This window comes from Luteimonas sp. RC10, from assembly GCF_014192745.1.
Lineage (GTDB): Bacteria > Pseudomonadota > Gammaproteobacteria > Xanthomonadales > Xanthomonadaceae > Luteimonas.
In genome coordinates this window covers 114,496-170,586 of record NZ_JACHYJ010000001.1, presented here as the reverse complement: position 1 = coordinate 170,586, position 56,091 = coordinate 114,496, and the positions used below count along the sequence as shown (strand labels likewise).

Genomic DNA, 56,091 nt, shown 5'->3' with positions numbered 1-56,091 from the left:
GTAGCGCTGCATCATCGCCATCGCGCCCAGATAGGTCTGGTCGCCTGCGCGCAGAAAGCCCGTGGTGTCGAGCACCAGCAGCAACAGCGCCACGCTCACCAGCAGCAGCTTGAGCGGATGCACGTGGCGGCTGCGCGCGCCCTCGACGTATTCGCGGGCGACGGTGCCCGGACGCAGCAGCAGACGCCCGGCGGTGCGCGCGACCGACAATTCGAACAGGCGCCATTTCTGCCAGGTCTCCTGGCGCAGATCGCCCAGGCCCAGGCGATGGGCGGCCTTCTGGCCGCACTGGCCGCAGTACGGCGCGCCGCCGCGGGCCGCGCCGCAGTTGCGGCAGGCATCGCGGGCCGCCCAGTCCACCGTCGGTGGTGTGCCGGGATCGGGCACGGTCATTGCGCAGCTCCCGGCTGTGGCGCGCATTGGGCGAAAGGCCGCACCGAAGGCCGGCCATGGCAGGCGATGGTCATCCAGACCCCCTTGGCAGGGGGCGATTATCGCGACACAGCGTTCGGATTCCGTCATCGTCGGTGCGCCCGGCGGGGTCTGGAGGGTGAACGTCCCGGTCCGGCCGATGGGGTCGAACGCGGCGCCCACGGCCGACGCCGTAGAATCTGCGGATGACGAAACGCCTGATTCTGATCGACGGGTCCTCGTACCTGTACCGCGCCTTCCATGCCCTGCCGCCGCTGTCCAACGCCGACGGCGAGCCAACCGGCGCGCTGTTTGGCGTTGTCAACATGCTGCGCGCCACGCTCAAGGAGGCGCCGGACTTCGCGGCGTTCGTGGTCGATGCGCCGGGGCGCACGTTCCGCGACGATCTCTATGCCGCCTACAAGGCCAACCGCCCGCCGATGCCCGACGAGCTGCGCGCGCAGGTCGATCCGATGTGCGACATCGTCGAGGCGCTGGGCTTTCCGATCCTGCGCGTACCCGGCGTCGAGGCGGACGATGTCATCGGCACGCTCGCCGTGCAGGCCGCCGAGGCCGGCATCGCGACGACGATCTCGACCGGCGACAAGGACTTCGCGCAGCTGGTGCGCCCGGGCATCGTCCTGATCAACACGATGAGCGGCAGCCGCATGGACAGCGAGGCGGCGGTGCACGATAAGTTCGGCGTCCGCCCCGACCAGATTGTCGACATGCTGGCGCTGATGGGCGACAGCATCGACAACATCCCCGGCGTGCCCAAGTGCGGGCCGAAGACCGCGGCCAAGTGGCTGGCCGAGTACGAGTCGCTCGACGGCGTGATCGCGGCCGCGGCCAACATCAAGGGCAAGATCGGCGAGAACCTGCGCGAGGTGCTGGACCAGTTGCCGCTCAGCCGCACGCTGGCGACGATCCGCACCGACGTGCCGCTCGACGGCGGACCCGACACCCTGGTGCTGCGCCAGCCCGCGACCGACGCGCTGCGCGGGCTCTATGCCCGCTATGGCTTCACCCAGGCGCTGCGCGAGCTCGAAGGCGGCGGCCCGGCTGCGGCCGCCGCGACGACGGCGCCGGCGCCTTCGGTCGAGATCGACCCGGCCCTGTCGGCGCCGGGCGAATACGAGACCGTGCTCACGACCGAGCGACTCGAGGCCTGGATCGTCCAGTTGCGCAGCGCCGAGGAGTTCGCGTTCGACACCGAGACCGACGCACTCGATGCGATGCGCTCCAATCTGGTCGGATTGAGCGTGGCGGTCGAGCCGGGTCGGGCGGCCTACATCCCGCTCGGGCACGACTATCCGGGCGCGCCCGCCCAGCTCGATCGCGCCCAGGTGCTCGAGGCACTGCGGCCGGTGCTCGAGGACCCGGCGCGGCGCAAGCTCGGCCAGCATGGCAAGTACGACCTGCACGTGCTGCGCCGACACGGCGTCGCGCTGCGCGGCTATGCCGACGACACCTTGCTCGAAAGCTTCGTGCTCGACGCCGGCATCGCCCGGCACGACATGGACTCGCTGGCCAAGCGGCATCTGGGCGTGGACACGATCCGCTTCGAGGATGTCGCCGGCAAGGGCGCCAAGCAGATCTCGTTCTCGCAGGTCGCCATCGACGACGCGACCCGCTACGCCGCCGAAGATGCCGACATCACCTTGCGCCTGCATCGTGTGCTCAAGCCGCGGGTCGAGGCCGAACCCGGCCTGGCGCGGGTCTACGGCGAGATCGAGATGCCGCTGGTGCCGGTGCTGGCCCGGATCGAGGCCAACGGCGTGTGCATCGATGTCGACGAACTGCGCCGGCAGAGTGCGGATCTGTCCAAGCGCATGCTCGCCGCGCAGCAGAAGGCGACCGAACTGGCGGGACGCACGTTCAACCTCGACTCGCCCAAGCAGGTCTGCGCGCTGCTGTTCGAGGAACTGGGGTTGCCGGCGGTCGTCAAGACGCCCAAGGGCCAGCCCAGCGCCAACGAAGAAGCGCTGGAGGCGATCGCCGACCAGCACGAACTGCCGCGGGTGATCCTCGAGTACCGCAGCCTGGCCAAGCTGCGCGGGACCTATGTCGACAAGCTGCCGGAGATGATCAATCCCGACACCGGCCGCGTGCACACCAGCTACCACCAGGCCGGCGCAGCGACCGGGCGGTTGTCGTCGTCCGATCCCAACCTGCAGAACATCCCGATCCGCACCGACGACGGTCGTCGCATCCGGCGTGCCTTCATCGCGCCGCCCGGCCGCCGGCTGGTCGCGTGCGATTACTCGCAGATCGAGCTGCGGATCATGGCCCACCTGTCCGAGGACGCTGGTCTGATCGGCGCGTTCGAGACCGGGGTCGACGTGCACCGCGCGACCGCAGCCGAGGTCTTCGGTCGGCCGCTCGACCAGGTGACTGCAAACGAGCGCCGCGCGGCCAAGGCGATCAACTTCGGGCTGATGTACGGCATGAGTGCATTCGGCCTGGCGCGCAACCTCGGCGTCGGCCGCGGCGAAGCCCAGGACTACATCGCGCTGTACTTCTCGCGTTATCCGGGCGTGCGCGACTTCATGGAGCGGACCCGCCAGCAGGCGCGCGAGACCGGCTTCGTCGAGACGGTGTTCGGGCGTCGCCTGACGCTGGACTTCATCCAGCGCGGCAACGCCTCGCAGCGCGCGGGCGCCGAGCGCGCCGCGATCAACGCGCCGATGCAGGGCACCGCGGCGGACATCATCAAGCGCGCGATGGTCGCTGTCGACGAGTGGCTGGCGGGCCACGCCGCGCAGGCCAAGATGATCCTGCAGGTGCACGACGAACTGGTGTTCGAGGCCGATGCCGACTTCGTCGAGCCACTGCTGGCCGGCGTGGTGCCGAGGATGACCGAGGCCGCCCAACTGCGGGTGCCGCTGGTGGTCGATTGCGGCGTCGGCGATAACTGGGATCAGGCGCACTGATCCCGGTCAGGCGGTCCGCGCGCACCTGGGCCGGCGTGGCTGTATTTGCCGCGCTGCCGCATGCAGGGGAGTGCAGCGCGACGGAGTAAATGCAGCCTGAATTTGCCCGAAAATTGAATGTCGCCTTCACGAACCATCAATGCGTCGAGTGGTCTCATACTCGCGACAGATGCAAGGTCTGTCGCAGATCCCTCCCTTCCCCTGGAGTGATCGACCGGAACCAACAGGCTTCTCCCCGAGCCCGGTTCCCGAGCCCCGTAGGCCCCCCCTGCCTACGGGGCTTTTTTATGTCCGTCTGCCGCGTATTGGAGTTTGACGCCGGATGGACGCAGCCAGCGCGCAGGAAGCCGCGCGTCTCCCGGTCAGGCCGCTTCGCGGTCAGCGTTGCCGTTACTCAGGCGTTCGCCCGCAAACCAGAGGTCCAGAAACGGGGTCAGAGTGCAATTTCACGAGGCGAAACTGCACTCTGACCCCGGTTTTGGTCATTCATACATCGCTGACTCGCCGCCGTGGACCATCCGTGACCCGCTCGCGCAATCCCCGGCCATCGCGACGCACTGAGATCGAAGGCCTGCGACTTCGTCCATCCGGGGGCTCAGTCGCCCTAAACGAAGGCAATGACGTGGCGGACTCGGCAGCCGACTGGCGGCCGGTGGCCGCGTCAAGCGCGCCATGGATGGCGCGCGCCCGAGTCAAGGCAGGATGCCTTGCCGAGGGGGAGCGGCTTCCGGTCGCCAGGCGGTTGCCCGCCCGGAGTGGAACCTCCGTCCTCCACACTCGGAGATAAGCGTTTATCCCGTCGTTCAAGCAGATATAGGTGATTAGCATGCGCTGGAATTCAATCAGCGCAATCCTCGATCACCCGTGTTCTTCTAGAACGGCGTCGGGCAGTGCAGGCGCAGCGGTGCGCCGGTGGCCGGGTGGGGCAGTTCGAGCGATTCGGCGTGCAGCAGCAGGCGCGGGGCGCGGCGCTGTGCAGGCTCGGGCGCGTACAGCGGGTCGCCGAGAATCGGATGGCCGATCGCCTGCAGATGAACGCGCAGTTGGTGACTACGTCCGGTCACCGGCATCAGCACCAGGCGGGCGACCGGTGCGCCGTCGGCGGCGGTCTCGCGCCGCAGCACCCGCCAGCGGGTCAGCGCCGGCTTGCCGTCGACCGGATCGATCTTCTGCCGGGGCCGCTCCGGCCAGTCGACCAGCAGCGGCAGGTCGATCTCGCCGGCCTCCTCGGTCGGCCAGCCGTCGACGACCGCGATGTAGCGCTTCTCGACCCGACGTCCCTCGAACGCCGCCCCGAGCACGCGCTGCGCCTCCGCGCCCCGGGCCAGCAGCATCAGCCCGGAGGTCGCCATGTCCAGCCGGTGCACGACCCGCGCGTCGGGCCACTGCGCGCGGGCGCGGGTGGCCATGCTGTCCTGCTTGTCCGGCCCGCGGCCGGGCACCGACAGCAGCCCGGCGGGCTTGTCGAAAGCCAGCACGTGGTCGTCGCCGTAGAGCTGGCGCAGGCAGTCCGGGACGACGTCCGGATGCGCGATGTCGAGGACTGTCGCCGCCATGGGATCAGGCCAGTTCGGTGAGCCAGTCGCGCGGGCGCAGGTAGTCGGCCAGCCGCGCCTCGGCACTGTCGGCCTCGGGCGTGTAGCCGTATTCCCAGCGCACGCGCGGCGGCAGGCTCATCAGGATCGATTCGGCGCGTCCGCCCGACTGCAGCCCGAACAGCGTGCCGCGGTCGTAGACCAGGTTGAACTCGACGTAGCGGCCGCGGCGATAGAGCTGGAACTCCCGCTCGCGCTCGCCGTAGGGCGTGTCGCGGCGCCGCGCGACGATCGGCAAGTAGGCATCGAGGAAGCCGTCGCCGACGGCCCGCATGTAGGCGAACTCGTGCTCGAAATCGCCGTGCTGGTCGTCGAAGAACAAGCCGCCCACGCCCCGGGTCTCGGCGCGGTGGCCGAGGAAGAAGTACTGGTCACACCAGCGCTTGTGGGCCTCGTAGCGTTCCTGGCCGCCGAACGGTTCGCACAGCGCCCGCGCGGTGCGGTGCCAGTGCACGATGTCCTCGTCGACCGGGTAGAACGGCGTCAGATCGAACCCGCCGCCGAACCACCAGGCCACCACTTCGCCATCACGCATCGCGCGGAAATGGCGCACGTTGGCGTGGGTCGTGGGCAGGTGCGGGTTGCGCGGGTGGAACACCAGCGACACGCCGGTGGCGCGCCACGACGCGCCGGCCAGTTCCGGCCGGTGGGTGCTGGCCGAGGGCGGCAGCCGGGTACCGCTGACGTCGGAGAAGCCGATCCCGGCCTGCTCGAACACCGCGCCATCGCGCAGCACGCGGGTTCTGCCGCCGCCCCCTTCGGCGCGCTGCCACAGGTCCTCGGCGAACCGGGCCTGGCCATCGGCCTGCTCGATCGCGGCGCAGATGCGGTCCTGCAGCCCGGTGAGGTAGTCCCGGACCGTGTCGAAAGTGTCGTTCATCCGGGGCATTGTAGGTGCGTCGCCCCGGTCGGCATTGATCCGGGTCAATCCCCGCTGGCCGGCGCGTGGGTCCGGTGCCACTGCTGCAGCCGAGCCGCGAGTGCCTCGGCGCCCAGGCCGTAAGTGTCGGGCAGGGCGCCGTGGAAGCCGCTCAGGCCGCGGTTGACCCGCCGCAGCTGCGCGCCGCGATCGACGTGCGGGGCGAAGTCCAGCCCGACGACCGGGTGCAGGCCGACCCGGGTGGTGCCGAATCGGGCGATGTCGCTCCAGGCCAGGCGCGTGGTCCTGAACAGCGCACGCACCTCCAGGCCGTGGGAATCGAGCCGCAGATGGTGGGCGCCGGGCAGCAGCCCGGCCAGTGCCAGCAGTGCGCAGGCCCCGAATATCCCGCCCAGGCTCCAGGCGACCGTGGGCTGCCGGTCGCCGACCGCGACCGCCAGCCCGACCAGCACCAACGACACGGCCAACAGCGCCAGCCGCTTCCACGGCGCCGGTCGCAGCAGTTCGACCGCCGGCAGTGGCGCAGGCGTCACTTGAGCGTGCGTTCGAACAGTTCGTGGATGCGGCGGTACTGGTCGTACCACGAGGCCGGATGCTGGTAGGCGTGCCGCTCGAGCGGGTAGCTCGCCAGTTCCCACTTGTCCTTGCGCAGTTCGATCAGGCGCTGGGCCATCATCACCGAGTCCTTGTAGAACACGTTGTCGTCGATCATGCCGTGACTGATCAGCAGGTGGTCCTGCAGGCGGTCGGCGTATTCGATCGGCGAGGACTTCAGATAGGCCTCCGGATCGATCTCGGGCGTGTTGAGGATGTTGGCGGTGTAGGCGTGGTTGTACTGCGACCAGTCGGCGACCGGGCGCAACGCCGCGCCGGCCTTGAAACGGCCCGGTTCGCGCATCAGCGCCATGAACGTCATGAAGCCGCCGTAGCTGCCGCCGTAGATGCCCACGCGGTCGCGGTCGGCCTGGTGGTGCTCGACCAGCCAGTCGATGCCGTCGAGATAATCCTCAAGCTCCGGGTGGCCCATCTGCCGGTAGATCGCGGTGCGCCAGTCGCGGCCGTAGCCGGCCGAGGCGCGGAAGTCGAGGTCGAGGACCAGATACCCCTGCTGCACGAGCATGTTGTGGAACATCTGCTCGCGGAAGTAATTGGGGTAGCGGTCGCTGACGTTCTGCAGGTAGCCGGCGCCGTGCACGAACAGCACCACCGGGTACTTGCGGCCGGGTTCGTAGTCCTTCGGACCATAGAACTTGCCCCAGACCGCGCCGGCGCCGTGCTTGGACGGGACCTGCACGTACTGCGGCTGCAGCCAATCGTAGGCCTTGAACTCGGCCGTGCGGGTGTCGGTGAGCACGCGCACGGCGCCATCGTTGACGTCGGCGACCGCCAGCTGCGGCGGCAGATAGCTCGATGAGGTGCGCAGCAGCAGGCGGGTCTCGTCGGGCGAGAGCGCGAAGTCCTCGATGCCGCCGGTGGCGGTGATCTCGCGCACACCGCCGTCGCCGGACATGCAGACCTCGTAACGGCCTGGCCACTGCTGGTTGCACAGGAAGAAGAAGCGGCTGCCGTCGTGCGACATCACCGGCGACGAGACCTCCCAGCGGCCGGAGGTCAGCGCGCGCTGGCGCGAGCCGTCATGCAGGTAGAGATGCGAGTAGCCCGATTCCTCGGACAGGAACCACAGCGTGCGGTGGTCGGGCAGCCAGCCGAACTCGTTGAAGTCCCAGTTGATCCAGGCCGGATCGGTCAGCCGGTGGCGGCTGCGCAGCGTCGCGCTCTCCAGGTCGACGGTCGCCAGCCAGCGGTCCTTGTTGTCGACCGAATGGATCGACAGCGCGACGTTGCGGCCGTCGTCGCTCCAGCGGATCGCACCGCCGCCACCGCCGCGGCCGTCGATCTCCAGGCGCACCGGGCGGTCGCCCTGCAGTGGCGGCTTGCCGGCGGCCCGGCGCAGATCGGCCAGCGGATCGGTCCCGATGCCCGGCAGCGTGCCGGTGCCGAGTTCGCGCACCCGCCCGGTGGCCAGGTCCACCAGCCACAGCCGGTGCGGCAGCGGGTCGTTGCGGCCCACGCGGGTACGCACGTCCTCGAATTCCTCGTAGCCCGATTCGGTGACGTACTTGGGCATCTTGCCGTCGCGGCCGGCGTCGCCGTCCTTGGGCTCGGTGACCACGATCAGGCGATCGCCGGCCGGCGACAGTGCACTGCCGGCAATGGTCACATCCTTGCCCAGATACACCGGGCCGGGGGCGCGCGTGGCATCGGTCCGACGCCAGGTCTCGTTCTGTGCGCGCAGCGCATCGCGGCGCTCGCGCTCGGTGCGCAGGGTTTCGATCATGCGCAATTGCCGGTCGCGCAAAGCGTCGGCCGGCGGCGGCTTGGTCGGGTCGGCTTCGGCCTTGAGGCTGGTCAGCTGCGCGGTGCCGCGTTGCGGGTCCCAGCCATACCAGTCGTCGCCAGACCGCCACACCAAGCCACCGCCGGTCGTCCACTGCGCCTGCGTCTCGGTCGCTTCGGTGCGGGTGATCTGGCTCAGCTGACCGGTGCGCAGGTCGCGCACGAACAGATCGCCATTGCGCATGAAGGCCATGCGCGTGCGGGTCGCATCGAGGATCGGCTCGCGCCCGTCGATGTCGGGACGCGTCGCATCGTCCACACGTACCGAGGCGCCGCCGGCGAGCGGCTGCACCCAGGTGTCGCGCACGTTGCTGTCTTCGCGCTTGGCGGTGTAGTAGGCGCGGCTGCCGTCCCAGCTCCACCAGGCCGATTCAACCGGCGCGCCGATCCAGTCCGGGTCGGCCATGATCCGGTCCAGGGTCAGCGGCTGCGCGGGTTGCGCGGCGGCGAGCGGGGTGGCGAAGGCGCAGGCGAGCACCCAATACAGCGGCAGACGACGCATCGGCAGCGATCCGTGGAGCGGAAAGGAGCGCGCAGTGTACCGGCGCGCGCCCCACAGCCGCTCTGGCGAAGGTCATGGCGCCTTCGCGCGTGCGCGTACGCGGATCAGGCCGCGTCCTTGGCGCGCTTCATGTCTTCCTTGTGCTTGCCGGCGTCGAGATACGAGATGTAGGTGGTGGGTTGCCGGTTTTCTTCCCAGCGCCTCTTGAACTCACCGAACTCGGATCGGCGATGCTCGAAGATGCTCACGTCCTCCGGGCTCTTGCGTCCCCCCCACTTCGCGTCCCGGAGGTCCCAGTAGTTCCCGACGGTCTGCTTGGCATCCTTGAAATCGGCCAGCGTGGTGCGCACCCAGTCGTACTTGACTGCCCAGTCGCCCTTCGCGACGCCGTCGTTGGCCAGTTGGTTGAACCAGTCGTACTGTTCGCGATTGATCGCCTTGCTCTTTGCACGCGACGTGAAGATGTTCGCGAACAGATCGACGATGGTCAGTGGGATCGCAAGCGGCCCGGCCACGCGCGAGACCATGCGCAGGGCCGACAACGCTGCGCTGGCACCGGTCTTGCCGGCGGCCGCCGCCGCCGTGGTGAACTCGCTCGCGGTGCTCAGCGCCGGCTGGACCACGCCCAGCGTGCCGGAGATCGCGCCGACGACCGCGCTCGCCTTCTCCGCGTCGCTGGCGTCGCCGCTCGACAGCGCGGCATGCGCGCCGAGGCCGCCGGTGACCGCGCCCAATACGCCGCCAACCCGGCCCGAGTAGTCCACCAGCGTGTTGAAGGTGGCCTTCGCGGCCCGGGTGGCATCCTGGCCGTCGAGTCCGCCCTTGGCCGCATCGGTCAGCCCATCGAGGATGCGGTCGCGGTGCTCGACCTTCGGGCCATCAGGAATGTCGGTGTCGGCGACCCGCTCGCCGATCGCATCGACCCCCATATTGCCCTGCCGCGTTTCGATATCGAGCGCGTCCCGGGCGCCGTCGCCGATGCCCAGCAGCTTCAGCGTCGAGCCGTCGATGCCCTTGGTGAGGTTGCGCAGCAGTGATGTCGATTCGGGCAGGCTGCCGATCATGCTCAGCAGCCCGCCGGCGGTCGCCAGCTTCTCTTCCGGCGTCTCCCCGAGGTCGCCGCCTGCGAGCTGGCGGGCCGTCGAGACGACCCCGATCGCGCCGGTGACCGCGGACAGCACGCCGTTCGACGACAGGTCGTGATACAGCGAGCGGATCGATTCGCGGCGCTCGCCCTGGATGCCCGACTTGTCGATCGCGGCGTCGATCGTGTCGTGATCGACGAAGTCGCCGCCGCGCAGCTCGGCCGCCATCTTCGCGAAATCCTGCTTGCCGGCGATGCCGGCGTCCTTCAGGAACGCTTCGATCTTGTCGGCGAGCTGGAACGGCAGCCCGGCCTTGTCGATACCGTTGCTGATCGCCCCCAGGCCGGCGTCCACGGCATCGGCAGCGGCATCGGCGTCGATCGACGAGGGGTCGGCGAAGGTGGTGTCGAAGTCCGCCGCCAGCGCATTGTTGGCAAAGATCTTGGACGCGCTTTCCGCTCGCTTCGGGTCGAGCACTGCCAACTGGGACAGCGCGTTCTCGATGTCGGCATAGGCGCGCGGCATCTCGGAGTCCGGGAGCTCGCTGATGGCCTTGAGGTAATCCGTGCCCTCGAGCAACTCGGTCAGATTCTTCTCGACATTCCTCACGCCGTCGCCGGGGACGGCGTCGAGCGCTTCCTTCAGTTTTTCGTGATGCAGCTTGGCGATCTCATCCGACCGCATCAGATCACCGATCCCGTCGCGGATCTTCGACGCCTCCAGCATGTCCTGCATGTCGACGGGCTCGAGCTTACGCGCGCCTTCGTGTTGCGTGCGGGTGGCGCTGCCGGCGCCCGACAGCCGCTCTTCGTAGACAGGAATGACATCTTTGCCTTCGGTCACCGCGTGATCGGCTTCGAGCAGGCGCAGCAGCTTGGCCTCCTTGCTGTCGGTCTCCAGATCGCGGTCGCGCAAGTCCTCGATCATCAACTTCATCGCCGCGTCTTCGACCTTCAGCGGCTTGCCGTCGTGCTCGATGTCGGTTTCGAGCGCGTAGAGGTCCGTCTTGTCGCGCGCCGGCAGCCCGGCCTGCTCGCGGATCTCGTCGATTCGTTCGCTGCCCGATGCCAGATTCAGGTAGTGGTGCTCGGCCGCCGCGTACGCGCCCGGCGCCTTCGCTTCGGGGATCGCGTAGTGGTCGCCATTCTTGGTGGTGACCTGCAACCAACCGTCGCCGCCGGCCCCCGGATGCGCGCTGGATTTGATGTCGTCCACCGACAGGTTCCTGTCCTCGGCCAGTGCCTTGAACTTGCCGCCGTCGGTGATGATGTCCATCGTCTCGCGCTGCGCGTTCGCGCCATCAGCGATCTGAATGAGACGGGCGATGTCCTCGGGCACCACCCCCGGCGGCAGGGACGCGATGAGATCGGCATTGGCACGCGCGGTCGCACCCTCAAGCAGATGCGGCAACTGTCGGATGTCTGCGGGCAAGAGCCCGGGAGGCAGCGAGGCGATGATGTCGGCCTTGTCGGTAGCCCAGTCATTGGTCGACGCGGCCGGATCCAGACCGGGCGCGGAAGAACTGACGGAAAGATCGGACATGGACGCTCTCCTGCGCGTGGCGGTGGCATGTTGCGAAGCGGACCCGTTCGCCGCGCCCAGCGTGGCCGGATCGTTCTGTGGGCTCAAGCTGGGGAAGACCCTATGCCAGCCGGGAGCGACCATCTGCAGACTGCTATGGCGCCGACGCGACGGGTCTGCACATCTAGCGTGCAACGCGACGATCGACCGCATCCCGGTTTCACGACAGGTGCCGCACACTCGATGCCCGACCGTTTCACGCAAGGAGCGTCGGCGTTGGACACGCTGCTGCTGTCTCGGATCCAGTTCGGATTCGTGATTTCCTTCCATGTGTTGTTTCCCGCCTTCACGATCGGCCTGTCGAGCTGGCTGGCCTTCCTGGAATGGCGCTGGCTGCGCACGCGCGCGGCGGTGTGGCGCGACCTGTACTTCTTCTGGCTGCGGATCTTCGCCGTGTCGTTCGGCATGGGCGTGGTGTCGGGCATCGTGATGAGCTTCCAGTTCGGCACCAACTGGTCGGCGCTGAGCGTCGCGGCAGGCAACATCCTCGGGCCGCTGCTCAGCTATGAGGTGCTGACCGCGTTCTTCCTGGAGGCGAGCTTCCTGGGCGTGATGCTGTTCGGCTGGGGACGGGTCTCGGAGCGGCTGCATTTCCTGTCGACCTGCCTGGTGGCCGTGGGCACGCTGATCTCGACCTTCTGGATCCTGTCGGCCAACAGCTGGCTGCATACACCGGCCGGCTACGAGCTCGTCGACGGGGTCTTCCATCCCGCCGACTGGATGGCGGTCATCTTCAATCCCTCGTTCCCCTATCGCCTGGCACACATGGTGCTGGCGGCCTTCATCACCACCTGCTTCGTCGTCGGCGGTGTCGCGGCGTGGTACCTGCGCCGCGGCGAGCATGTCGAGGCCGGCGCGCGGATGCTGAAGCTCTCGATCGTATTCGCCGCGATCACCGTGCCGCTGCAGATCGTGGTCGGCGACCTGCATGGCCTGAAGACGGGCGAGGTGCAGCCGGTGAAGCTCGCGGCGATGGAGGCGCACTGGCATGCGGGCGCGCCCGGTGCAGGCGTGCCGCTGGTGCTGTTCGCGGTGCCCAATCCCGACGACGAGCGCAACGATTACGAGATCGCCATCCCGCGCCTGGGCAGCGTGATCCTGACCCACAGTTGGGACGGCACCATCGCACCGCTGACCGCGGTGCCGCCGGAGGACCGACCACCGGTGGTGCCGGTGTTTTATGCCTTCCGGGTCATGGTGGGAATCGGCATGGCGATGCTGGTGCTGACCGCGGTGTCGCTGTGGGCCTGGCGGCGGCGCACGTTGCTGCGCTCGCGCTGGTTGCTCGATGCCTGGCGGTTGATGGCGCCCAGCGGCTTCATCGCCGTGCTGGCGGGCTGGTTCGTGGTCGAGATCGGCCGCCAACCGTGGGTGATCCAGGGCCTGCTGCGCACCAGCGAGGCGGTCAGCGAGATCGACCGCACCAGCGTCATCGTGTCGCTGTCGGCGTTCGCGATCGCCTACGCGGTGGTGTTCGGCGCGGGCGGCGGCTACATCCTGAAGATGATCCGCAAGGGACCGCAGCCGTTCGACGATGGCCCGGACCACGATGCGGGCGAGCGCACGCCGATGCGGCCGATTTCGGCGGCGGACGGCCCGGTGGGGGAGGACTGATGGAGCTTGCGACCGTGCTGCCGGTAGTCTGGTTCGGCGTGATCGGCTTCGGTGTGTTGATGTACGTGCTGCTCGATGGCTTCGTGTTGGGCCTGGGCGTGCTGGCGCCGTTCGCCGAAGACGAGGCACAGCTCGACCACATGATGAACACCGCCGCTCCGATCTGGGACGGCAACGAAACCTGGCTGGTGCTGGGCGGCGCGGGGCTGCTGGCGGCGTTCCCGCGGGCCTACGCGATCGTGCTCTCGGCGCTGTACTTGCCGGTGCTGCTGATGCTGATCGCGCTGGTCTTCCGCGGGGTGGCGTTCGAGTTCCGCTTCAAGGCCCGGCGCGGCAAGCGGTTCTGGGGGGCGGCGTTCGCGCTCGGCTCGCTGCTGGCCGCATTCGCGCAAGGGGTGATCCTCGGCGCACTAGTCGAGGGCATGCCGCTGGAGGCCGGCAAGTACGCCGGCGGCGCACTCGACTGGTTCAGCCCGTTCTCGATGCTGACCGGCGTGGCGGTGGTGTTCGGCTACGCGTTGCTGGGCAGCAGTTGGCTGATCCTCAAGACCGAGGGCCGGCTACAGTTGATCGCGCGCACGCTGACCCGGCCGCTGGTGCTGGTCGTGGCTGCTTTCATGGGGCTGGTCAGCGCCTGGCTGCCGTTCCTCGACTCGCGGATCATGGCGCGCTGGTTCGAGGACGGGAACTTCTGGTGGCTCTCGCCGGTGCCAGTGCTGGCCTTGCTCAATGTGCTCTGGCTGTGGCGCGCGGCGATGCGTGAAGGCCGCGATGCGCGCCCGTTCCTGCTGACGCTTGCGTTCTTCGTGCTGGGATTCGCGGGCCTGGTGCTGGGCATCTGGCCCAACATCGTGCCGCCGTCGCTGAGCATCTGGGAGGCGGCGTCGCCACCGTCGTCGCAGATGTTCGTGCTGGGCGGGCTGGTATTCCTGCTGCCGCTGATCCTGGGCTATACCGCGTGGTCGTACCGGGTGTTCCGCGGCAAGGTACAGGCCGACGCCGGCTATCACTGAACGCGACGCGGCCCACGCGATACCCAAGGCGGTCCTTTTGCCGCACAATTCGGCGCATATCGCCGATTCTGCGCACATGCACGCCTACGTCTACAAAAGTCAGCGCAAGGCGGACACCTACGTGTACCTCGCTGCCAGGGACGCGTTCGACGTCCTGCCCGATCCGCTGCGCGCCGAGCTCGGCACGCTGGCGTTCGTGCTCGAGGTGGCGCTGACGCCCGAGCGTCGGCTCGCCCGCGAGAACCCGGTGCAGGTGCGTCACAACCTGCAAGCGCAAGGCTTCCACCTGCAGATGCCGCCACGGGCGGTGGCCGATCCGCTGACCGACGACTGGAGCACAGATGCCTGAGCGTCCGCGTCGCCCCGTGCCGACGGCTCCGCAGCGACGGTTTCCCATCGCGTTGGCCGCGGCGCTCGCTCTGGTCGCGTGCACGCTGCTGGGCGGCGTGCCGGCGGCGGTGGCCGGCGTGCTGGCGCAGCCGGCCTTTGCGCTGGCCGTGCGCGGCCGTGCACGTGGTGGTGCCGATGGCCGCTCACCCTGGCCCGACGTGCGTGCGCTGGCGATCGCCTGGGTGAGCGCGGCCGCTGCCGGCGCGCTGCTGGCCGCCTGGCCGCTGGCGGCATTGCCCCGTGGCGGCGATCTGGGCGGTGCGCTTGGATTGAGTGTGGCGGTCGGCCTGGTGATGGTCGGCGTCTGGCGGACCTGGCCGTTGTGGCACGCGATCGAACGCGACGGCGGCGAGTTGCGCGCGCACTGGCGGGCGCTGGCCGACCAGGACGTCGGCGCCGCGCGTGGAATCGCGGTCGCGGGTGCAGTGACCGCGGCGCTCGCGATCGCACTCGCCCCTGCTTGGTTGCCGGCGCTGGCGCCGGGCATGCGGGCCGGCCTGACCGTGGCCGCCGCGCTGGCGTGGTGGCTGTTGCACGCCGGCCTGCAACGGCTCGCCCCGCCGCAGGCGTTGCCGATGCCGGTGGTGGAGATGCCCGGCGACCCGGCCGCCGCCCTGTTCGACGAGCCTGTCGACGCCGATCCCGAGGTGGCGCTGTACGCCGCCGCGCGCGCCGGTCGGGTCGAACGCGCGCTGGCGCTGATCGAGGCCGGCGCCGACGTGCGCGCGCTGCCACCGCCCGAGACGCGCGACCAGCGCAGCCTCGCTGTACTGGCGGCGGTGCTGCCCGATCTGCGGCTGCTGCGCGAACTCATCGCGCGCGGCGTCGACGTCAACGCCGCGCATGCGGGCATGACGCCGTTGCTGGCGGCCACGCGCGACAGCTGGCATGGCCGGCCCGATGCGGTGATGACCCTGCTGGCCAATGGCGCCGACCCGCGGGTGACCGATCATGAGGGCAATACGCCGCTGCATCTGGCCGCGCGCAGTTCCGACCCGGGCGTGGTCGCGCTGTTGCGTGATGCGGCTGCCGAACTCGATGTCACCAACCACGATGCGCTGACCCCGCTCGGGGTGGCGTGCGCGGCGGGCAACTGGCGGCTGGCGAAGTTCCTGCTTGAGCACGGCGCCCGACCCGAGGTCGAAGGCGCGACGCCGGCCCTGCTGGCGGCGGCTGGCGGGGACGAGGACGATGCGGCCGGCGTGCAATTGCTGATCCGCCACAAGGGCCGGGTCGATGCGCGCGATCGCCAGCGTCGCAGTGCACTGCATGTGGCCGCCTCGCACGGCCATACCGAGATCCTGGCGGCCTTGCTGGCGGCCGGCGCCGATGTGCGTGCGCGCGACAACGACGGTCGCACGCCGCTGCTCGATGCGGCGCGCGGCGGCAGTCTGGCCGCGCTCGACGCGCTGCTGGCCGCGGAGGCCGACGTCGCCGCGGTCGACATCGCCGGGCGCAACGCGATCATGCTCGCCTGCGCGTCCGAGTCGGCGTCGCCGGCGCTGGTGCAACGCCTGCTCGCGCTGGGCGTACCGGCCGATGTGGTGGACGGCGATGGCAAGCGCGCCGTCGACCGTGCAGCCGAGGCCGGGCGCTGGTCGCTGGTCCGCCTGCTCGATCCCGACTATCCGCTGCCGGTCAATCTCGACATGGATGGCGACGACGCCACTGGCGACCGTACGCCGCTGATGCTGCTGCGCGCCGGGCTGCGCGAGGGCCGGCATGCGCAATTGGGCGACCTGCTGCGGCTGGTCGGCCCCGCCGAACTGGGCACGCTGCTGGCCGACCCGGCATCGGCGCTTTCGCTCGAACAGGTCGAATGGCTGCTTGCCCATGGCGCCGATCCCAACGTGCGCGATGCGGAGGGCCGCACGCCGCTGACGGCGCTGCTCGCCCGCGCGCCGGATGCGCTGCCGGTGCTGCAGGCATTGCTGCGCCATGGCGCGTCGCCTGCCGGTGCGGGCGGACTGGCGGCGTACCTGGCGGCCTGTGTCGAAGGCGACCATGCGGCGCGGGCGTTCGAAGGGCTGTCGCTGGATCTGCTGGCGCGCGGCGCCGACCCGTTTGCCGCATCGCCCCAGGGCGATCCGCCGCTGGCGCTGGCGGTCCGGCTGGGATGGCCGCGACTGGTCGAGCGGCTGGCTGGATTGGGTGTCGATCCCGATGCCCGCGATTCGCGCGGTATGACCGCCTTGCATCTGGCGGCCGCGCTCGGCCGCGAAGGTGCGCTGAAGGCGCTGGTGCGTCATGGCGCATCGCCATCGGCGCGGGCCGCCGACGGGCAGACGCCGCTGGGCGTCGCGCTGTCGGCAGGACGGCGCGATCTTGCCGATTGGTTGGACTGGCAAGGGTGGGCGCTGCCGCGTCGCGCGCTGGCGGCCACCGATCTGCCGCAGGCCGCCTCTGCCGGCGATGCCGATGCTGTCCGCCGGCTGCTCGACCTCGGCTTCGATATCGACACGCCCGACGCACAGGCCTGCACCGCATTGCTGCGCGCAGCGGGGGGCGGGCATCTGGCGGTTGTCGATCTGCTGCTCGCGCGCGGCGCCGACACGACCTGCGCGGCCCGTTCGGGCGCGACGGCGCTGTCGGCGGCGGTCAGCATGCGCCATGCCGCGGTCGTCGATCGCCTGCTCGCGGCAGGAGCACCGCTTGATCAGCGCCTGCCTGGCGAGGTCAGCGTGCTGATGCTGGCCGCCGCGCTCGGCCTGCCGGATCTGGCGGCGCGCCTGCTCACGGCCGGTGCCGACATCCACGCCACCGACGCCCAGGGCCTGACGCCGCTGCATTGCGCGGCGCTGTACGGCTTCACCTCGCGCGATCGCACACGCCTGCTGGCGCTGTTCGATACGTTGCTGCTGGCCGGTGCGCAGATCGACGCGCCCGCGGCTGGCGGGGTGACGCCGTTGCTGCTGCTGCTGGGTGCGCGTGCGGAGCCGGGCACCGCCTGCGACGAGGATGTCGTGCTGGCGGCGATGGAACACCTGCTCGACGAGGGCGTGTCGCTCGACGCACAGGATCCGCGCGGTTTCGGTCCGCTGCACCTGACCGGCCTGCACGGGCAGTTGCGCCTGGCCCGACGCCTGCTGCGCGCCGGGGCCGATCCGGACCTGCGTGACACGCTCAATCGCACGCCGCGGGAGATCGCGGTGATGCGTGGCTTCGTCGACGTCGCGGCGGAATTCACGCCGGTGCCGGCGCAGGACGGCGTATCGATGGCGCGGTTCCTGCGCGAGCGCTGAGCCCAACGCATCCACGTTGCGTCTGTCTGTTCGCGTGGGCATGATCACCTGCCCATCAATGCAGGATGCAGTCATGGTTCGCAGGCGTGTCGTGGTGCTACTCGCGCTGTTGGCGCTGTGTCTGCCGCCGGCGTTCGCACAGAACGCGCGTCAGATGCGCAGCGAAGTCGAGGCCAGCATGCTGGTCACCGGGACGGTCGATATCGAGCACGATGGCGCTGTGGCGAGCTACGCGATCGATCAGGAAGACAAGCTGCCATCACAGGTGACGAGCCTGGTGCACGGCTTCGTACCGCAGATGCGGTTCGAGCCGGTCCTCAACGAACAGTTGCCCGGCCCGGCGCGCGCGAAGATGACGCTGCTTATGGTTGCGGTCCCCGATGGCCAAGACCAGATGCGGATTGCGATTCGCAGCGCATACTTCGATGACGACATGTCAGCCGACGAGTCCAACAGTGTGAGAGCGGTCGATCTTCGTCCGCCACCGTATCCCCGCCGTCTCGTCGCAATGGGGGGTAAAGGCACCGTCTATTTATTGGTGCAGGTCATGCCTGACGGCAGCGCAGGAGAAGTCGCCGCCGAGCAGGTCAACCTAACCGTCCTCGGCAATGCTCGGCAGATGACATCGGTCCGAGAAGCGCTCGCAAAAGCGGCAATCGGCGCAACGGCACGGTGGCAATTCGGACTGCCGACCGATCAAAAGGTGCCAGATCGCGGTTATTGGATAGTCCGCGTGCCGGTGGAGTTCTCGCTTCTCCGGCCCGGACAGCGCCTCTCTGACCCTGACTATGGCCGATGGACTGCGTATCACCCAGGGCCGCGCAGTAGTCCGGCATGGGCGGAGCCCGACCCACCCGGCTTCAGTCCCGACGTACTGCTCGCCGGCGGGGTTTACGCAGCCCAGTCACGCTTCCGGCTGCTGACGCCCCTGGAAGGCTGACCTAGGGATGCCACCGTGAACCGCGCAGGCATCGGCGGCTGCAATTGGTTGCATCAAGTCCCAATCGGGACTATAACAGGCATCGAGTCCCATTCATGGACTCGGAGGTCTGCCATGCACGTCAACGAAGCGCCGCTGATTCCGTCGACCCGCCGCGATCTGGCCGGCCCGGCCCTCAAGGCGTTCTTCAACATCGCCGAGCGCTGGGGGCTGAGCGCCGGCCAGGAGCGGCGGCTGCTCGGCAACCCCGGCCGGTCGACCTACTTCCGCTGGAAGCGCGACCGCGCAGGCGCCGTCTCGGGCGACGTGTTGGAGCGGATCAGCTACCTGCTTGGCATCTACAAGGCGCTGCACATCCTGTTCCCCGACGACGCGCAGGCCGATGGCTGGGTGCATCGGGCCAACACCGCACCGCCATTCGGCGGCACGTCGGCGCTGGCGCGCATGCTCGGCGGCCATGTCGCCGACCTGTACGTGGTCCGCGAGTATCTCGATGCCCAGCGCGGCTGGAACTGAGGTGACGCCTCCGGTCCGCCCGATCGCGTGGCGGCCAAGCCATCGCATCGTGTCCAGCCGGTTTCCACCGGTCGGCGTCTTCGACGCGATCGCCGATCCGGAGGACCTCGACGCGCTGTTCGAGCTCGAGGGCATGACCAATCCGCGGCTGCGCCAGGAACTGGGAAGGATCCAATTGGTGCCGCCCGGGCGTCGGATCGCCGGCCCGGGCACCACTGCGATCATGGCCGCGTTCACCCATCCCAATCGCGACGGTTCGCGCTTCGCGGACGGGAGTTTCGGCGTCTACTACGCGGCCCGCGAGCGCGACACCGCAATCGCCGAGACCGTCTATCACCGCACCCGCTTCCTGCAGCACACGCGCGAGCTGCCCTGCGTGCTGCAATTGCGCAGCTATCTGGCCGATGTGGCCGGCGACTTCCACGATATCCGCGGTGGCTGGCCGGCGCTGCACGATCCCGACAGCTATGCCGCCAGCCAGCGTGCGGCCGTCGCGCTGCGCGCGGCCGGCAGCGAGGGCATCGTCTACGACAGCGTGCGCCAGCCGGGCGGCCAGTGCATCGCGGCCTTCCATCCCGACCTGGTCTCGCCCGCGCGCCAGGGCCCGCACCTGCACTATCACTGGGATGGCGTGGCGATCACCCACGTCGCGATCGGCACCGAACTGCTCGCACTCGCGCGGTAGTAGCGCTGACGCGCGTCCACCGCGCTGGCCGGGGTCCAGAAAGAAAGGTTCTCCTCCGAAGTCAAGCGAACCTTGCTTCTGCTCGCTCGATTAGGGGCTCCTCTTCGGAGCGCGCGTCGCGCCGGCCGGGGACTGCTCCCCGGCTCGGTCAGCCATCCCTGGCTGACTCGCCGCCGCGGGCCGTCCCTGGCCCGCTACCGCAATCCCCGACCAGCACGACGAACTGAGGCCGACAGTGCGCGACTTCTTCCGGCGGGCGACTTCATGTCCACCCGAAGTCGGGTTGCAAGCATTCGTAGCAGCGGACTGACGGACGGTGGCCGCGTCGAGCGCGCCATGGATGGCGCGCGCCCGAGTCAAGGCAGGGTGAGCATGGATGACGTGCGCGGCACTGCCGCGCATCCATGCGAACGCCACGCGTGCTTCGCGTGGCCGGACCGCGCAGCGGCCTTGCCGAGGGGAAAGCGGCTTCCGACTGGCAGGCCGCTCCCATCCGAAGTAGAACTCCCATTCCCGCACTTGCAACACGAACTACAAAAAACCCGGCACAAGCCGGGCTTTTCGTCTGGCATGGCGCGTGGCTCACTCCGCGGTGGGGCGGCGCACGACGTAGATCAGGTCGTCCTCGTAGGCCTTGGCCAGGTCGGCCTTGGAGATCGAGATGCGCTCGCTGTCATCGAACACGATGGTCGATGGGTCCTTGATGTCCGAGCGGGCGCGGTCGCGGGTGCCCAGGGCGGCGTTCTCGGTCACGACGACCACGCCGTCGTCCTCGACTGCCACCACCTTCATCAGGCCGTAGGCCGGGTCGATCGCGGTCTGCTTGTCGTCGGTGAACTCGTAATCGGAGAAGGCGCTGAGCTCGGCGGCGTACAGATCGCCGACGGCCGGTGCCTGCAGCAGAGCCTTGTCGGCTTCGCCGCGCTGGCAGGCCGACAGCAGGAAGGCCGCGGACAGGACGAGAAGCGCGGGCAACAGGCGGAACATGCGACGCATGGCGATATCCATCGGTGAGAGAGGGCGGAAAGTATAGGTCGGGGCCTGTGATGTTGGCAGCGTTTCGCGCCTTTTCGCGCCCGGCCGCGGTAGGCTCGCCCCATGGATATGATTCGTCCCGAAACGGTGACCGCGTTCTGGCGCGAGGCCGGCATGGCAAAGTGGTTCGGCGGCGGCGAGGCCTTCGACCGCGACTGCGAGCGCCGCTTCCGCGACGCCCATTTCGCCGCGGCTCGCCGCGAGCTCGACCACTGGGCCAAGACCGCCGAGGGCGGCCTGGCGCTGCTGATCCTGCTCGATCAGATCCCCCGCAACATCTTTCGCGGCAGCGCGCACGCCTTCGCGACCGACGCGCTGGCCCGGCACCACGCGCAGGCGCTGGTGGCCGCCGGTCTCGACCGCGCGCACGAGGACGCCCTGCGCGGCTTCGTCTACCTGCCGTTCGAACACGCCGAGGATCTCGCCGACCAGCAGCGGTCGGTGCAGCTGTTCGCCGATGTCGGGATCGCGACCTACCGCGACTACGCGCAGGCGCACCTGGACGTCATCGCGCGCTTCGGTCGCTTCCCGCACCGCAATCACGTCCTGGGCCGTACCAATACGCCCGAAGAGCAGGCCTGGCTCGACGCCGGCGGCGGTTTCTAGCGGCGCACGCGCCGCTGCGGTCACAGGAACGAGTCGGCCAGCCGGGCGATGCCCTCCAGGCTGCGGCGCCAGGCCGGGCGCCGTTGCCAGTCCTCGAGCGTCACCGGCGTGGCGTCGGCCAGATAGCCGGCCTCGATCGCGCGCATGCGTGCGACCACGTCGCGGTCGTAGACCAGCAGGCCGATCTCGGCGTTGAGCGCGAACGAGCGGATGTCGAGGTTGATCGAGCCGACCAGTGCCATCTCGTCGTCGATGCTCATGTGCTTGGCGTGCAGGAAGTGCGGCCGGTACAGCGCGATCTTGATGCCGCTCTCGAGCAGTTCGCCGTAGTAGGACGCCTGCGCCCAGGCGGTCAGCCGCTGGTTGTTGCTGGCCGAGAGGATCAGTTGCACCTCTACCCCCGACAAGGCGGCGATGCGCAGGGCGCTGAGTGTGGCGTCGTCGGGCACGAAGTAGGGCGTGGTCAACACCAGTCGGCGTCGGGCCAGGTGGATCAGCGCGTTGACGGTGTCGCGCGCGTTCTCGAATGGATAGGCCGGGCCGCTGGGCAGCAACTGCGCGGCGACATCGGCATCGGGCAGCGCGGTGGTCGGGGCGACCGCGAGCCGCTCGCCGGTCTCGATGAACCAGTCGCTGGCGAACACCGCCTCCAGATGCGCCAGCGCCGGCCCCTGCACGCGCGCGACCAGTTCGCGGTTGGGCGCGCTGACGATGAAGTCCGCATCGGCCAGGTTCTGCGAGCCGACATAGGCTGCGGTGTCGTCGATCACCGCGACCTTGCGGTGGTTGCGCAGATCCATGCGTCCGCTGCGGCGCCACTGCAGCCCGCCGGGCAGCATCGCGTGGACCTGCACCCCCGCCGCGAGCAGTCGGCGTGCATAGCGGCGCAGCCCGCGCTTGGCGCCGACCGCATCGAGCAGCAGCCGGCAGGTCACGCCGCGTGCGGCTGCGCGTTCGAGCGCTTCGGTCACCGCCTCGCCGGTGCCGTCGTCGAACATCAGGTAGTAGAGCAGGTGGACGCGCGTGCGCGCGCCGTCGATATCGGCCAGCAGCGCCTGCAGCGCCCCGTCGTAGTCGTCGATCAGCTGCACTGCATTGCCGTGGGTGGGCATGAAGTCGCCCAGCCGTTCGAGCAGTGGCGCCATCTCGGCCGAGGCGCCGGTATCAGGCGGTGTCCAGCGCAGGTCCGCCAGCGGCAGTTGCTCCTCGCGAATCACCTGCGAGGCTTGGCGCTGGCGCGCAATGCGGTCGCGCGAGAGCCAGGGATGGCCGAAGAGCAGATAGAGCGGCAATCCAGCCAGCGGCACGAAGCCGATCAGCAGCAACCAGCTGCGCGCCGCCGCCGGACGCGTGCGCGAGGGAATCCACAGCAGGGCGACGATCCGGATCGTCCAGTCGGCGATCAGGATCGCCAGTCCGAGGTTCAGGGCGTGCCAGTCCATCGGACCATTGTGCAGGGGGCGGCGTGGTCGCGGCGCAGACCTGGGATCGGATCCACGTCCGACAGGGCGCGGAGGCATCGAATGGCCACTCGTGGACGGGCCGGGCGCTGTTCCTTGCCTGGGGGCGGTGCGCCAGCGGCATCCCGCACCTGCCCAGAACGCAGAAAGCCCGCCTTGCGGCGGGCTTCCCAGATCCCGCGGCTGCGGGAAGGACGCGACGGCGTTCGCGCTGGCGAACGCACTGTCAGGTCACTTGATCTTGCCTTCCTTGTAGACCACGTGCTTGCGGACGACGGGATCGTACTTCTTGATCTCCATCTTGCCGGGGGTGTTCTTCTTGTTCTTGTCCGTCGTGTAGAAGTGGCCGGTGTTGGCCGAGGAAATCAGACGGATCTTGTCGCGCTTGCCTGCCATGTTGCGTTACTCCTCAGATCTTCTCGCCGCGGGCACGGAGCTCGGCGAGGACGGCGTCGATACCGTTCTTGTCGATGGTGCGCAGGGCCTTGGTGGACACACGCAGCTTCACCCAGCGGTTTTCGCTGGCGACCCAGAACCGGCGCTCATGCAGGTTCGGGAGGAAACGGCGGCGGGTACGGTTGAGCGCATGCGAGACGTTGTTGCCGGTCGTCGTGCGCTTGCCGGTGACTTGGCAGACTCGGGACATGGTGCACCTCGATCAATGGGAAGTCCGACGGGGAGTCGGGCTCCTTGCGGAAAGGATTTTCCGCGAACGGTATCGCCCTTGGCCAGGGAGATGGCGGCCCCGACGGCAAGGCCGTCGCGCGGTACGGGAGTCGAACCTCTCGTTGCACCGCCGCCGGGAAGACCGCGCTTCCCCGGGCGGGTCGGGAGCATGTCGCCATGATCCGGACGCAACGAGCCGGCCATATTGCCGGAACGGGCCCTGGGATGCAAGGCAGGTGAAGACGGGGCGCCGGAGAACGCAATGAAACGTGACCCGCGCGCGGGAGGTCAGCTCGGTCAGCCGAATAGCCGCGCTGATGTTCATACCTCCCCCGCGTGCGGGGGAGGTCGCCGCGCCCGGGCGCGGCGGGTGGGGGCGTGCTTCAGCTGCCCTCGCCCTGTCGCCGTCGCGGCTTCGACCGGGCGCGCGGCTTGCCCGCCGGCGTCGGCGCCGCCGTCTGGCCCGGCAGGGCACCGGCCTCCTGCAACTGCGCAAGGCCCGACAGCGTGTCCACATAGGCCAGAAAGTGCTGCAGGTAGTCGGGCGAGACCTGGCGCATCAGGGTCAGCGAGCGGTGCACCAGACGGGCCGAGTTGAGCGGGCCGGCGTCGTCGGACGTCTTCGCCAGCGAGCGCCGCACCTGGCTGCCGATGCGCACGGCCGACCACAGCCGCCGGAACGTATCGAGCGCAGGCAGCTCGGGGTAGCGCGCCGCGTCGTCTCCGGTGCACATCGCGCGCGCCAGCGCGCCCAGCGGACCGGGCGCCGCCCGCTCACGCGTGGCATCAGTCGCGGTCGCTTCGGACTCCGCATCCAGTCTCTCGGCCAGTGCGCCTGCACGCCGCAGCAGCGCCTCGCGCGGGGACCCGTGCAGACGTTCGGCGCGCTGCAGCAATGCCGCCACTGCATGCACGCGCAGCGGCTGGCGCCGATCCAGGCCCTGGGCACGCCAGGCGTCGAGCCGGGCATGCAGGGCCGCGGACTGGGTGGCTTCAGCGGCCATCGCGCGCGGCCGGGTTGCGCGGCACCGGGGCCATCTCGACCCGGCGATTGCGTGCGCGGCCCTCGGCGTCGGCGTTCGAGGCGACCGGCTGCTGCGCGCCGAAGGCCGCGGCGAACACCGAATCGGCCGGCACCCCGTCGCCGACCAGCGCGCGGGTCACGGTCAGCGCGCGCTGCGCCGACAGATCCCAGTTGTCGGCGAAGTGCAGGCGGTCACGCAGCGCACGGTCGTCGGTGAAGCCGCTGACCATCAGGATCTCGTCACGCGAGGCCAGGTATTCCGACAGTGGGCCGGCCAGGCTGCGCAGCAGGTCGCGGCCCTCGGGCTGCAACTGGTCGGAGGCATCGGCGAACAGCACACTGCCGCGGATGCCGATGCGGCCGTCGACCAAGGTGATGCGGCCGGCCGCCAGCGGCGCGGCGAGCGCCTGCTCCAGCGTCTGCAGGCGTTGCTGCTCGGCCTGGCGTTGCGCGATCTCGGCGTCGAGCTTCATTTCCAGCTGCAACTGCACGCCGATGACGCCGACCAGGATCAGCACGAACGCGCCAAGCAGCACCGACATCAGGTCGCCGAACGCCGCCCAGACGGGGGCCGCGCTGGCGTCGTCGCTGTCGAGCTCCAGGCTCATGCCGCGCCGGCCTGGCGGCCGCCCAATTGCTGCAGTTCCTCGACGATCTGCCGCTGCGCCAGCACGCTCAGGTCCACGACCTCGCGCGCCTGCGCGACGTAGTAGGCCAACTGCTCGTCGCTACGCGCCAGGGCCTTCTCCAGCGTGTCCTCGATCCGCGCCAGGCGCTCGGCCAACTGCGCATTGGCTTCGCCGAACACCTGTGCCGCGGCGCCGAAGGCTTCGCCCAGGCTGGCGACTTCGGCCGCGCCGATCGTCACCTGATCGGCGACTGCGCCGAGCTTGCCGGTCTCGGCCTCGACGTGATCGGTGAAGCGGGTGCCCACGCGTTCGAGCAGGTCGGCCGAGGTCGCGACCAATGCGTCGATCGCCGCGCGCTGTTCGGTCGAGGCGTGGTTGACCGCGCCCAGCAAGGTGTCGAGCGTGGACAGCATCTGCGTGCGTTCCTCCAGCATCGCGGTGTCGCGGGCCATGCTGTCGGACAGCGACTGGCGCAGCTCGGCAATCACCTCGGCCGCGGCGCGCGGCGCCTGCGAGGCGGTGTCGATCAGGCGCGAGATCTTGGCGATCGTCTCGCCGGCATGGGTGCGGGTCTGCGCGGCGATGGTGTCGGCGGTGGCGGCCAGCGTGTCGCAGATCGCCTGCTGCTGACGGGCGGTCTCGGCGCCTGCCTGCGCCCAGTCCTCGCGCAGCGCGCCTGCCAGCGCGGCCAGGCTGTCGGTCCAGGCCGCCAGCCGCGCGCGGTCCTGCTCGGCGAGTGCGGACTGCAGCGCGCCATGCGAGGCATCGACGCGCTCGAGCAAGGCGGCCGAATGTCGTTCGAACGCGGCCGCGGCCGCGGTCAGCGCCTGTTCGTGGCGCTCGGCCTGCGCATCGTGCGCGTCGGTCTGTTGCGACAGCGCCTGGCGCCACCCGTCGGCGATCTGGCCGGTGGTCGCTTCCAGTCGCGTCGCGACGCCGTCCACCAGCGTCGTCGTGCGCTGTTCGAAGGTCTCGCCGACACCCGCCAGCGTCTGGCGCAGATCAGTCACCAGCGCAGCCTGCGCTGCCTGCTGGCCGGCCAGCGCCTGCTGCCAGCGCTCGGTGACCTCGGCCGTCGAGGTCGCCAAACCGGCGGTGACCGCCTGCAACTGGCGATCCACCCCGTCGGCGACCGTGTCGTGCAGTGTCGCGGCCTGCGCAGCGGTGGCATCGAGACGCGCGACGACCGCGTCGAGCAACCCGCTGGCACGCTGCTCGAAGCTGGCATTGAACCCCGCCAGCGCCGCCTGCAACTCGCCGGTCAGCGCTGCACTGGCAGCCTGCTGGCCGTCGAGCGCTTGGTCCCAGCGTGCGGCCACGGCCTGCGTCGAGGCCTCGAAGCCGTGCGTCAACGCCTGCAACTGACGGTCCACGGCCTCGGCCACGCGCGTCTGCAGCGCGGTGGTTTCGCGTGCCAGCGCCGCCATCGTGGTCTCGAACACCGGCTGCAGCGCCGCGGTCGCGGCCTGCGCGCTCTGCGCCACGCTGGTCTGCAGCGAGCGTTCCACCGAGGCGGCGAGCTGCGTGTACACGGTCTCGGTGCGTGCGTGGAATGCGGCCTGCTGCGCGGCCTGTCGCTCGCCCGTTGCTCCGGCTTGCTGCTCGATCGTCGCCATCATCGCCTGCAGCCGGTCGACCAGCGCCGGCATCGTGTCGGCCTGGCGCTGCAACAGGCGCAGGGTTTCTTCGTGCCGGTACGCGTGGGAATGCGGGCGCAGCGTGGTCGCGATCGCAGCATCGAGCCCATGCACGATCATGGACCGCTCGCGGCGTACCAGGGCCGATGCCAGGCCCAGCATCGCCGAGCTCGCGATGCCCGCGATCGACGTGCCGAACGCAAAGCCCAGTCCCTTGACCGGCGCGGCCAGCGAATCGCGGATCGCCTGCAGGTCGGTCGCGGTTTCCAGCGCCAGTCCAGTGCCACGCAGCATCGCCATCATGCCCAGCAAGGTGCCGAGCATGCCCAGCAGCACCAGCATGCCGACCAGGTAAGGCGTGAGTGCAGGGATCGGCAGCGCGGTACGCGCACCCTCGACTCGCAGACGCACGGCCGCGCGCAGCGACGGGTCGAGCCGGTCAAGCCAGTCACCCAGCGATGGCGGCGTTGTCGACAGACCGGCGACGGCATCGGCCAGCGTCGCGGTCGCGCGGCGGTAACGCCACAGCTCCAGCGCACCGGCCGCATAGCAAACGCCGATCAGCAGCGTCACCGCGAGCGCCAAGGGGTTGGTGCCGAGGTAGCCCAGCGCGATCCAGGCGATTGCGGCCAGGCCCAGCGCGAACGCCAGGGCGGGGAGAAGGGACAGCGCGCGGAAACGTGAGGACATGGGCATGACTGCGTCAGGGGGTGCGAAGCGCGGCGAGCAGCGCGTCCACCGGTTGGAAACGGACATCCAGCTCGGCGCTCAGTACGCCCTGCATGTCCCTGCGAAAATGATCGAGCCAGGCGCTGGGCGCCGTGACCTGTGCTTCGGCCGCGGCGGCGCGCAAGCGCTCGAAATGCGCTTCGAGCAGCGTCGGCACCGCGCCCAGCAACGCGGACTCGCGCGGGGCCAGCGCGCCCTCCATGACTGCATCGACCTCGGCCAGCCGCGCCGCCTGCGCCGAGCGCTGGGCCAGCGCTTCGCGCAGTTCCCCTCGCAGCCGCCCGGCCGCGGCTTGCATCGCGCGTTGCAGGGTCAGGCAACGCTGGCGCAGCGGTGCGAAATCGGGCGCGGTGTCGCTGGCGGTGTGGGTCGGATCGGCATCGGTGGATGCCACGCCGGCCTGCGGCGTCGCCAGTTCGGGGGCGCTGGCGATGGCCTGTGCCAGCGTTGCGCGCACCCGTGCGCAGGCCGCGGCAGAGTCGTGTGCACTGGGCGCACATGGCGCGTCGGGTGCCGCCGGCGGTGCGTCGAGCACCTTCGACAGTGCCACCGCCCGCGTCCAGTCGATCCATTCGCTCAGCCGATCGGCCGGCACCAACGCCGCCCGCGCCGCCTCGGCATCGGTCAGTCGGGCCAGCAGCCGGACGAACGTCGGACCCTGGAGGGCGGGGCGGGGCGAGGGATCCACGAGGGTCAGGCGCGCAAAAGACGGCGATTTTACAGGGCCCGGCGGCCCAGGGGTCGGCACAACGGCGGGCGCCTGCCGCGTCGAAAGCCGCGGTTGTGCTTTGCATGGTGTGCGGTGCCGGGTCATCCGCGAGCAGGTCGTGGCCTGTCGTGGCCTCGCCGGTTGGGATTCAGCTGCGCGGCCGTTCAGGAGCCGGGCCGACGCCCATGCGCCCATCGAGGTCGGGGCGCGACGTGGCGAAGCGGGCAGGCCATGGGCGCGGACTGGCGTCAACGGCTTACCGAGCTGCCGGCATCAGGCGCGGGTCGCCTTGTCGAATTTTCTGACGAAGGCCACCAGGTCCTGGCCACAGGCCTGGCAGTACTCCTGCAGTTGCAGCAGATCGAGCCGGCGCACGCCACGCTCGACGTCGCTGACGTAGGACTGGGGCCGCTCCAGCCGTTCGGCCAACTGGGCTTGCTTGAGGTCCGCCTTGTCCCGCATTTCGATCAACAGGGCCAGCAGGACCTTGTACTCGGGCTTGTGGATCGATTTGCCGGGCATACGGGCATCCTCATGAGAAGTGGGCGTACCGTATATCCGGAATCCCGTTATCCGGAAACAGGATCGCGTGGCCGGTGCATCTGTCAGCCCTGTTTGAACACCGTCCGCTTGCCGATCGGGGCGCTTTTCTTCGCGGTCGGGCGGGCGAGCCCCGGAATGAGGAAATCCGCAGCGTTGTGGCCGCGCCGGATCTTCTCGGCCAGCCAGCGTGGCGTCCGGCCGCGACCGGACCAGGTATTGCGCCGGTTGTCGGGATCGCGGTACTTCACCGCGGCCTTGGCGCGCTTGCGCTTCCTGGCAGGGGCTGCAGCACTGCGCGGCGAGGACGCAGCCGAGGCACCGACGAGTTCCTCGATCGCATAGCCTTGGGACGCGGCGAATGCGATCAGCTCCTGGCGCACGGCGGCTGCTGGCCGCCGGCGGGCCAACACTGTCCTGCGTTTCTCGGCAGCGGCCAACAGGGCGTCGAGCTCGCGCACGCCGAGCACATCGATTTCAATCTTCATGCCCTCAGCGTCGGGCCGAGCGGATAATGTGTCAAGCACGGATCGGGACGGAATGCGACGGCCACGCTCCGTCGGCCCCCATTCGATGGCTCCGGTCATGCGGACGGCCATGGCGTCGGTCACGCCCTGCGTCACGATCATCAGCAGGCACGGTCCGCCAGTTCTGTGGTGACGAAGTCACGAGCCCGTGGCCGGGCTCGTGTGACGCGTGCCTACTTGCAGCGGAACCTGACATCCGCAGTCGCGCGCTCGCCTGATGTGGCGTACGTCGCCGTGGTTTTGCCCGAATGGTGATGCGACGGGACGCTAATGGCGGCGAATTCCCCAAGTTTGCCGTCGCGATCTTCGGCGCCGACGACGATGGCACGCAGACCCTGCCGCGCACAGTAGGCATTGGCCTCTTCGATGAGACGGATGCGCTGCGCGCCCCCGCTCGACAACGCGGTCGCGGAGTGCCCCGCCACCTCGTAGACGCCATTGCCGACGGGGACGAAGCGGGAGGTGGACGAGCAGCCAACAAGCAGGACGGCGGGCAAAGCCAGCAGGACGACAATCGGGCGCATGGGATCCTCTTCTTATTGTGGTCGGCGCGGCTGCCGAGCGACGAATCGGCAGCGGCGCCGGGTTGATGGGTCAACGGCGCAATCCCTGCATGACATCTCCTGCATCGCCGGCCGGAGCGTATTTTTGCGATCCTGACTGCGCAAAGAATCCATGCCGACAAACCGAACGGCGCGTTCTAGAACAGGGACGCCACGTAAACGGTTCATCGAAAGCGCGCCTCAATCGGGCGCCATGCTGCGGAATACGAGACTGTGATCCGGGCTGTTATTCACAGCCGGTTTGGCGACGCGCGTGAGGGCGGCGCGAATGTGCGCAGGCCCAATGTGGCGTCGTACTTCGGTAGGCGCACAGCCAATCGGATTTACGACGAATTTACGCATGCGCCTATGTCGCCGCATGGAGACTTTATGGCCGGGGCGCCGAGACTGCGCGGCATCGGCGGAGCCTGTCCGCCAGGACTGATGTCATGGATCGTCGTACCGTCACCACGCGCCGGGTCGCGCTGTCGCTCGCCCTGCTGACGCCGCCGCTCGGCAACGTCGCGGCGGCCGACTGGTCGGGCAGTGCAGCGCTGACCAGCGATTACGTCTGGCGCGGCACCAGCCAGAGCGATGAAGGGCCGGCGCTGCAGGCCGGCGTCAAGATCTCCGGCCCGCGCGGGCTGTATGCCCAGGCCTGGGGTTCGGATGTCCGCCTCGCACCGCAGACGGCTGCCTCGCACGAGCTCGACCTCGTGCTCGGCTGGGCCGGGCCGTTGTCGGAGGCGTTCGCGCTCGATGCCGCGCTCACGCATTACCGCTATCCCGGCGCCGCGGTCGATCTGGACTGGACGGAGCTCGGCGCCACGCTGACCTGGCGGACGCGTGCCTGGCTGCAAGTTGCGCATGCGTCCGATGCGTTGGCGAGCGGCGCGTCGGGCACCTACGCGCAGATGGGCGTGCGGATCCCTGACGACGACCGGCTCTGGTTCGAGATCGCGGTCGGTCGCTATCGGCTGCACGCGGCGGGCGGCGACAACGACTACACCCACGTCCAGGCGGGCGTGGTGTGGACGCTCGCACCGCCGCTGGCGCTGCGACTGACGATGCACGACACCAGTGCGTCGGCGCAGCGTGCGTTCGGTGGCTGGGCCGGATCGCGACTCGAGGCGGCGCTGCACGCGTCGTTCTGAACAGGCTTCTTCATCGCTACGGATGCGCGTCATGATCGAATTGCTGGTCTCCCTCGCCCTGGCGGCCGTGTTGGCGTGGCCGCTCGGGCGCTATCTCGCGGCGGTGATGCGCGGCGGTCCGGCGCCGGGCGATCGCGTGTTCGCACGCTTGGAGCGGCCGCTGTACCGCCTGCTCGGCATCGACCCGACAAGCGGCATGGGCTGGAAGAGGTACGCGGGCGCGTTCCTCGCCAGCAACGTCGTGCTGCTCGTGCTGGCGACCGCTGTGTTCATGGGGCAGGCGTGGTTGCCGCTCAATCCCAACGAGGCGCCGAACATGCGCTGGGACCTGGCGTTGCACACCACGATGTCGTTCCTGACCAACACCAATCAGCAGCATTACGCCGGCCAGGCGCAGCTCTCGCATCTGGCGCAGATGACGGCGATCGTCGGGCTGCAGGTGGCGACGCCGATGATGGGGCTGTCGCTGGTCGTGGCGACCTTGCGTGGCCTGTTCGGTGGCCGCGCGGCCTTGCAGGCCGGCCCCGACCTGGGCGCGGCGCCCGACGTCGTCACGGCACCGGCCGGCGATGCGCATCGGCACGCAGCTGCGCGCGCCGATGTCGGCAATTACTGGGCTGATGTCATCCGCCCGACCGTCCGCGTCATGTTGCCGCTGTGTCTGCTGTGGTCGTTGCTGCTGACGGCGCAGGGCGTGCCCTCGACCCTGGCCGGCGGGCCCGAGGCGACACCGCTCGACACGAGTGCGCAGATGACCCGCCAGAAGATTCCGCTCGGACCGGTCGCGGCGATGGTCGCGGCCAAACAGCTGGGCAGCAACGGTGGCGGCTGGTATGGACCCAACAGCGCTGCGCCTCTTGAGAACCCGACGCCGCTGTCGAACCTGTTGGAACTGCTGGCGATCGTGCTGCTGCCGGTGTCGGTCGTGGCGATGGTCGGCACGTTCACCGGCCGGCGTCGATTCGCCGCGCTGGTGTTCGGCTGCATGTTGACGATGTCGCTGCTGTCGGGCGGCGCTGCGCTCTGGGCCGAGCGCCACGGGCCGGCCCCGGTCGAGGCCGCACTGATGGAGGGCAAGGAGGTGCGCTTCGGTGTCGACGCCTCGGCGGCCTGGGCGGCGCTGACCACGCAGGTCAACAACGGTTCGGTGAACCTGATGCTCGACTCGGCGGCACCGCTGACCGGATTGGTGGCGATGGGCAACATGCTGGTCAACGCAATCTGGGGCGGCATCGGCTGCGGTCTGCAGCAGTTCCTGGTCTACCTGCTGCTGGCGGTGTTCGTGGCCGGGCTGATGACCGGACGCACGCCGGAGCTGTTCGGCCGCAAGATCGAGGCGCCGGAGGTGCGCCTGTTGGCGGTGCTCGTCCTGCTGCAGCCGGTAGTGCTGTTGGGCCTGACCGCGGCGGCGCTGGCGATGCCGTCGCTGGCGGGCACGTCCAATCCGGGCGCGCACGCGATCGGTCAGGTGTTCTACGAGTACGCGTCGGCGTTCGCCAACAACGGCTCGGGCTTCGAAGGCCTGGCCGATGCGTCGCCGTGGTGGAACCTGACCACGACCGCGGCGCTCGCGCTCGGTCGCTATCCAGCGCTGGTGATTCCGCTGGTCATCTCAGCGCTGCTCGCGGCCAAGCGCGCGGCGCCCGAGAGCGTCGGCACCTTGCGGATCGAGACGCCGACCTTCGCGCTGACGCTGCTGGCGATCGTCGCCGTACTCACGCTTCTCCAGTTCATGCCGGTGCTGGTGCTTGGGCCGGTGGCCGAGCATCTGGCGCTGGCCTCGGCCCACGTGGGGACTTGATCGATGACTACCCTTTCCCAAGACGCCGCGCCCGTGCGCGGGACCAACCCCGGCCTGTTCGATGCCGGCATCCTGCGCGCGGCGGTTCGCGCCGCGTTCGTCAAACTCTCGCCGCAGCACGCGTTGCGCAATCCGGTGATGGCCGTCGTCTGGCTGGCCACACTGCTGACCGCCGCGCTGACCGTGACGGGCCGGGTCTCGTCGCCGGGGTTGGGCTGGGCGGTGACCGGATTGCTGACGATCACGGTGCTGTTCGCCAACTTCGCCGAGGCGATGGCCGAGGCGCGCGGCCGCGGACAGGCCGCCTCGTTGCGGCGTGCGCGCCAGGATCTGGTCGCACGTCGGGTCACCTCGGCGCAGGCCACCGAGGCGCCGGAGCGCGTGGTCGCGTCCGCGCTTCGGCCCGGCGATCTGGTGATCGTGTCGGAAGGCGAACTGGTGCCGGCCGACGGTGAGATCGTGCTCGGGCTGGCGACGATCAACGAGGCGGCGGTCACCGGCGAGTCGGCGCCGGTGCTGCGCGAGGCGGGGACCGATCGCAGTGGCGTGATCGGCGGCACCAAGGTGTTGTCGGATGAGATCGTCGTGCGGGTCACGGTCGAAGCCGGGCACAGCTTTCTCGATCGCATGATCGCATTGGTCGAGGGGGCGAACCGGCAGAAGACACCCAACGAGGTCGCGCTCGGCCTGCTGCTGGCGACCATGACGCTGACGTTCCTGGTCGTGGTGGTCACGCTGCCGGCGATCGCGGGCTTCGTCGGTGCGAGGCTCGATCCCTTGCTGCTGATCGCGCTGCTGGTGTGCCTGATTCCGACCACGATCGGCGGGCTGCTGCCGGCGATCGGCATCGCCGGCATGAACCGTGCGCTGTCGGCGAATGTGCTGGCGAAATCGGGCAAGGCCGTCGAGGTGGCCGGCGACATCGACGTGCTGCTGCTCGACAAGACCGGCACGATCACCCACGGCGATCGCCAGGCGACTGCGCTGCATCCGCTGGCGGGGATCGACCCCGACGCGCTGCGCGAGGCCGCACTGCTCGCCTCGCTCGCCGATCCCACGCCCGAGGGCAAGTCGATCGTGCGGCTGGCGCGGCGACCGGGCGCGTCGCTCGAGGCCCCGGCTCAGGCGCACTTCGTCGCGTTCACCGCACAGACGCGCATGAGCGGCGTGGATCTGGGCGGTGGCGATGCGCCCCGGCGCATCCGCAAGGGCGCGATGGACGCGATCGTCGCGCATGTCGCGGCGCTGGGCGGCGCGGTGTCGACGGAACTGCGTGCGCGGGTCGAGCAGGTCGCACGCAGCGGTGCCACGCCGCTGGTCGTCGCCGAAGGTCCGCACGTGCTCGGCGTGGTCGAGCTGTCGGACGTGGTCAAGACCGGCATCCGCGAGAAGTTCGCGCAGCTGCGTGGCATGGGCATCCGCACGGTGATGATCACCGGCGACAACCCATTGACCGCGGCCGCGATCGCCGCCGAGGCCGGTGTCGACGACTACATCGCCGAGGCACGTCCGGAGGACAAGCTCGCGCGCATCCGGGCCGAACAGGCGCAGGGCCGGCTGGTGGCGATGGTCGGCGACGGCACCAACGATGCGCCCGCGCTGGCGCAGGCGGACGTAGGCCTGGCGATGCACGCCGGCACCCAGGCGGCCAAGGAGGCCGGCAACATGGTCGATCTGGATTCCGATCCGGCCAAGCTGTTGCGGGTGGTCGAGGTCGGCAAGCAGCAGTTGATCACCCGCGGCGCGCTGACGACGTTCTCGCTGGCCAACGACGTGTCCAAGCACTTCGCGATCCTGCCGGCGCTGTTCGCTGCATCGGTGCCGGCACTGGCGGCGCTGGACGTGATGCGGCTGTCGAGCCCACGCAATGCGGTGATCGCGGCCCTGGTGTTCAACGCCGCGATCATCCCGCTGCTGATTCCGTTGGCGCTGCGCGGCGTGCGCTTCCGCGCCTCGGGTGCGACCGCGCTGCTGCGCCGGAACATGCTCGTCTACGGCCTGGGCGGCGTGCTGCTGCCATTCGCCGCGATCAAGCTCATCGACCTGGCGCTGGCCGCCACGGTCGGCCTGTAGAGGATTCTCCATGACCGCCGTTCCGCCTTCGCATCCGCCCGGCCTGCTGCGGCCGGCTCTGGGTCTGGCCCTGATCACCCTGCTGGTCGCGGGCCTCGGCTATGCACTGCTTGCCACGGGGCTGGGACGCGTGCTGTTCCCAGCGCAGGCCCAAGGCAGCCTGCTCGAGCACGACGGCCGCATCGTCGGCTCGTCGCTGGTTGGCCAGCCGTTCGTTGGCGCGCGCTGGTTCGTGCCGCGCCCCTCGGCGGCCGATTACGACCCGATGGCGATGGCCGGAAGCAATCTGGCGCGCGGGAATCCGGCGTTGCAGACCGACATCGAGGCCGCACGTCAGGCCGTCGCCGCGCGTGAGGGTCTTGCTGCCGCGGACGTGCCCGACGAGCTGATCACCCGATCCGGCAGCGGCATCGACCCGCATATCGGGCCGGCGACGGCGCGCGTGCAGGTCGCGCGGGTCGCGGCGGCAAGCGGCCTCGACCCGGCGCGGGTGCAGGCGCTGGTCGATGCCCACACCCAGGGCCCGACGTTCGGCCTGTTCGGTGCGGCGCGGGTGAACGTGCTCGCGCTCAACCTCGCGCTCGACGCGCAAGCGCAGGCCGACGGCGCAGAATAAGCCGATGTCCGCCGACCGCGACGCCCGCGCCGATGCCTTGCTGGCCGATGCCGTCCGCGCGCATGGCGGCGGCCGCTTGACGGTGTTCCTGGGCGCTGCGCCCGGCGTCGGCAAGACCTGGGCGATGCTGGCGCGCGCGCGCGAGCTGCAGGCGCAGGGCCATGCGGTGCTCGTGGGCTTCGTCGAGACCCACGGCCGGGCCGATACCGCCGCCTTGCTTGAGGGCCTGGAGGTGCTGCCGCGTCGGCGCCTCGCCTACCGCGATCGCTGGCTCGAGGCCTTCGATATCGACGCGGCGCTCGCCCGGCGTCCGACGCTGGTGCTGGTCGACGAACTCGCGCATCGCAACCCGCCGGGTAGCCGCCATGAGCGGCGCTGGCAGGATGTCGTCGAGCTGCTCGATGCCGGGATCGACGTCCATACCACGGTCAACGTCCAGCATCTGGAGAGCCTCAACGACGTCGTGCATGCGATCACCGGTGTGCGCGTGACCGAGACCGTGCCCGACAGCGTGTTCGACCGCCTGCGCGACATCCGCCTGGTCGACCTGCCGCCGCGCGACCTGATCGAACGGCTGGAGGCGGGCAAGGTCTATCTGCCCGAGCAGGCGACGCGGGCGCTGCAGGGTTTCTTCACGCCGTCCAACCTCGCCGCGCTGCGCGAACTGGCGATGCAGGTCGCGGCCGATCGCATCGATGCCGACCTGCGCGAATCGCAGGCGGCCCATGGCCGCGCCGGGCCAACGTTGCGACGCCGGGTGCTGGTCGCAATCGACGGGCTGGGCACGTCCGAGTACCTGGTGCGCGCGGGCCGGCGCATCGCCGAGCGCCGCGATGCGCCCTGGACGGTGACCACCGTGCAGTCGGGGGCGCCGCCCGATGCCGAACGGCAGCTCGAGCTCGACCGCGCGTTCGCACTCGCCCGCAGTCTCGGCGCTGCGACCGAGGTCGTGCACGGCGACGAAGTCGCCGCTGCATTGCTCGACCAGGCCGAGCGCGTCGGCGCGTCCTCGATCGTGCTCGGCCGCACCCGCGAGCGCCCAGTCGCGCGCGCGTTCAACCGCACGCTCACCCAGCGCCTGCTGCAGCGGGGCGCACGCTTCGAGCTGGTGATCGTCGGCACGCCCGACGCGCGTGCGCGGGCACGTCGGGCGGGGCGCGGCGATCGCACGATGCGCGGTCGCGGCGTCGCATGGGCCGTCAGCGTCACCCTCGGCGCGGTTGCGTTGGGCTGGGGGGCGCAACGCTGGCTGGGCCTGGACGATCTGTCGATGTTGTTCATGCTCGCAGTCGTGCTGGTGGCCGCGCGCACGCGCATGTCCACGGCCGTGGTCACTGCCGTGCTGAGCTTCGCCAGCTACAACTTCTTCTTCATCGAGCCGCGCTTCACTTTCCAGATTGCCGCCCATCGCAGCGTGATCACGGTGACCTTGTTCCTGATCGCAGCGCTGGTCGCGGGGCGGCTGGCCTCGCGATTGCGGCAGCAGGTGCTGGCGCTGCGCGCGGCCAATGCGCATGCAACCGGCCTGCAGACGCTCGGGCGCGAGCTCGCTGCTGCGGCCGACCTCGGCCAGGTGCTGGCGGCCGGCCGCGAGGCGTTGGCGCAGGGGCTGGGCGCGGAGGTCTGGATCCAGCTGGACGAGACCGCGAGCGCGCCGACGCTGCCCGACGGTCTCGACCGGGCCGCGGTGGACTGGGTGCGTCGCCACGGCGAGCCGGCGGGTCGCGACACCGATACCTTGTCGGCGTTGCGCTGGTGGCTGCTGCCGGTTCGCGACGGCGACACGATCCACGGGGTGGCGGCGTTGCGCTTCGATGCGCAGGCCCCGCGCCCCGGGCTGGAGCAGCGCCGGCTCGCGCAGGCGATGCTCGACGATATCGCACAGGCGGCCTCGCGCGTGCGCCTGGTCGGCGCGCTCGAACGCGCCCGGGTCGAAGGCGAGACCGAACGCCTGCGCGCGGCGTTGCTGTCGTCGGTGTCGCACGACCTGCGTTCGCCGTTGGCCTCGATGATCGGCTCGGCCGGCAGCCTGGCCAGCTATGGCGAGGCGATGGAGGCGGCGGACCGGCGCGCGTTGCTGGAGACCATCGTGCTCGAGGGCGAGCGCCTGGACCGCTATATCCAGAATCTGCTCGACATGACCCGGCTGGGCCATGACGGGCTGTCGCTCAACCGCGACTGGATCGGCGTCGATGAGCTCGTCGGCTCGGCGGTCGCTCGGCTGCGCCGCTATCGTCCCGACGTGCGTGTCGTGCTCGACCTCGCGCCCGGCTTGCCGCCGCTGTGGGTGCATCCGGCCCTGCTCGAGCAGGCGCTGTTCAACGTGCTCGAGAACGCGGCCGGGTTCTCGCCGCCGGGCGAGGCGATCACAGTGGCCGCGCGGCTGCTGCCGGGCGCGGCCCCGGACACTGCGCAGGGCGTGCTGCGCATCGATGTCGCCGACCGCGGCCCGGGGATTCCCGACGAGGAGCGCGTGCGCATCTTCGACATGTTCTACAGCGTCGAACGCGGCGATCGTGGCCGCAAAGGTACCGGCCTCGGACTGACGATCTGCCAGGGCATGGTCGGTGCGCACGGTGGTGCGGTGTCGGCGTTGCGCGGGCCCGACGGCACCGGCACGCTGATCCGGATCGAGCTGCCGTTGCAGCGCCCACCCGACCTGGAGCCCGACCATGCCGGCGACAACTGACTCCGCTGCGCCGATGCCCGCGCGCATCCTGGTCGTCGACGACGAGCCGCAGATCCGGCGGTTCCTGGACATCAGTCTGCGCGCACAGGGCTACCGCGTCGCGCTTGCCGAGGATGCCGCAAAGGCGCTGACGCTGCTGGCCGAAGGCGGCGCCGACCTGGTGGTGCTCGACATCGGACTGCCCGACATGGATGGGCACGCGGTGCTGCGCGAGATCCGTGGCTGGTCGCAGGTGCCGGTGGTGATGCTGTCGGTGCGCAACGACGAGGCCGGCAAGGTCGCCGCGCTCGATGCGGGCGCGAACGACTACGTGACCAAACCGTTCGGCACCGCCGAACTGATGGCGCGGATCCGCATGCTGCTGCGCCAGCAGGCGCAGGGCCCGGACGCGGCGCCGGTGTTCGACGACGGTCACCTGCACATCGACCTGGCGCGCCGCGAGGTGCGCCTGGGCGGCGTGCCGTTGGCGCTGTCGCGCAAGGAGTACGCCTTGCTGTCGATGCTGCTGCGCAATGCCGGCCGCGTGCTGACCCAGCCGCAGTTGCTGCGCGAGATCTGGGGGCCCAGCCACACCGAGGATGCGCATTACGTGCGCATCCTCGTCGGCAAGCTGCGCGCCAGACTCGGCGACGATGCTGCCGCGCCGCGCTATATCGCGACCGAGCCGGGTGTCGGGCTGCGCTTCATCGCCCTGGACGACGACGCGGGCCAGCGGCGCGGCGCATAGCGGCATCGCCGCGCGGGTTCGGCGGCGGGTTGCTTCCTGCCGTGTACCAGGCCCGCAGGCTGCACCTGCCCGTCAGGCGGGGGCGGCTATGCTCTGGCGCTTCGCGATAGACCCGAGGAACGCCATGCAGGAATCGACCATGACCGCCATCGCCATCCGCGGCGGCAAGGGGGAGGCGGATGCGCTGCATCCGGTCGAACTGCCGATGCCGGTACCGGCGCAAGGACAGGTGCTGATCCAGGTGCGCGCGGCGGGCGTCAACCGGCCGGACATCGTGCAGCGCCTCGGCAGCTACCCGCCGCCGCCCGGTGCGCCGGAGACGCTCGGCCTGGAGGTGGCGGGCGAGATCGTGCATGGCGCAGGTCGATGGCGACCAGGCGATCGGGTCTGCGCGCTGCTCGGCGGTGGCGGCTATGCGACCCACGCGGTGGCCGACGCCCGGCACGTGTTGCCGATGCCCGACGGCCTGGATTGGGTCCACGCCGCCGCGCTGCCCGAAACCGTGTTCACCGTCTACGCCAACGTGTTCGAGCATGGCGCCCTGCGGGCCGGCGAATGGCTGCTGGTGCACGGCGCGACTTCGGGCATCGGCGTGGCGGCGATCCAGATGGCGCGTGCGGCCGGGGCGCATGTGCTGGCGTGCAGCCGGGGTGCGGAGAAGGCCGCGCAGGCGCGCGCACTGGGCGCCGACGTATCGGTGGATACGCACACCGAGGATTTCGCCGAGGTCGCGCGTGCGCACGGCGGCGTCGACGTGGCGCTGGACATGGTCGGCGCGCCGACGTTCGAGGCGACGCTGCGCGCGCTCAACCGGGGCGGGCGCATCGTCTACATCGCCGCGCTGGGCGGCGCCGTGCTGGAAGTGCCGGTGATGCGGCTGATGCAGAAGCAGGCGGTCCTCACCGGCTCGACCTTGCGTCCGCGCAGCGCCGACGAGAAGGCACGTCTGGCCGAAGCGGTCGAACGGAGGGTGTGGCCGTGGATCGCCGAGGGGCGGGTCCGCGCAGTCGTCGACCGCACGTTCCCGTTGGCCGACGCCGCGGCCGCGCACGCCTACCTCGAGGCCGGCGCGCATGTTGGAAAGGTGGTGCTCGAGGTCGCATAGGCACGCGCTCGTCACCACCCGCGCAGGCCGGCGCTGCGCGCGGTTCCAGGCGCGCGACCGCCCATGCGGGAACCGATGGCTCGCGGCTCGATCACCGCGTTGTGACGACTCAGCCGACCGGCGGCCCGTGCTCGGCTCCCCGACACCGCCGCAGCAAGGCCGCGCACAGCGTGCGCAAGCGGCGGTTGTCGCGGGCCAGGCGTGCGAGCACCAGGGCGTCGACACCGGCATCGCGCATTCGCGGTGCAGGATCCAGGACATCGTCCAGCGCGCAGGCGCCCGCCACCAGCGCGGCGGCATCGGCCTCTGCACTGGCAACCCCGCCGTGTGCGATGACCGGCGCCACCGGGACCAGCAGCCGGTAGCCGCGCCGGTGCAGCGTGTCGATGTAGCGCGGGGCCTGGGCGCTATCGCCCAGCGCGGCGCGCAGCAACGCCACGTGCTTGTGCACTGCGTTGTCACCCAGGTCCTGTCCGGGCCAGCAGGCATCGAGCAGGGCATCGGCGCTGCGGACGGCGCCATTGCTCGCGGCCAGCGCGCACAGCAAGGTCATGGTCCTGGGTTCCAGGCGACGGCGATGGCCTGCGCGCAGCAGGCGGCCCTCTGCGGGAACGACGATCCAGTCGCCTATCCGGAATCGGCCCGAGCCCCCCGGGATCTTGCTCGCCATTCGCCCTCCTGTGGCGCCGGCGCAGATGCCGGTGTCTTCGCGTGTCCGTGTCCGTGTCCGTGTTGGAACGCGCGCGCCTGTGATCGGCGCGGGTCGCGCATCGGTGGATGCCGTGGCGCGTGGCCCGCCCGGAAGCTTTCCGGAAGGACTTGGGTCGGCGCGCTGGCGATGCTCGGTCCGGAGGCGGCAATCGCCGCGTCATCGACGCTAGGGAGGGAGCGATGATCCGGCGACGGCATGGGAACGAGACGACTGCGCAACGGCGCGAGGCGTTGTGCGCGGACGTGGGAATGTGCGGAGGTGCGCGATGACGCTGCGCATTCTGCTGGCTGACGGCCAGACGCTGGTGCGCGATGGCGTGCGTGCATTGCTTGCCGGCGATCCACAGCTCGAGATCGCAGGGGTGGCCGGCGACGGCCTGGAGATGCTGCGACTCGCACGGCGCCTGGCCTTCGACATCGCGGTGGTCGAACCCGCGATGTCGGGCATGAACGGCATCGAGGCGACCCGCCGCCTGCTGGCGAGGACGCCCGAGGCGCGCGTGCTGTGCCTGGCGCATGCCGGCAGCCACAGCGCGGTCAAGGAGGCCTTCGATGCAGGCGCGCGCGGCTATGTGCTCAAGCGCGATCCGGTCGAGGTCCTGCTTGCCGCGCTGCGTGGTGTGGCAGGTGGCCGCATGGTGCTCAGCCCGGGACTGGAAGCGGTGTTCATCGATGCCTACCGCAACCGCGACGCGGCGTTGGGCCCATCGCCGCTGACTGGCCGCGAGCGCGAGATCACCCAGCTTTACGCCGAAGGCTGGTCGACGCGGCAGATTGCCGCGCGGCTGCACATCAGCGAGAAGACGGTGGCGACCCATCGTGAGCACGTGTTCGCCAAGCTCGGCGTTGCGGGCATCGCCGGCCTGACCCGATATGCGCTGCGCGAAGGGATCAGCCGCCTGGAGGAGGCGGGCGCCGATGGTGCGCACGGCGCCGGCTGACGGCATGCCCGTTGCGCGCATACCCGACGCGCAGGAACGCGCCCTCGCCCGACCGGCGGCGGTCGGCGCGCACGCGCGCGTGCGCGCTGTCGGGCAGGGCAACGGCAGACGGCGTATCGACATGCGGGGCGCGGCTCCGGTCGCGCGCAACGGCGCGTCCACGGCACTGTTGTCGCCGGGGACAGGGCTCGCCATCGGTGCGATGCCGATCCTTGGCGGCGCCAGCTCCGATGTCATCGGCGCGACCGCCGCACGCCTGCGCGCGCGAGCCGTGCAAGGTCGGCATTCGTGCATTGCGGTCTCGGCATCCTGCCGATGGGGCCCGGGCGCGGCGTCGGTGAGGCTGCATCCACCGCACAGCGCGCCGCGAAACGAGGATGTCATGGCCGACTTTCAACGATTCTTCCCCCATTTGCTGCGCTTCGAGGGCGGCTACGTCAACGATCCAGCCGACCCGGGGGGCGCGACCAACAAAGGCATCACGTTCGCGACCTTTCGTCGGCATGCACAGGCCCTGCTCGGCGTGGCCCCCAGCCTGGAGTCCCTGCGCGCGCTGACCGATGCGCAAGCCGCCGTGCTGTATCGCCGGCTGTACTGGGACCCGCTGCATGGCGATGCGATCGCACTGCAGCCGTTGGCTGAAATCATGTTCGACTTCCACGTCAACGCCGGCGCCAACGCCATCAAGCTGCTGCAGCGCGTGCTCAACGAGCTGGGGGCGCAGCCGCGGCTGCAGGTGGACGGGGCGTTCGGCCCAGGCACGTTCGCCGCGCTCCAGGCGGCCGACCCGGTCGCCGTGTACCTCGCCTATCGAAAAGGGCGCATCGATTACTACCGCACGCTGGTCGCGCGACGGCCATCGCTGCAGCGCTTCCTGCGCGGCTGGCTGGCGCGGGTCGAGGCCTTTCCCGCCGATCCGACGGCCGGTTGAACGCACACCCGGCGCCTGCCGGCGAGGACGCCCATCATGACGACACAGACAACGCTCAACAGCCTGATCGAAGCGCTTGCAGGCGCTGTGATCGAGGCGCAGGACCGGATCGAGCAGCACCAGACCGCGCACCTGGGCGAGTTCTTCGACGAGGACAACCGGCCCAAGAGCGTGGTGATCCGGCTGCCGTCGATGCACCCCGACGCGCAAGCCGGCGATGAGGATCTCTACCGGGCGCCGCTGCTGCCGCTGGTGTCCACCAACGTGCTGCGGATCAAGGACGTGGAGATCACGTTCGACGCCGACCTGGGCGGGTTGACCGCACGCGAGGAACAGACACCTGCCCGCGACGATCCACCCGAGCGCGCCTGGGCGCGCCGCGGCAGCGGGCCCAGGCCCTGTATCAACGTCGACACCGGCGCGGCGGTCGCTGGTGGACAAGGATCCGTCCACGTGGTGTTGCGCGTGGAGGGCTCCGAGCCGACGGACGGCGCCGCCAGACTCATCAACCATCTCGCGCAGACCCAGGGCGTCTTTCGCACGGTCGGCCAGAGCTGGCCGCCCGAGGAGGGTGACCTTCCGGTCTAGCGGACTTCAAGGAGCAATGACATGGCAAACGAACTCGTCAACATTTCCGATCAGTTCCAGGGATTGCCGATGGGCGACCTCATCGGCGGACCGCTGAACGCGGCCTGTGACGCGCAGGTCCGGCTCGCGCAGGCCACTGCGGACTTCATCAAGGTGATCGGTTTCCTGCCGCCGCCGGACCCGGCGAACGACCCCACCGGTGTCGGCGGCACGCGTACCGCCACGTTCCGCTTCAAGCGGCCGGTGGACAGCATCGACCCGGCCAACCCCGGTATCCATGAAGAGGAAGTCGAACTGGAGGTGCCGTTGCTGGCGATCGTCAAGGTGCCCAACCTGTCGATCAACACCGTGGATGTCACCTTCGACATGGAGGTGAAGTCGTCGTTCTCCAGCAAGGAGAGCTCTGACGCCTCGGCGACCCTGGACGCGACGATGCAGGTCGGCTGGGGGATTTTCAGCGCCAAGGTCCGCATCCAGGGCTCGGTCGCCACGCACAAGGAGAACACCCGCTCGTCGGACAACTCGGCCAAGTACCACGTCAACGTGCATGCCGAGGACAACGGGATGCCCGAAGGCCTGGCGCGGGTGCTCGACATCCTGCAGACGGCCTGTGCACCGAGGAAGATCAGCGCGCCGGTGCCGGTGACCTGATCGCATCGCGCCCGCGCCGCGTGCGCGGGCGCGCTTTCACAGCGATCGACATGAAGGCGCGATGCCTTCCGACACTGATGGCAACCGAACACGAACGGAGAGCAGGCGATGTTCGACCTGAGCGATGTGAAGTTCGTCAAGCGCATCGTCGTGGGGACCGACAATCCCACGCGCATGCGTACCGACGAGGAAGTCGAGGCGGCGCGCGCGCTGCTCAACCGCTGCCTGACCGACGCGCCGCGCGGCAGCATCGTCGGGCTGGAGAAGAGCTTCACCATTCTCCAGGTCGGCGAGCATCAGGTGGTGCTGCAATGGCTCTGCTACCACGTCGGCTTCCCGCGCAAGCCCGCCTGGATGGAGGGCGCCTGAGTGGCGACCCAGCGCTATCCGTTCGCGATGCTGGTCGTGGCATTCCAGGGCGCCGTGCGCGATGGCCACGCACGCATGGAGGCGGTCTTCCAGCGCTGCCGACATGAGGCGCTGATACGGCTCGCACGCGGCGGCACCGCACTGGAGAGCCTGCGCCCGTGGCGGCGGCATCGCCTCGCCCACGCCGAGCTGCATATCGCCTGCACCGTGCGGCGCGATGCCGACGGCCGCGTGCACGCATTGCGGCTGCTTGGGCGCCGGCGCGGGCGGGACGTGGTGCATCGGCTGCGGGTCGAACTGCACGGCGAGGACTGCGACCAGATCCGGGTGTACTTCGATGACGTGCAGTTGCCCACGGCCGGGATGCAGGGATGAGACGCACCGTCGAGTTCGAACTGACGCCGGAGATGGCCGAGGCGATCGCGCGTTTGATGCCGCCGATCCCGAAGCGCAGGCGAAGCATCGCCTGGGTCGTGGCGACGGCAGCGGCGGTGTTGGCCACGGCGGCGGCATCGGCCTGGCGCGTGTGGGGCTGATCGATCGCAATGGCGCGGTCGACGAACCAGAGGACATGACATGGACAAGTGGATCCTTCGAAGCGTCGTATTGCTCGCCGCCTGGCTGCCGGCGCTCGCCGGCCAGGCCGCCGACCCCGACGTGTGGCTGGGCAGCGGATGGGACGGTCCGGTGCCGCATGCGGTGCGCCTGCAACTGACGCCGGGCGGCGGCGAGCTGCGCCTCGGTGCGCCATGGGCGTGCCGGCTGCCGCTCAAGCGCGAGGGCGTCGGCTACACGGCGGGTCTGTCGGTCAATGGCGGCACGGCCTGCGACCGCCTGTCCGGGCGCCGGCTGACAGTGCAGATCGACGGCCGGCATGTGCACCTGGACGGGCTGTCGCTCACGCCGCTGACCCTGCGCCCGGCAGGCGATGCGGTCACGGCGAGCGGGGCGCGCACGCTGGCGCTGTCTGCGCCCGGCAACACGACGGTCGAACTGCGTCTGGTCGCCGCCGCGCTGGGCGAGCGGTCCGGCGAGTGGCGTCAAGGTGGCGCAACTCCGTGCCGGATTGCATTGGAGCTGGCAGCCGTGGACGCGGAGCAGCAGTGGCACGTGTTCACCGCGGGCACCACTGGCGGAGGCTGCGATCGGTGGGTGGGCCGTACGGTCATGCTGCCGAGCGCGCCGCGTGGAGACGTCACGGTACGCGGCTTGCGTGGCGCGGATGTCGTGCTGTCGCCGAAGTGAGGACAGGTCATGGACAGCATGCTGATCCAGCTGTGGATCGTCCTGGCCGGGGTCTGCGGCGCGCTGTTGCCGCTGGTCCTCGACGATGCGCCGTCGCGGCACCGGGCGATGGTGCGGGCGATCAGCGGCGCACTGGTCGCGGTGTTCGTCGGGCCGGCGCTCAACGAGCGCTTCTTCGCCGGCGCCGGGGCTCACCTGCAAGCCGGCATCGCGTTCCTGGTCGGCTGCTTCGGACTGCAGGCGACCGCGATCGTGCAACGGCTGCTGCAGCGTCGTGGCGATCGGATGGCCGAGCGGCTGGTCGCGCGCCTCGTTGGCCCGGCCCCGGAGGACCGTCAATGAACATCGCCTACCTCATCGTCACCACACTGCTGATCGTCGCCGCGCTGTGGATGATGACTGCCACCGGGCAGCCCCGGGGCATCAAGCTGTGCGGCACGTTGGTCGCGGCCGGCGCCATCGTCGATGTCGTCGGCCTGGTCGCGGCGATGGCGACCGGGCATGGCTACGCGGCGATCTGGCCCGGCGAGCTGGTGCTCAACGGCGGCATGGCGCTGCTGCTGCTCGAATGGGCGCGGCTCGAGCGCCGGCAGCGTCGCAGGGCGGCGCGCGCGAAGGTTGCCGGTGGGCTCGGGCCGGCGGCGCGCTGACAGCACTGCCGGTGCGCGTCAGGGACGCTGTTTCTCCAGCCGGATGTCGCCGCCGCCGATGTCGGATGCCTGGCCCCAGCCCAGGCGGCGGTAGAAGCCCTCGGCGCGCGAGCCGCGGGCAGTCTCGAGCCAGGCGACTGGATGCCGCGCGAACAAGGCGTGCTCGGCCGGCGCCACGAGCGCCTTGCCGATGCCGCGGCCCTCATGCGACGGCAGCACGAACGCGGCGAACAGCGCACCTTCGTCCAGGTCGACCATCGAAAAGCCCACGACCGTCGGCCCGTCGCATGCGACCCAGGCGCAGGGCGCGTCCTGCACCATCTGCGCGATCGATGCGGGGGTGATGCCCAGAGCCGCGAGCGCGTCGAGGCTCAGCGCGTTCTCGCGCACCGAAGTGCGGACGTGGAAGATGCCGTCGATGTCGTCGAGCCGCGCAGGACGCAGCGCGAACCCGGTGGTGACGTGGTCGTGCATGGGCACAGCATACCGGCGCGTGTGCGGGCGCATGACACTCCGGCGTCGATGGCCTACGCTGCCGTTCCCCACATAGACGCATCCGGCGCCGCCGATGTGCCCCGAGGCTACCGGCATTGCCCGCGGCGGCGCGCGGGCCGCAGCGCTCGGACGCGACCGAGCTTCGATGTCCCAGCCTTCGCCTCAGCCCCCGACCGCCGCCGTATCCGATCCGAGCTCGCCTGCGCAGGGCTTCGCGCTCGGCGTGGTCGGTGCCGCCGCGTTCGCGCATCTGCTCAACGATCTGATCCAGGCGACGCTGCCGGCGATCTTCCCGATGCTCAAGAGCAACTTCGACCTGAGCTTCGGGCAGATCGGCGGCATCGCATTGGTCTACCAGATCACCGCCTCGCTGCTGCAGCCGTGGATCGGCCTGTACACCGATCGTCATCCGATGCCGTATCTGCTGCCGGCCGGTATGGTGGTGACGTTCGTCGGCATCGCGACCCTGGCAGCCGCGCACAGCTATCCGATGCTGTTGCTGGCAGCGGCGATCGTTGGCGTCGGCTCGGCGACGTTCCATCCCGAGGCCTCGCGCGTGGCGCGGATGGGATCGGGCGGGCGCTTCGGCACCGCGCAGTCGACGTTCCAGGTCGGCGGCAATACCGGTCAAGCCATCGGACCGCTGCTGGCGGCCGCGGTCGTGATCCCGCATGGGCAGTCGGCGGTCGCTTGGCTGATGCTGGTCGCAGGGCTCGCGGTGTTCGTGCTGCTGCGGCTCACCCGTTGGTCGGTACAGCACGGCCAGGCGCGGCTGGCGAGCCTGGCGGGCCGCCGCGGCAGCGGATTGCCGCGCAGCAAGGTCGTCCAGGCGATCGCGGTGGTGGCGGTGCTGATGTTCGCGAAGTTCGTCTACATCGCCTCGTTCACCAACTACTTCACGTTCTACCTCATCGAGCGCTTCGGCCTGGGCGTGCAGCAGAGCCAGGTCTGCCTGTTCCTGTTCCTCGGCGCGATCGCGCTGGGCACATTCGCCGGCGGTCCGGTCGGCGATCGCATCGGGCGCAAGGCGGTGATCTGGATCTCGTTTCTGGGCGTGGCGCCGTTCGCGCTCGCGCTGCCGTACGTCGGGCTGGTGGCAACGGCCGTGCTGGCGGTGGTGATCGGCCTGGTGATGTCGTCGGCGTTCGCCGCGCTGGTGGTCTATGCGCAGGAGGCGGTCCCCGGCCGCGTGGGCATGGTGTCGGGCGTGATGTTCGGCCTGATGTTCGGGATCGGCGGCATCGGCGCGGCCGCGCTTGGGCAACTCGCGGACGCGCGCGGCATCGTCTGGGTGTACCACGTCACCGCCTTCTTGCCGCTGCTCGGACTGGCGACCGCGCTGCTGCCGCGCACGGCGGGCGGTCGGATCTGAACGAGCCGCCTACGCGCAGTGGGGATCACCCGCTCTGTCCGAAGAGCCCGAGCACCAGGCGGCCGGTGGCGAGCAGGAAGCCATCATGGATGCGCAGGCTCACGATCAGTTCGAGCGCCAGTGCCAGCGCGATGATCCACCGCAGGGGCAGACGCGCGGCGATCGCGAAGCCGAGCATCGCAAAGCCGGTGTCGGCCAGCGAGTTGAGAATGCTGTCGCCGTGGTAGTCGGGCGCGGCGTTGGTCGCATTGTTCAGCAGCGCGATGACCCAGGGCGTGTTCTCGACGACCTCCCAGGCTGTGCTGCTGATCAGCGCCAGCAAGGCGCGGTCGATGCGCGGCCAGCGCGGGCGCAGCCAGGTGAGGACGAGATAGAGCCCCATCCCGAAGATGATGTGCAGCAGCGAGTAGGCATCGGCGACCTGCTGGGAGTTCTGCGCGGGATCGTCGCTGACCTGCCACAGCGTGACCACGCCGCAGGGACAGACCAGGCTGCGACCGAGCAGGCGCAGCCACAGCACGTGCAGGCCCAGCGTGGCCAGCACCACCAGGCTGTCGTGGCGCAGCCAGCGCAGGCGCGGGAAGGCCAGCCTGTCCTCCAGGCGCCAGCCCGAGCGCCAGGAGCGCGGCCGGGTCACAGGCGCCGCGACCGTTGGGCCATGCGACCCTGACGCGGCCTTTCACAGCGCGTGGTTACGCTGTCGCATCCGCCCGCGACGCCGGCCATGTCCCTGCTTACCAACACTGCGGTCTTCCTCTGCACTCTGGCTGCGATGGAGTGGGTGGCCTGGGCCGCGCACAAATACATCATGCACGGCTGGGGATGGGGCTGGCATCGATCGCACCATGTGCCGCGGCGCGGGCGCTTCGAGAAGAACGACCTGTTCGCGGTGGTGTTTGCCGGCATCGCGATCGCGCTGATCTATCTGGGAACGAACGGCCGGCCGCCGCTGCAATGGATCGGCGCGGGCATGACGGCCTATGGCGCGCTCTACTTCATCGCGCACGATGGCCTGGTGCACCAGCGCTGGCCGTTCCGCTACGTGCCACGCCGCGGCTATCTCAAGCGGCTGTACCAGGCCCATCGCATGCACCACGCGGTGGACGGCAAGAACGGCTGCGTGTCGTTCGGTTTCCTGTGGGCGCCGTCGGTGGACAGGCTCAAGGCCGACCTGCGTCGCATCCACGGCGGCCCGCTGCGCCGGCCCGCTGCGCGCAGGTCACCGCCCCGGGTCTGAGGTCAACGGCCGCTGCCACAGCTGCGCCGGGCGCGCTGGCGGGACTTGCCGCCGCGAACGCAGTGCGGTGCCGGCGGCGCGCAGGAGCAGACGCAGCTTGGTCGCGCGTGAGGTGCTGACGCGCTGGTCCCAGGCCCGCGCGCCCTCGCGCTCGACCCGCAGGCCGATCTCGCGATAGACCCCATGCGCGGTGGCCACCGCCCACGCCGAGCGCAGCGGCAGCGCCGCCAGGCCGGGCCCGGCGGAGGCGTAGTAGGGCTCGGCGGCGTGTACAAGCGCTGCGGCCATCTCGGCCAGGGCCTGCCGGTGGCGAGGATCGGCCAGTTCGGCCCTCGGTACCCGGTGCGCGGCCAGCCAGGTCTCGGGCAGGTAGCAGCGGCCGACCTGCGCGTCGTCGACGATGTCGCGCGCGATGTTGGTCAGCTGGAACGCCAGGCCGAGGTCGCAGGCGCGGTCGAGCGTGGCCTCGTCGTGCGCGCCCATGATGCGCGCCATCATCAGGCCGACCACGCCGGCGACGTGGTAGCAATAGCGCAGCGTGTCGTCGAGCGTGTCGTAACGATGTCCGTCGACGTCCATCGCGAAGCCGTCCAGATGCGCCAGCGGCAGCGCGATCGGGATGCGATGCCCGAGGGCGACGGCCTGCAGCGCGGCGAAGGCGGGCTCGCTCATCGTCTCGCCCGCGTAGACCCGGCGCGTCTGCGCATAGAGCATCTGCAGACGTTCGGCGCCACCGCCGTCCGGATCGGCCGCGCCGCCGGCCCCCAGATACTGGCCATCGACGACGTCATCGCAGTGGCGACACCAGGCGTACAACAGCACGGCGCTGCGACGGGTGTGGGCATCGAACAGGCGCGACGCGGTGGCGAAGCTTCTGGAGCCGACCGCGATCGTGCGATGTGCGTGCGCGAGCAGCGCGGTGCTCATGGCGCCGCGCTGTCGAGCATCAGTGCGGCCGTGGCCTTGGCCGAGCCGACCACGCCGGGCACGCCGGCGCCGGGATGGGTGCCGGCGCCGACGAGGTAGAGATTGGCGATGTCCGCGTCGCGATTGTGCGGACGGAACCATGCGCTCTGGGTCAGCACTGGCTCGAGCGAGAACGCCGAGCCGTGGTGCGCATTGAGCGTGTCGCGGAAATCGAACGGGGTGATGAAGCGGCTGGTGACCAACTGCTCGCGCAGGCCGGGCATGTAGAAGCGCTCGAGGTAGTCGAAGATGCGGTCGCGATAGCGCGGGCCTTCTACGTCCCAGTCGATGTCGGCATTACCCAGGTGCGGCACCGGCGCGAGCACGTAGTGGCTGCCGCAGCCCGGCGGCGCGAGCGATGGGTCGGTCGCGCAGGGCGCATGCAGGTAGAGCGAGAAGTCGTCGGGGAGTGTCTTGCCGTCGAAGATCTCATCGATCAGCCCGCGGTAGCGCTGGCCGAAACACACGGTGTGGTGCCGCAACTGCTCGTGACGGCGATCGAGGCCGAAGTACAGCACGAACAGCGACATGCTGAAGCGCTTGCGTTTGAGCGCGGCCGCCTGCTGTGCGCCGCGTGGATGGTGGCCGAGCAAGCGATCGTAGGTGTGCACGACATCGGCATTGGAGGCCAGCGCGTCGAGCGCGAACTGCCGCCCGTCGGCTAACTGCACGGCGGTGGCGCGCGATTGCGCGATCTCGATCCGGGTGACGTCGGCATTGAGTTCGATGCGCCCGCCCATGTCCTCGAACAGCCGCACCAGCCCACGCACCAGCGCACCGGTGCCGCCGCGCGGGAACCACACGCCCCACTGCCGCTCCAGCGCGTGGATCAGGGTGTAGATGGACGAGGTCTTGAACGGGTTGCCGCCGACCAGCAGCGAATGGAACGAGAACGCCTGGCGCAAGTGCTCGTCCTGGATGAAGCGCGCCACCATGCCGTACACGCTCTTCCACGCCTGCAGGCGCGCCAGGCGTGGGCCGGCAGCGAGCATGTCGCGGAACGACAGGAACGGCACCGCGCCCAGTTCGACGTAGCCGGCCTCGAACACGGCTTTGGAATAGGCAAGGAAGCGGCGGTAGCCGGCCACATCGGCCGGATTGCGCGCGTGGATCTGGCGGTCGAGCGCATCCTGGTCGTTGGCGTAGTCGAAGTGCGAGCCATCCTCCCAACACAGCCGATAGAACGGCTCGACGGGCAGCAGCTCGACGTAGTCGGCCATGCGCCGGCCGGTCAGCGCGAACAATTCCTCCAGCGCCGAGGGGTCGGTGATCACGGTCGGACCGGCGTCGAAGACGAAGCCCTGGTCTTCGTAGACGTAGGCGCGGCCGCCCGGCTTGTCGCGCTTCTCGAGCAGCGTGGTCTGCCAGCCGCCGGCCTGCAGCCGGATGGCGAGCGCGAGCCCGCCGAAACCCGCGCCGATGACCACGGCGCGTTTGGGTGACGTCATTGCATGTTCCTCGAGGCGATAGGGGTGCCGCGCACGGCGCGCCAGGCGGCCGCGACCGGCACCGGCGGCTTGCCGGCGACGATGCGCAGCTTGTCCAACAGGTGCAGCCGGTCGGCATAGAACCGGGCGATGAGACCGGCCGGCAGGCCGTAGAAGCGCTGCATCACACGCCAGCGGTCTTGCGGACGTCCGGCGCGGAACAGCATGCGGTTGAGCGCGCGGAAGAACGCCTGACGCTGCCAGTGCGCGCGCGCTTCGTTCCGGGTGAGTGCGTACAGGGACTCGGCATCGAGCCGGGGGCTTGCGGCGATGCGGTCGGCAAGCCGGACGGCGTGCGGCAGCGAGTAGCCGGTGGTGGCGTGGAACAATCCGGCGGCGAGGCCAACGCGCGGCTGACGGCCGCCTTCGTCCCAGAAGGCATCGAGATCGCCGTCGAGCACGATCGGCAGCACGCCGCGCTCCTCACGCAGGCAGGCCGCCACCTGCCAGCCACGGTCGCGTGCGTAGCGGTCGATGTTCGCGCCGAGCACATCGAACTCGGGCCGGTCGTCGTCGACATAGTGGGTGTCCTCCACCAGCACGGTGTCGGCGGAGAACGGCAGCAGGTAGACGAAGCGATAGCCCAGCCCCTGGGCCACATCGGCGTCCATGATCACTGGCAGTTCGAGCCCATGCGGTTGCGCGGTGCGCAGCACGCGGCCGAGAAACGCCTGGTGGCCGAGCGTCATGGACGGACTGCGGCGCGCGCCGCGGCCGTCGACGACGGCGCCGGCGGTGAGTATGCGGCCATCGCCGAGCACGACCTGCGTCGGCGCCAGTTCGACGACCGCCGTGTCGCAGCACAGCGCGTCCCCAAGCGCGTCGCGCAGGCGCGCGGCGAGGGTGTCCGACAGCACGCTGGCGTAACCGCCGTCCAGGCGCCGTTGCCGCTCGGGAAAACGCACCGTGTACGCCGGCCAGTGGCGATGCACCAGCGGTGTCAGCCAGTGGCGCTGTGCGTCGGTCAGGTCGCTGTCGTGGAACGACCAGGTGTGATTGCCGCAGGGCTGCGGACCGCGCTCGAGCACCAGCACGCGCAGGTCGGAGCGTGTATCGCGCAGGCGCAGCGCGATCAGCGCGTTGGCCAGTCCGCCGCCGACCAGGATCAGATCATGGTGCGCATCCATCAGGCGGCCTCGGCCAACACCGGGCGGGCGCTGGTCGCCACCGCCTCTGCGATTCTGGCGGCACGCGCGCTGCCGCCCGCGGCCTGCGCCGCGACGCCCAGCGCCTGCGCGCGCTGCCGGAAGTCCGGTTCGGCGAGCAGCCGGGTCAGCAGGCGTTGCAAGCGGCTGGCGCCGGCCAGGTGCGCGGAGGCCTTCAGGCCGGCGCCGGCATGGACCACGCGGGCCGCGACACCCGGCTGATCGAAGGCGATCGGCAGCGCGAGGATCGGGGTGCCGGCGACGCAGGCATCGAGCACGGTATTGAGCCCGGCGTGCGAGATCACCGTATCGGCGCGTGCGAGCATCGCGCGCTGCGGCACGAAGTCCACGACCTCGACCGCACCGGGCACCTGCAGGCTGCGCGCCTGGGCCGGCGACAGGCCACCGCAGTGGGCCAGCACCAGATGCGCATCCAGCCGGCGGCAGGCGCGCACGATGCGGCGGAAGATCGCCAGCCGCTGGCCTTGCAGGGTGCCCAGCGACGCGAACACCACTGGCCGGTCCGCCGCCAGGTCCAAGGTCAGCGGCGGATCGGGCGCAGCGTCGCGCAACGGGCCGACATGATGGAAGTGCGCGGGCAGCGCGCGGCGCGGGAACTCCAACCCGGCGACGGTCTGGCTGAGCTGTGCATACGGCGACAGGCAGTCGTGGAGCGCGTGGCGGGGCGGCAGACCGAACGCTGCCGCGTGGCGCGCGATCACCCGGCCGTGCGGCGCCATCAGGCGGTCGTAGACGCGGCTGCTCGCCTCGCACAGCTGCCGTGTCCGGGCGTCGTCGGCGTAGGCCCACGGCATCACCGGCAGCGGCACGCCGGGCTCGCGGTTGACCGGCAGCGCGCAGGCGACCGAGACGTAGGGCAGGCCGAGCGCCTCGGCCACCAGGCCGCCGGCCGCCTCCATCTGATCGCAGACCACCGCGTCGATGCCGGCGCGCGCGAAGGCATCGGGCAGGGTGCGGCACAGCAGGTCGGTCGACCCGGCGACGTCCTGGATCACGCGGCGCAGGCCCAGGGGCCCACCGGGCCGCGCGGCCCGCCGCAGCATCGCGGCCAGCGTGCCGGCAGGCTGGTCGGCTGCCCCGACCGCGCGAAAACCGATGCGTGGGTCGCTGAGCCAGGCCGCGGCCTCGGGTAGGTGGAAGAAGGTGGCCTGGTGGCCGCGATCGATCAGTGCCTGCGCGACTGTCTGCAGCGCGCGCATGTGGCTGGGAAAGGGCGGGGCGACGAACGCGAAATGGGTCATGCGGGCGGCGAGATGCGGTCGCCACGCTGGTCGCGCAGGGGCGCATCGCGCAGGGCGCTGAGGTCGCGGCTGGCGGTGCAGAAACAGGCGATCCGCAATTGCCGTATCACGACTTCGAAATGCGCGATGACCGCCTCGGTCGAGGCCACCGCGCTGGCGAGCAACGACGCGGCCTGACCAACGAGATCGGCGCCGAGCGCGATCGCCTTGGCGGCGTCGACACCGTCGCGGATCCCGCCCGAGGCGATCAGCGTGGCCTCGGGCAGCGCCTGGCGGACGTCGGCGATCGCTTGCGCGGTCGGAATCCCCCAGCCGGCGAAGGCCATCGCCACGGCCCGGTCCGCAGGATCGCGTGCGCGTTCGGCCTCGACTGCGGCCCAACTGGTGCCGCCGGCGCCGGCGACGTCGATCACCGACACGCCCGCGTTCCACAGGCGCCGGGCGACATCCGGCGACAGGCCTGCGCCCACCTCCTTGGCCACCAGCGGCACCGACGCATGCGTGGCCAGCTGCTCGATCGCGCCGAGGATGCCGCGCCAGTCGCGATCGCCGCCGCGCTGGACCGCTTCCTGCAGCGGGTTGAGATGCACGATCAACGCGTTGGCGTCGATCATGTCGACTGCACGTCGCGCGAGGTCCGGGCCGCCGTCGCGCAGTTGCGCAGCGCCGAGATTGGCGAGGATCGGCACGTCGGGCGCGCGGCGCCGCAAATCCCGGGTCAGGCCGTGGTCGGCCGGGGTTTCCAACGCCACCCGCTGCGAGCCCACGGCCAGCGCGATGCCCAGCGCTTGCGCGGCCTCGGCGAGGTGACGGTTGATCGCGGTCGCGCGCAGTGCGCCGCCGGTCATCGAGCTGATCAGCAAGGGCGCGCGCAGCGGGCGTCCGAATAGGGTGGTGCCCAAATCGATCGCGTCGAGGTCGAGCTCGGGCAGCGCGCAATGCTCGAACGCATAGTCGGCCAGGCCGGTCGCGACCCGCGTGCGGGCGCGGGCCTCGTCGAGCACGATGTCCAGGTGATCGTTCTTGCGGGCCACCAGCGGCGCGACGTCGCCGGCACCGGATGCCAGCTTCATTGCGACGCTCCGAACAAGTGGCTGCAATACGCCTCCAGCGCGCTGTCCTCGCCGTAGATGTCTGCCAGCGTGTCGCGGGCGCGCCGCAGATGCGCGCGCAGGCGGCGCTCGACTTCGTCGGCGCCGAGCAATGCCAGCAGGGTCGACTTGCCGGCGTCCTGGTGGCTGTCCTTGCCGGTGGACGCACTGTCGTGGCGGTCGCGTAGATCGTCCTGGAGTTGGAACGCCTGCCCCAGCTCGAGCGCGACCCGGCCAAGCGCACGCCGCGTGGCGTCGTCGGCATCGGCGAGCAGCGCGGCCATCTCCAGCGCCGCCGCGAACAGCGCGCCGGTCTTGAGATGGTTGGTGTCGGCGATGTCGTCGGCGGCGCGTGCGCCGCTGTCGCGCAGATCCAGGCACTGGCCTCGGACCAGCCCCTGGGGCCCGATCGCCGTGGCGAGCACCCCGACCATGCGTGCGCGCGCAGCAGGCGCCACGCTCGGCAATGCGGCCACGGTCGCGAACGCCTGGCTGAGCAGGCCGACCGAGGCCAGCGCGGCGATGTCCTCGCCGAAACGGCGGTGGATCGTCGGACGGCCGCGCCGCAGCGCCGCGTTGTCCATGCACGGCATGTCGTCGAGCACCAGCGAGGCGGCATGCACCATCTCCACCGCACACCCCAGGTCGAGCAAGGCGGCCGGATCGCCGCCGAGCTCCCGGCCCGCGATCAGGACCATCAACGGCCGCGTCCGCTTGCCTGCCGCAAGCGCAGCCTCGCGCATCGCCATGCACACCAGATCGCGATGATCGGCGGGCCGGGGCAGCAGTTCGGACAGGCGCGCATCGATGCGGCCTCTCAGGCGTTCGGGGGACGGCGCATCCTGCAGCGGAACGACCAGAGCGCGCATGGAGATTCCTCGGGATGCAGGGACAGCG

At 70.1% G+C, this 56,091-nt stretch carries 54 protein-coding genes (1 of these 54 only partly in view); 28 read left to right on the top strand and 26 right to left on the bottom strand.

The features are described from left to right. On the bottom strand, positions 1–393 hold the beginning of the coding sequence (locus FHW73_RS00695) for a DUF3667 domain-containing protein (protein WP_183424795.1). It extends 393 nt beyond the left edge of the window; 393 of the gene's 786 nt are visible here — the first part of the coding sequence; its start codon is at positions 391–393; the stop codon falls past the left edge of the window. Between the two features lie 224 nt (positions 394–617). Between FHW73_RS00695 and polA the strand changes: the two genes are divergently transcribed. Continuing rightward, a complete protein-coding gene (gene polA, locus FHW73_RS00690; RefSeq protein ID WP_183424794.1) occupies positions 618–3,344 on the top strand; it encodes a DNA polymerase I in 2,727 nt (908 codons plus the stop codon). 872 nt (positions 3,345–4,216) lie between these two features. On the opposite strand, the gene FHW73_RS00685 is transcribed toward polA, so the two are convergent. From FHW73_RS00685 to FHW73_RS00665, 5 genes are all read right to left on the bottom strand, one after another. Then, positions 4,217–4,900, bottom strand: coding sequence for an RluA family pseudouridine synthase (locus tag FHW73_RS00685; protein WP_183424793.1), 684 nt, complete (start codon positions 4,898–4,900; stop codon positions 4,217–4,219). Between the two features lie 4 nt (positions 4,901–4,904). Next, a complete protein-coding gene (gene hemF, locus FHW73_RS00680; protein ID WP_183424792.1) occupies positions 4,905–5,819 on the bottom strand; it encodes an oxygen-dependent coproporphyrinogen oxidase in 915 nt (304 codons plus the stop codon). Between the two features lie 44 nt (positions 5,820–5,863). Continuing rightward, complete coding sequence (locus FHW73_RS00675) at positions 5,864–6,352, bottom strand: PH domain-containing protein (protein WP_183424791.1); 489 nt, start codon at positions 6,350–6,352, stop codon at positions 5,864–5,866. Beyond that, positions 6,349–8,718, bottom strand: a complete 2,370-nt coding sequence (locus FHW73_RS00670) for a S9 family peptidase (RefSeq protein WP_183424790.1) — start codon at positions 8,716–8,718, stop codon at positions 6,349–6,351. The genes FHW73_RS00675 and FHW73_RS00670 overlap by 4 nt, the downstream gene beginning before the upstream one ends. Positions 8,719–8,822: 104 nt before the next feature. Then, a complete protein-coding gene (locus FHW73_RS00665) occupies positions 8,823–11,588 on the bottom strand; it encodes a hypothetical protein (protein WP_183424789.1) in 2,766 nt (921 codons plus the stop codon). Between the two features lie 12 nt (positions 11,589–11,600). On the opposite strand from FHW73_RS00665, the gene FHW73_RS00660 reads away from it, so the two are divergent. From FHW73_RS00660 to FHW73_RS00630, 7 genes are all read left to right on the top strand, one after another. Then, positions 11,601–12,998, top strand: coding sequence for a cytochrome ubiquinol oxidase subunit I (locus FHW73_RS00660; protein WP_183425338.1), 1,398 nt, complete (start codon positions 11,601–11,603; stop codon positions 12,996–12,998). Beyond that, positions 12,998–14,011: a cytochrome d ubiquinol oxidase subunit II gene (cydB, locus tag FHW73_RS00655; protein ID WP_183424788.1), complete on the top strand. Its 1,014-nt coding sequence runs from the start codon at positions 12,998–13,000 to the stop codon at positions 14,009–14,011. Before FHW73_RS00660 ends, cydB begins: the two co-directional genes overlap by 1 nt. A gap of 76 nt (positions 14,012–14,087) precedes the next feature. After that, on the top strand, positions 14,088–14,360 hold the full coding sequence (locus FHW73_RS00650; protein ID WP_183424787.1) for a YcgL domain-containing protein: 273 nt from the start codon (positions 14,088–14,090) through the stop codon (positions 14,358–14,360). Then, the gene (locus FHW73_RS00645; RefSeq protein ID WP_183424786.1) at positions 14,353–17,643 is read left to right on the top strand and encodes an ankyrin repeat domain-containing protein; all 3,291 of its coding nucleotides are present in this window, start codon (positions 14,353–14,355) and stop codon (positions 17,641–17,643) included. Before FHW73_RS00650 ends, FHW73_RS00645 begins: the two co-directional genes overlap by 8 nt. Positions 17,644–17,677: 34 nt before the next feature. Next, positions 17,678–18,583 (top strand): energy transducer TonB, encoded by a 906-nt coding sequence (locus FHW73_RS00640; RefSeq protein ID WP_221187378.1) that lies wholly within the window; start codon positions 17,678–17,680, stop codon positions 18,581–18,583. Positions 18,584–18,697: 114 nt separating this feature from the next. Next, positions 18,698–19,099, top strand: coding sequence for an MbcA/ParS/Xre antitoxin family protein (locus tag FHW73_RS00635; RefSeq protein WP_183424784.1), 402 nt, complete (start codon positions 18,698–18,700; stop codon positions 19,097–19,099). Positions 19,100–19,148: 49 nt separating this feature from the next. Continuing rightward, complete coding sequence (locus tag FHW73_RS00630) at positions 19,149–19,784, top strand: RES family NAD+ phosphorylase (RefSeq protein ID WP_345776124.1); 636 nt, start codon at positions 19,149–19,151, stop codon at positions 19,782–19,784. A gap of 582 nt (positions 19,785–20,366) precedes the next feature. Here FHW73_RS00630 and FHW73_RS00625 read toward each other — a convergent pair. Then, positions 20,367–20,780, bottom strand: a complete 414-nt coding sequence (locus tag FHW73_RS00625) for a hypothetical protein (protein WP_183424782.1) — start codon at positions 20,778–20,780, stop codon at positions 20,367–20,369. A 108-nt stretch (positions 20,781–20,888) separates the two neighbouring features. On the opposite strand from FHW73_RS00625, the gene FHW73_RS00620 reads away from it, so the two are divergent. After that, positions 20,889–21,425: a DUF924 family protein gene (locus FHW73_RS00620; protein WP_221187400.1), complete on the top strand. Its 537-nt coding sequence runs from the start codon at positions 20,889–20,891 to the stop codon at positions 21,423–21,425. A 20-nt stretch (positions 21,426–21,445) separates the two neighbouring features. Here the strand turns inward: FHW73_RS00620 and cls are convergent, their stop codons facing one another. From cls to FHW73_RS00570, 10 genes are all read right to left on the bottom strand, one after another. Continuing rightward, positions 21,446–22,867: a cardiolipin synthase gene (gene cls / locus FHW73_RS00615; RefSeq protein ID WP_183424780.1), complete on the bottom strand. Its 1,422-nt coding sequence runs from the start codon at positions 22,865–22,867 to the stop codon at positions 21,446–21,448. A gap of 249 nt (positions 22,868–23,116) precedes the next feature. After that, on the bottom strand, positions 23,117–23,281 hold the full coding sequence (rpmG, locus tag FHW73_RS00610) for a 50S ribosomal protein L33 (protein WP_183424779.1): 165 nt from the start codon (positions 23,279–23,281) through the stop codon (positions 23,117–23,119). Between the two features lie 13 nt (positions 23,282–23,294). Further along, complete coding sequence (gene rpmB / locus FHW73_RS00605) at positions 23,295–23,531, bottom strand: 50S ribosomal protein L28 (RefSeq protein WP_047137660.1); 237 nt, start codon at positions 23,529–23,531, stop codon at positions 23,295–23,297. 403 nt (positions 23,532–23,934) lie between these two features. Then, on the bottom strand, positions 23,935–24,555 hold the full coding sequence (locus tag FHW73_RS00600) for a DUF2894 domain-containing protein (protein ID WP_183424778.1): 621 nt from the start codon (positions 24,553–24,555) through the stop codon (positions 23,935–23,937). After that, on the bottom strand, positions 24,545–25,183 hold the full coding sequence (locus tag FHW73_RS00595) for an OmpA family protein (RefSeq protein ID WP_183424777.1): 639 nt from the start codon (positions 25,181–25,183) through the stop codon (positions 24,545–24,547). The genes FHW73_RS00600 and FHW73_RS00595 overlap by 11 nt, the downstream gene beginning before the upstream one ends. Beyond that, complete coding sequence (locus FHW73_RS00590; RefSeq protein WP_221187377.1) at positions 25,180–27,531, bottom strand: DUF802 domain-containing protein; 2,352 nt, start codon at positions 27,529–27,531, stop codon at positions 25,180–25,182. Before FHW73_RS00590 ends, FHW73_RS00595 begins: the two co-directional genes overlap by 4 nt. A gap of 13 nt (positions 27,532–27,544) precedes the next feature. After that, positions 27,545–28,267 (bottom strand): DUF3348 domain-containing protein, encoded by a 723-nt coding sequence (locus FHW73_RS00585; RefSeq protein ID WP_255492599.1) that lies wholly within the window; start codon positions 28,265–28,267, stop codon positions 27,545–27,547. Between the two features lie 285 nt (positions 28,268–28,552). Further along, positions 28,553–28,801: a helix-turn-helix transcriptional regulator gene (locus FHW73_RS00580; protein WP_183424774.1), complete on the bottom strand. Its 249-nt coding sequence runs from the start codon at positions 28,799–28,801 to the stop codon at positions 28,553–28,555. Positions 28,802–28,884: 83 nt separating this feature from the next. Next, positions 28,885–29,448, bottom strand: a complete 564-nt coding sequence (locus FHW73_RS00575; protein WP_255492532.1) for an H-NS histone family protein — start codon at positions 29,446–29,448, stop codon at positions 28,885–28,887. A gap of 71 nt (positions 29,449–29,519) precedes the next feature. Next, positions 29,520–29,870: a hypothetical protein gene (locus FHW73_RS00570; RefSeq protein ID WP_183424773.1), complete on the bottom strand. Its 351-nt coding sequence runs from the start codon at positions 29,868–29,870 to the stop codon at positions 29,520–29,522. A gap of 467 nt (positions 29,871–30,337) precedes the next feature. Here FHW73_RS00570 and FHW73_RS00565 point away from each other — a divergent pair, with 467 nt between their 5' ends. From FHW73_RS00565 to FHW73_RS00535, 7 genes are all read left to right on the top strand, one after another. Then, positions 30,338–31,042 (top strand): TorF family putative porin, encoded by a 705-nt coding sequence (locus FHW73_RS00565; protein WP_183424772.1) that lies wholly within the window; start codon positions 30,338–30,340, stop codon positions 31,040–31,042. A gap of 31 nt (positions 31,043–31,073) precedes the next feature. Next, a complete protein-coding gene (locus tag FHW73_RS00560) occupies positions 31,074–32,843 on the top strand; it encodes a potassium-transporting ATPase subunit KdpA (protein ID WP_183424771.1) in 1,770 nt (589 codons plus the stop codon). A 3-nt stretch (positions 32,844–32,846) separates the two neighbouring features. After that, positions 32,847–34,916: a potassium-transporting ATPase subunit KdpB gene (gene kdpB, locus FHW73_RS00555; RefSeq protein WP_183424770.1), complete on the top strand. Its 2,070-nt coding sequence runs from the start codon at positions 32,847–32,849 to the stop codon at positions 34,914–34,916. Positions 34,917–34,926: 10 nt separating this feature from the next. Further along, positions 34,927–35,532, top strand: coding sequence for a potassium-transporting ATPase subunit KdpC (gene kdpC, locus FHW73_RS00550; RefSeq protein ID WP_183424769.1), 606 nt, complete (start codon positions 34,927–34,929; stop codon positions 35,530–35,532). A gap of 4 nt (positions 35,533–35,536) precedes the next feature. Then, on the top strand, positions 35,537–38,221 hold the full coding sequence (locus FHW73_RS00545) for a sensor histidine kinase KdpD (protein ID WP_183424768.1): 2,685 nt from the start codon (positions 35,537–35,539) through the stop codon (positions 38,219–38,221). Continuing rightward, complete coding sequence (locus tag FHW73_RS00540; RefSeq protein ID WP_183424767.1) at positions 38,205–38,948, top strand: response regulator transcription factor; 744 nt, start codon at positions 38,205–38,207, stop codon at positions 38,946–38,948. The genes FHW73_RS00545 and FHW73_RS00540 overlap by 17 nt, the downstream gene beginning before the upstream one ends. Positions 38,949–39,072: 124 nt before the next feature. Next, a complete protein-coding gene (locus FHW73_RS00535) occupies positions 39,073–40,053 on the top strand; it encodes an NAD(P)H-quinone oxidoreductase (RefSeq protein WP_183424766.1) in 981 nt (326 codons plus the stop codon). Positions 40,054–40,162: 109 nt separating this feature from the next. On the opposite strand, the gene FHW73_RS00530 is transcribed toward FHW73_RS00535, so the two are convergent. Continuing rightward, positions 40,163–40,723: a winged helix-turn-helix domain-containing protein gene (locus FHW73_RS00530; protein WP_255492531.1), complete on the bottom strand. Its 561-nt coding sequence runs from the start codon at positions 40,721–40,723 to the stop codon at positions 40,163–40,165. Positions 40,724–41,030: 307 nt separating this feature from the next. Here FHW73_RS00530 and FHW73_RS00525 point away from each other — a divergent pair, with 307 nt between their 5' ends. The 10 genes from FHW73_RS00525 (at position 41,031) to FHW73_RS00480 (ending at position 46,139) form a co-directional block, all read left to right on the top strand. Next, positions 41,031–41,705, top strand: coding sequence for a response regulator transcription factor (locus FHW73_RS00525; RefSeq protein WP_183424764.1), 675 nt, complete (start codon positions 41,031–41,033; stop codon positions 41,703–41,705). Between the two features lie 382 nt (positions 41,706–42,087). Further along, complete coding sequence (locus FHW73_RS00520; protein WP_183425336.1) at positions 42,088–42,636, top strand: glycosyl hydrolase 108 family protein; 549 nt, start codon at positions 42,088–42,090, stop codon at positions 42,634–42,636. Between the two features lie 36 nt (positions 42,637–42,672). Continuing rightward, positions 42,673–43,224: a DUF2589 domain-containing protein gene (locus FHW73_RS00515; protein WP_183424763.1), complete on the top strand. Its 552-nt coding sequence runs from the start codon at positions 42,673–42,675 to the stop codon at positions 43,222–43,224. 21 nt (positions 43,225–43,245) lie between these two features. Beyond that, positions 43,246–43,875 carry a DUF2589 domain-containing protein gene (locus FHW73_RS00510; RefSeq protein WP_183424762.1) on the top strand — a complete coding sequence of 210 codons (630 nt, stop codon included), beginning with the start codon at positions 43,246–43,248 and terminating at the stop codon, positions 43,873–43,875. A gap of 108 nt (positions 43,876–43,983) precedes the next feature. Then, positions 43,984–44,244 carry a hypothetical protein gene (locus FHW73_RS00505; protein ID WP_183424761.1) on the top strand — a complete coding sequence of 87 codons (261 nt, stop codon included), beginning with the start codon at positions 43,984–43,986 and terminating at the stop codon, positions 44,242–44,244. Continuing rightward, positions 44,245–44,619: a hypothetical protein gene (locus FHW73_RS00500; protein WP_183424760.1), complete on the top strand. Its 375-nt coding sequence runs from the start codon at positions 44,245–44,247 to the stop codon at positions 44,617–44,619. Further along, positions 44,616–44,780 (top strand): hypothetical protein, encoded by a 165-nt coding sequence (locus tag FHW73_RS00495; protein WP_183424759.1) that lies wholly within the window; start codon positions 44,616–44,618, stop codon positions 44,778–44,780. The genes FHW73_RS00500 and FHW73_RS00495 overlap by 4 nt, the downstream gene beginning before the upstream one ends. A 40-nt stretch (positions 44,781–44,820) precedes the next feature. Next, positions 44,821–45,489, top strand: a complete 669-nt coding sequence (locus FHW73_RS00490) for a hypothetical protein (protein WP_183424758.1) — start codon at positions 44,821–44,823, stop codon at positions 45,487–45,489. Between the two features lie 9 nt (positions 45,490–45,498). Next, positions 45,499–45,831, top strand: a complete 333-nt coding sequence (locus FHW73_RS00485; protein ID WP_183424757.1) for a hypothetical protein — start codon at positions 45,499–45,501, stop codon at positions 45,829–45,831. Further along, entirely contained in the window at positions 45,828–46,139 is a 312-nt protein-coding gene (locus tag FHW73_RS00480; protein WP_183424756.1) for a hypothetical protein, read from the top strand. Before FHW73_RS00485 ends, FHW73_RS00480 begins: the two co-directional genes overlap by 4 nt. An 18-nt stretch (positions 46,140–46,157) precedes the next feature. On the opposite strand, the gene FHW73_RS00475 is transcribed toward FHW73_RS00480, so the two are convergent. After that, complete coding sequence (locus tag FHW73_RS00475; protein ID WP_183424755.1) at positions 46,158–46,613, bottom strand: GNAT family N-acetyltransferase; 456 nt, start codon at positions 46,611–46,613, stop codon at positions 46,158–46,160. 166 nt (positions 46,614–46,779) lie between these two features. Between FHW73_RS00475 and FHW73_RS00470 the strand changes: the two genes are divergently transcribed. Further along, the gene (locus FHW73_RS00470; protein WP_183424754.1) at positions 46,780–48,006 is read left to right on the top strand and encodes an MFS transporter; all 1,227 of its coding nucleotides are present in this window, start codon (positions 46,780–46,782) and stop codon (positions 48,004–48,006) included. A gap of 25 nt (positions 48,007–48,031) precedes the next feature. Here FHW73_RS00470 and FHW73_RS00465 read toward each other — a convergent pair whose 3' ends face one another. Continuing rightward, positions 48,032–48,643 carry a DUF2585 family protein gene (locus FHW73_RS00465; protein ID WP_183424753.1) on the bottom strand — a complete coding sequence of 204 codons (612 nt, stop codon included), beginning with the start codon at positions 48,641–48,643 and terminating at the stop codon, positions 48,032–48,034. A gap of 87 nt (positions 48,644–48,730) precedes the next feature. Here FHW73_RS00465 and FHW73_RS00460 point away from each other — a divergent pair, with 87 nt between their 5' ends. Next, positions 48,731–49,243 (top strand): sterol desaturase family protein, encoded by a 513-nt coding sequence (locus FHW73_RS00460; RefSeq protein WP_183424752.1) that lies wholly within the window; start codon positions 48,731–48,733, stop codon positions 49,241–49,243. Here the strand turns inward: FHW73_RS00460 and crtB are convergent. The 6 genes from crtB to FHW73_RS00430 are packed head-to-tail and all read right to left on the bottom strand — an operon-like array spanning position 49,226 to position 56,063. Continuing rightward, positions 49,226–50,170, bottom strand: coding sequence for a 15-cis-phytoene synthase CrtB (gene crtB / locus FHW73_RS00455; protein ID WP_183424751.1), 945 nt, complete (start codon positions 50,168–50,170; stop codon positions 49,226–49,228). The two genes, FHW73_RS00460 and crtB, sit on opposite strands and share 18 nt — an antisense overlap. Beyond that, on the bottom strand, positions 50,167–51,657 hold the full coding sequence (locus FHW73_RS00450) for a phytoene desaturase (protein ID WP_183424750.1): 1,491 nt from the start codon (positions 51,655–51,657) through the stop codon (positions 50,167–50,169). The genes crtB and FHW73_RS00450 overlap by 4 nt, the downstream gene beginning before the upstream one ends. Next, the gene (gene crtY / locus FHW73_RS00445) at positions 51,654–52,823 is read right to left on the bottom strand and encodes a lycopene beta-cyclase CrtY (RefSeq protein WP_183424749.1); all 1,170 of its coding nucleotides are present in this window, start codon (positions 52,821–52,823) and stop codon (positions 51,654–51,656) included. Before crtY ends, FHW73_RS00450 begins: the two co-directional genes overlap by 4 nt. Continuing rightward, entirely contained in the window at positions 52,823–54,103 is a 1,281-nt protein-coding gene (locus FHW73_RS00440; RefSeq protein ID WP_183424748.1) for a nucleotide disphospho-sugar-binding domain-containing protein, read from the bottom strand. The genes crtY and FHW73_RS00440 overlap by 1 nt, the downstream gene beginning before the upstream one ends. Beyond that, positions 54,100–55,176 (bottom strand): type 2 isopentenyl-diphosphate Delta-isomerase, encoded by a 1,077-nt coding sequence (gene fni / locus FHW73_RS00435; protein WP_183424747.1) that lies wholly within the window; start codon positions 55,174–55,176, stop codon positions 54,100–54,102. Before fni ends, FHW73_RS00440 begins: the two co-directional genes overlap by 4 nt. Then, complete coding sequence (locus tag FHW73_RS00430; protein WP_183424746.1) at positions 55,173–56,063, bottom strand: polyprenyl synthetase family protein; 891 nt, start codon at positions 56,061–56,063, stop codon at positions 55,173–55,175. Before FHW73_RS00430 ends, fni begins: the two co-directional genes overlap by 4 nt. Positions 56,064–56,091 lie beyond the last annotated feature (28 nt).

Excerpts from the sequence above, each read along its gene's own strand:
- FHW73_RS00545 (WP_183424768.1), top strand. The coding sequence starts at position 35,537 with ATGTCCGCCGACCGCGACGCCCGCGCCGATGCCTTGCTGGCCGATGCC.
- FHW73_RS00430 (WP_183424746.1), bottom strand. The coding sequence starts at position 56,063 with ATGCGCGCTCTGGTCGTTCCGCTGCAGGATGCGCCGTCCCCCGAACGC.
- FHW73_RS00520 (WP_183425336.1), top strand. The coding sequence starts at position 42,088 with ATGGCCGACTTTCAACGATTCTTCCCCCATTTGCTGCGCTTCGAGGGC.
- rpmB (WP_047137660.1), bottom strand. The coding sequence starts at position 23,531 with ATGTCCCGAGTCTGCCAAGTCACCGGCAAGCGCACGACGACCGGCAAC.
- FHW73_RS00595 (WP_183424777.1), bottom strand. The coding sequence starts at position 25,183 with ATGAGCCTGGAGCTCGACAGCGACGACGCCAGCGCGGCCCCCGTCTGG.
- FHW73_RS00590 (WP_221187377.1), bottom strand. The coding sequence starts at position 27,531 with ATGTCCTCACGTTTCCGCGCGCTGTCCCTTCTCCCCGCCCTGGCGTTC.
- cydB (WP_183424788.1), top strand. The coding sequence starts at position 12,998 with ATGGAGCTTGCGACCGTGCTGCCGGTAGTCTGGTTCGGCGTGATCGGC.
- FHW73_RS00570 (WP_183424773.1), bottom strand. The coding sequence starts at position 29,870 with ATGCGCCCGATTGTCGTCCTGCTGGCTTTGCCCGCCGTCCTGCTTGTT.
- FHW73_RS00485 (WP_183424757.1), top strand. The coding sequence starts at position 45,499 with ATGGACAGCATGCTGATCCAGCTGTGGATCGTCCTGGCCGGGGTCTGC.
- FHW73_RS00670 (WP_183424790.1), bottom strand. The coding sequence starts at position 8,718 with ATGCGTCGTCTGCCGCTGTATTGGGTGCTCGCCTGCGCCTTCGCCACC.
- crtY (WP_183424749.1), bottom strand. The coding sequence starts at position 52,823 with ATGGATGCGCACCATGATCTGATCCTGGTCGGCGGCGGACTGGCCAAC.
- crtB (WP_183424751.1), bottom strand. The coding sequence starts at position 50,170 with ATGAGCACCGCGCTGCTCGCGCACGCACATCGCACGATCGCGGTCGGC.
- FHW73_RS00460 (WP_183424752.1), top strand. The coding sequence starts at position 48,731 with ATGTCCCTGCTTACCAACACTGCGGTCTTCCTCTGCACTCTGGCTGCG.
- FHW73_RS00575 (WP_255492532.1), bottom strand. The coding sequence starts at position 29,448 with ATGATCGTGACGCAGGGCGTGACCGACGCCATGGCCGTCCGCATGACC.
- kdpC (WP_183424769.1), top strand. The coding sequence starts at position 34,927 with ATGACCGCCGTTCCGCCTTCGCATCCGCCCGGCCTGCTGCGGCCGGCT.
- FHW73_RS00530 (WP_255492531.1), bottom strand. The coding sequence starts at position 40,723 with ATGGCGAGCAAGATCCCGGGGGGCTCGGGCCGATTCCGGATAGGCGAC.
- FHW73_RS00515 (WP_183424763.1), top strand. The coding sequence starts at position 42,673 with ATGACGACACAGACAACGCTCAACAGCCTGATCGAAGCGCTTGCAGGC.
- FHW73_RS00535 (WP_183424766.1), top strand. The coding sequence starts at position 39,073 with ATGCAGGAATCGACCATGACCGCCATCGCCATCCGCGGCGGCAAGGGG.
- FHW73_RS00440 (WP_183424748.1), bottom strand. The coding sequence starts at position 54,103 with ATGACCCATTTCGCGTTCGTCGCCCCGCCCTTTCCCAGCCACATGCGC.
- FHW73_RS00450 (WP_183424750.1), bottom strand. The coding sequence starts at position 51,657 with ATGACGTCACCCAAACGCGCCGTGGTCATCGGCGCGGGTTTCGGCGGG.
- FHW73_RS00635 (WP_183424784.1), top strand. The coding sequence starts at position 18,698 with ATGCACGTCAACGAAGCGCCGCTGATTCCGTCGACCCGCCGCGATCTG.
- FHW73_RS00490 (WP_183424758.1), top strand. The coding sequence starts at position 44,821 with ATGGACAAGTGGATCCTTCGAAGCGTCGTATTGCTCGCCGCCTGGCTG.
- FHW73_RS00480 (WP_183424756.1), top strand. The coding sequence starts at position 45,828 with ATGAACATCGCCTACCTCATCGTCACCACACTGCTGATCGTCGCCGCG.
- FHW73_RS00525 (WP_183424764.1), top strand. The coding sequence starts at position 41,031 with ATGACGCTGCGCATTCTGCTGGCTGACGGCCAGACGCTGGTGCGCGAT.
- rpmG (WP_183424779.1), bottom strand. The coding sequence starts at position 23,281 with ATGGCAGGCAAGCGCGACAAGATCCGTCTGATTTCCTCGGCCAACACC.
- FHW73_RS00600 (WP_183424778.1), bottom strand. The coding sequence starts at position 24,555 with ATGGCCGCTGAAGCCACCCAGTCCGCGGCCCTGCATGCCCGGCTCGAC.
- fni (WP_183424747.1), bottom strand. The coding sequence starts at position 55,176 with ATGAAGCTGGCATCCGGTGCCGGCGACGTCGCGCCGCTGGTGGCCCGC.
- FHW73_RS00685 (WP_183424793.1), bottom strand. The coding sequence starts at position 4,900 with ATGGCGGCGACAGTCCTCGACATCGCGCATCCGGACGTCGTCCCGGAC.
- FHW73_RS00540 (WP_183424767.1), top strand. The coding sequence starts at position 38,205 with ATGCCGGCGACAACTGACTCCGCTGCGCCGATGCCCGCGCGCATCCTG.
- FHW73_RS00580 (WP_183424774.1), bottom strand. The coding sequence starts at position 28,801 with ATGCCCGGCAAATCGATCCACAAGCCCGAGTACAAGGTCCTGCTGGCC.
- FHW73_RS00475 (WP_183424755.1), bottom strand. The coding sequence starts at position 46,613 with ATGCACGACCACGTCACCACCGGGTTCGCGCTGCGTCCTGCGCGGCTC.
- FHW73_RS00565 (WP_183424772.1), top strand. The coding sequence starts at position 30,338 with ATGGATCGTCGTACCGTCACCACGCGCCGGGTCGCGCTGTCGCTCGCC.
- FHW73_RS00510 (WP_183424762.1), top strand. The coding sequence starts at position 43,246 with ATGGCAAACGAACTCGTCAACATTTCCGATCAGTTCCAGGGATTGCCG.
- FHW73_RS00560 (WP_183424771.1), top strand. The coding sequence starts at position 31,074 with ATGATCGAATTGCTGGTCTCCCTCGCCCTGGCGGCCGTGTTGGCGTGG.
- cls (WP_183424780.1), bottom strand. The coding sequence starts at position 22,867 with ATGGACTGGCACGCCCTGAACCTCGGACTGGCGATCCTGATCGCCGAC.
- FHW73_RS00650 (WP_183424787.1), top strand. The coding sequence starts at position 14,088 with ATGCACGCCTACGTCTACAAAAGTCAGCGCAAGGCGGACACCTACGTG.
- FHW73_RS00495 (WP_183424759.1), top strand. The coding sequence starts at position 44,616 with ATGAGACGCACCGTCGAGTTCGAACTGACGCCGGAGATGGCCGAGGCG.
- hemF (WP_183424792.1), bottom strand. The coding sequence starts at position 5,819 with ATGAACGACACTTTCGACACGGTCCGGGACTACCTCACCGGGCTGCAG.
- FHW73_RS00470 (WP_183424754.1), top strand. The coding sequence starts at position 46,780 with ATGTCCCAGCCTTCGCCTCAGCCCCCGACCGCCGCCGTATCCGATCCG.
- FHW73_RS00645 (WP_183424786.1), top strand. The coding sequence starts at position 14,353 with ATGCCTGAGCGTCCGCGTCGCCCCGTGCCGACGGCTCCGCAGCGACGG.
- FHW73_RS00505 (WP_183424761.1), top strand. The coding sequence starts at position 43,984 with ATGTTCGACCTGAGCGATGTGAAGTTCGTCAAGCGCATCGTCGTGGGG.
- polA (WP_183424794.1), top strand. The coding sequence starts at position 618 with ATGACGAAACGCCTGATTCTGATCGACGGGTCCTCGTACCTGTACCGC.
- FHW73_RS00625 (WP_183424782.1), bottom strand. The coding sequence starts at position 20,780 with ATGCGTCGCATGTTCCGCCTGTTGCCCGCGCTTCTCGTCCTGTCCGCG.
- kdpB (WP_183424770.1), top strand. The coding sequence starts at position 32,847 with ATGACTACCCTTTCCCAAGACGCCGCGCCCGTGCGCGGGACCAACCCC.
- FHW73_RS00620 (WP_221187400.1), top strand. The coding sequence starts at position 20,889 with ATGATTCGTCCCGAAACGGTGACCGCGTTCTGGCGCGAGGCCGGCATG.